Source organism: Streptomyces sp. NPDC001450, assembly GCF_053597295.1.
The window spans coordinates 1-56,274 of sequence record NZ_JBSFHY010000051.1 but is presented as its reverse complement, the minus strand read 5'-3'; the positions used below and the strand labels follow the sequence as shown (position 1 = coordinate 56,274).

The 56,274-nt window shown below is 70.7% G+C and carries 54 protein-coding genes (1 of these 54 only partly in view); 19 read left to right on the top strand and 35 right to left on the bottom strand.

Annotated features, from left to right (window positions below):
• Together fomD and ACWC5O_RS39380 are read left to right on the top strand one after the other, a co-directional pair.
• Positions 1-538, top strand: the 3' portion of a protein-coding gene (gene fomD, locus ACWC5O_RS39385) for a cytidylyl-2-hydroxypropylphosphonate hydrolase (RefSeq protein ID WP_450583722.1). Its footprint begins 152 nt before the window's first position; the window shows 538 of its 690 coding nt (coding positions 153-690); its start codon lies beyond the left edge, outside the window; the stop codon is at positions 536-538.
• A 304-nt stretch (positions 539-842) separates the two neighbouring features.
• Positions 843-2,933 (top strand): SpoIIE family protein phosphatase, encoded by a 2,091-nt coding sequence (locus tag ACWC5O_RS39380; protein WP_450583723.1) that lies wholly within the window; start codon positions 843-845, stop codon positions 2,931-2,933.
• 52 nt (positions 2,934-2,985) lie between these two features.
• On the opposite strand, the gene ACWC5O_RS39375 is transcribed toward ACWC5O_RS39380, so the two are convergent.
• Positions 2,986-5,307: a transglycosylase domain-containing protein gene (locus tag ACWC5O_RS39375; RefSeq protein WP_450583725.1), complete on the bottom strand. Its 2,322-nt coding sequence runs from the start codon at positions 5,305-5,307 to the stop codon at positions 2,986-2,988.
• Positions 5,308-5,523: 216 nt separating this feature from the next.
• Here ACWC5O_RS39375 and ACWC5O_RS39370 point away from each other — a divergent pair, with 216 nt between their 5' ends.
• From ACWC5O_RS39370 to ACWC5O_RS39350, 5 genes are all read left to right on the top strand, one after another.
• A complete protein-coding gene (locus ACWC5O_RS39370; protein WP_450583726.1) occupies positions 5,524-6,459 on the top strand; it encodes an SPFH domain-containing protein in 936 nt (311 codons plus the stop codon).
• Positions 6,456-6,713, top strand: a complete 258-nt coding sequence (locus tag ACWC5O_RS39365; protein WP_450583727.1) for a hypothetical protein — start codon at positions 6,456-6,458, stop codon at positions 6,711-6,713. Before ACWC5O_RS39370 ends, ACWC5O_RS39365 begins: the two co-directional genes overlap by 4 nt.
• A 145-nt stretch (positions 6,714-6,858) precedes the next feature.
• Positions 6,859-7,383, top strand: coding sequence for a PadR family transcriptional regulator (locus ACWC5O_RS39360; protein ID WP_450583729.1), 525 nt, complete (start codon positions 6,859-6,861; stop codon positions 7,381-7,383).
• Positions 7,380-8,069 (top strand): ABC transporter ATP-binding protein, encoded by a 690-nt coding sequence (locus ACWC5O_RS39355; RefSeq protein ID WP_450583731.1) that lies wholly within the window; start codon positions 7,380-7,382, stop codon positions 8,067-8,069. Before ACWC5O_RS39360 ends, ACWC5O_RS39355 begins: the two co-directional genes overlap by 4 nt.
• Complete coding sequence (locus tag ACWC5O_RS39350; protein ID WP_450583733.1) at positions 8,066-10,417, top strand: ABC transporter permease; 2,352 nt, start codon at positions 8,066-8,068, stop codon at positions 10,415-10,417. The genes ACWC5O_RS39355 and ACWC5O_RS39350 overlap by 4 nt, the downstream gene beginning before the upstream one ends.
• Positions 10,418-10,468: 51 nt before the next feature.
• On the opposite strand, the gene ACWC5O_RS39345 is transcribed toward ACWC5O_RS39350, so the two are convergent.
• From ACWC5O_RS39345 to ACWC5O_RS39330, 4 genes are all read right to left on the bottom strand, one after another.
• Complete coding sequence (locus ACWC5O_RS39345) at positions 10,469-10,897, bottom strand: hypothetical protein (RefSeq protein ID WP_450583735.1); 429 nt, start codon at positions 10,895-10,897, stop codon at positions 10,469-10,471.
• A 4-nt stretch (positions 10,898-10,901) separates the two neighbouring features.
• Complete coding sequence (locus ACWC5O_RS39340; protein ID WP_450583737.1) at positions 10,902-11,288, bottom strand: roadblock/LC7 domain-containing protein; 387 nt, start codon at positions 11,286-11,288, stop codon at positions 10,902-10,904.
• 61 nt (positions 11,289-11,349) lie between these two features.
• A complete protein-coding gene (locus tag ACWC5O_RS39335; protein WP_450583738.1) occupies positions 11,350-12,243 on the bottom strand; it encodes a MarR family transcriptional regulator in 894 nt (297 codons plus the stop codon).
• 189 nt (positions 12,244-12,432) lie between these two features.
• On the bottom strand, positions 12,433-13,440 hold the full coding sequence (locus tag ACWC5O_RS39330) for a hydrogen peroxide-inducible genes activator (protein ID WP_450583740.1): 1,008 nt from the start codon (positions 13,438-13,440) through the stop codon (positions 12,433-12,435).
• 136 nt (positions 13,441-13,576) lie between these two features.
• On the opposite strand from ACWC5O_RS39330, the gene ACWC5O_RS39325 reads away from it, so the two are divergent.
• Together ACWC5O_RS39325 and ACWC5O_RS39320 are read left to right on the top strand one after the other, a co-directional pair.
• Positions 13,577-14,131, top strand: a complete 555-nt coding sequence (locus tag ACWC5O_RS39325; protein WP_097252652.1) for a peroxiredoxin — start codon at positions 13,577-13,579, stop codon at positions 14,129-14,131.
• Between the two features lie 3 nt (positions 14,132-14,134).
• Positions 14,135-14,668, top strand: a complete 534-nt coding sequence (locus ACWC5O_RS39320) for an alkyl hydroperoxide reductase (RefSeq protein WP_450583742.1) — start codon at positions 14,135-14,137, stop codon at positions 14,666-14,668.
• A gap of 27 nt (positions 14,669-14,695) precedes the next feature.
• Here the strand turns inward: ACWC5O_RS39320 and ACWC5O_RS39315 are convergent, their stop codons facing one another.
• The 5 genes from ACWC5O_RS39315 to ACWC5O_RS39295 form a co-directional block, all read right to left on the bottom strand.
• Entirely contained in the window at positions 14,696-16,048 is a 1,353-nt protein-coding gene (locus ACWC5O_RS39315) for an AI-2E family transporter (RefSeq protein ID WP_450583743.1), read from the bottom strand.
• 138 nt (positions 16,049-16,186) lie between these two features.
• On the bottom strand, positions 16,187-16,882 hold the full coding sequence (locus tag ACWC5O_RS39310) for an aggregation-promoting factor C-terminal-like domain-containing protein (RefSeq protein WP_450583745.1): 696 nt from the start codon (positions 16,880-16,882) through the stop codon (positions 16,187-16,189).
• 412 nt (positions 16,883-17,294) lie between these two features.
• Positions 17,295-18,620: a PhoH family protein gene (locus tag ACWC5O_RS39305; protein WP_450583747.1), complete on the bottom strand. Its 1,326-nt coding sequence runs from the start codon at positions 18,618-18,620 to the stop codon at positions 17,295-17,297.
• Between the two features lie 373 nt (positions 18,621-18,993).
• Positions 18,994-19,767 carry an isoprenyl transferase gene (locus ACWC5O_RS39300; RefSeq protein ID WP_450583749.1) on the bottom strand — a complete coding sequence of 258 codons (774 nt, stop codon included), beginning with the start codon at positions 19,765-19,767 and terminating at the stop codon, positions 18,994-18,996.
• A gap of 735 nt (positions 19,768-20,502) precedes the next feature.
• Positions 20,503-21,288, bottom strand: coding sequence for a methyltransferase domain-containing protein (locus tag ACWC5O_RS39295; RefSeq protein WP_450583751.1), 786 nt, complete (start codon positions 21,286-21,288; stop codon positions 20,503-20,505).
• Positions 21,289-21,340: 52 nt separating this feature from the next.
• Between ACWC5O_RS39295 and ACWC5O_RS39290 the strand changes: the two genes are divergently transcribed.
• Positions 21,341-21,853: a DinB family protein gene (locus tag ACWC5O_RS39290; RefSeq protein WP_450583753.1), complete on the top strand. Its 513-nt coding sequence runs from the start codon at positions 21,341-21,343 to the stop codon at positions 21,851-21,853.
• A gap of 42 nt (positions 21,854-21,895) precedes the next feature.
• Here the strand turns inward: ACWC5O_RS39290 and ACWC5O_RS39285 are convergent, their stop codons facing one another.
• Positions 21,896-22,381 carry a GNAT family N-acetyltransferase gene (locus ACWC5O_RS39285; protein ID WP_450583754.1) on the bottom strand — a complete coding sequence of 162 codons (486 nt, stop codon included), beginning with the start codon at positions 22,379-22,381 and terminating at the stop codon, positions 21,896-21,898.
• A 54-nt stretch (positions 22,382-22,435) separates the two neighbouring features.
• Entirely contained in the window at positions 22,436-23,308 is an 873-nt protein-coding gene (locus tag ACWC5O_RS39280) for an LLM class flavin-dependent oxidoreductase (RefSeq protein ID WP_450583755.1), read from the bottom strand.
• 116 nt (positions 23,309-23,424) lie between these two features.
• Here ACWC5O_RS39280 and ACWC5O_RS39275 point away from each other — a divergent pair, with 116 nt between their 5' ends.
• Together ACWC5O_RS39275 and ACWC5O_RS39270 are read left to right on the top strand one after the other, a co-directional pair.
• Positions 23,425-23,793 carry a DUF192 domain-containing protein gene (locus ACWC5O_RS39275; protein ID WP_450583757.1) on the top strand — a complete coding sequence of 123 codons (369 nt, stop codon included), beginning with the start codon at positions 23,425-23,427 and terminating at the stop codon, positions 23,791-23,793.
• 161 nt (positions 23,794-23,954) lie between these two features.
• Positions 23,955-24,362, top strand: coding sequence for a DUF3224 domain-containing protein (locus ACWC5O_RS39270; RefSeq protein ID WP_450583758.1), 408 nt, complete (start codon positions 23,955-23,957; stop codon positions 24,360-24,362).
• 93 nt (positions 24,363-24,455) lie between these two features.
• Here the strand turns inward: ACWC5O_RS39270 and ACWC5O_RS39265 are convergent, their stop codons facing one another.
• From ACWC5O_RS39265 to ACWC5O_RS39200, 14 genes are all read right to left on the bottom strand, one after another.
• The gene (locus ACWC5O_RS39265) at positions 24,456-25,079 is read right to left on the bottom strand and encodes an OmpA family protein (protein ID WP_450583760.1); all 624 of its coding nucleotides are present in this window, start codon (positions 25,077-25,079) and stop codon (positions 24,456-24,458) included.
• Between the two features lie 7 nt (positions 25,080-25,086).
• Complete coding sequence (locus tag ACWC5O_RS39260; protein WP_450583762.1) at positions 25,087-25,665, bottom strand: hypothetical protein; 579 nt, start codon at positions 25,663-25,665, stop codon at positions 25,087-25,089.
• A gap of 20 nt (positions 25,666-25,685) precedes the next feature.
• A complete protein-coding gene (locus tag ACWC5O_RS39255) occupies positions 25,686-26,282 on the bottom strand; it encodes a pilus assembly protein TadG-related protein (RefSeq protein ID WP_450584160.1) in 597 nt (198 codons plus the stop codon).
• Positions 26,279-26,464, bottom strand: coding sequence for a hypothetical protein (locus ACWC5O_RS39250; protein WP_450584184.1), 186 nt, complete (start codon positions 26,462-26,464; stop codon positions 26,279-26,281). The genes ACWC5O_RS39255 and ACWC5O_RS39250 overlap by 4 nt, the downstream gene beginning before the upstream one ends.
• A gap of 98 nt (positions 26,465-26,562) precedes the next feature.
• Positions 26,563-27,315 carry a response regulator gene (locus ACWC5O_RS39245; protein WP_450583764.1) on the bottom strand — a complete coding sequence of 251 codons (753 nt, stop codon included), beginning with the start codon at positions 27,313-27,315 and terminating at the stop codon, positions 26,563-26,565.
• Positions 27,316-27,328: 13 nt separating this feature from the next.
• Positions 27,329-28,627: a sensor histidine kinase gene (locus tag ACWC5O_RS39240; protein WP_450583766.1), complete on the bottom strand. Its 1,299-nt coding sequence runs from the start codon at positions 28,625-28,627 to the stop codon at positions 27,329-27,331.
• Positions 28,628-28,772: 145 nt separating this feature from the next.
• Positions 28,773-29,660: a DUF5936 domain-containing protein gene (locus tag ACWC5O_RS39235; RefSeq protein WP_450583767.1), complete on the bottom strand. Its 888-nt coding sequence runs from the start codon at positions 29,658-29,660 to the stop codon at positions 28,773-28,775.
• Positions 29,661-29,673: 13 nt separating this feature from the next.
• Positions 29,674-30,618, bottom strand: coding sequence for a type II secretion system F family protein (locus tag ACWC5O_RS39230; RefSeq protein WP_450583769.1), 945 nt, complete (start codon positions 30,616-30,618; stop codon positions 29,674-29,676).
• Positions 30,619-30,622: 4 nt separating this feature from the next.
• Entirely contained in the window at positions 30,623-31,960 is a 1,338-nt protein-coding gene (locus tag ACWC5O_RS39225) for a CpaF family protein (protein WP_450583770.1), read from the bottom strand.
• An 18-nt stretch (positions 31,961-31,978) separates the two neighbouring features.
• Positions 31,979-32,338: a TadE/TadG family type IV pilus assembly protein gene (locus ACWC5O_RS39220; RefSeq protein ID WP_450583772.1), complete on the bottom strand. Its 360-nt coding sequence runs from the start codon at positions 32,336-32,338 to the stop codon at positions 31,979-31,981.
• Position 32,339: 1 nt separating this feature from the next.
• Positions 32,340-32,723, bottom strand: coding sequence for a TadE family protein (locus ACWC5O_RS39215; protein WP_393468366.1), 384 nt, complete (start codon positions 32,721-32,723; stop codon positions 32,340-32,342).
• 3 nt (positions 32,724-32,726) lie between these two features.
• Positions 32,727-33,959, bottom strand: a complete 1,233-nt coding sequence (locus ACWC5O_RS39210; RefSeq protein ID WP_450583774.1) for an AAA family ATPase — start codon at positions 33,957-33,959, stop codon at positions 32,727-32,729.
• A 12-nt stretch (positions 33,960-33,971) separates the two neighbouring features.
• On the bottom strand, positions 33,972-34,676 hold the full coding sequence (cpaB, locus tag ACWC5O_RS39205) for a Flp pilus assembly protein CpaB (protein WP_450583775.1): 705 nt from the start codon (positions 34,674-34,676) through the stop codon (positions 33,972-33,974).
• A gap of 60 nt (positions 34,677-34,736) precedes the next feature.
• Entirely contained in the window at positions 34,737-35,579 is an 843-nt protein-coding gene (locus ACWC5O_RS39200) for a hypothetical protein (RefSeq protein WP_450583777.1), read from the bottom strand.
• Between the two features lie 352 nt (positions 35,580-35,931).
• Between ACWC5O_RS39200 and ACWC5O_RS39195 the strand changes: the two genes are divergently transcribed.
• Complete coding sequence (locus tag ACWC5O_RS39195; RefSeq protein ID WP_450583778.1) at positions 35,932-37,626, top strand: chitinase; 1,695 nt, start codon at positions 35,932-35,934, stop codon at positions 37,624-37,626.
• Positions 37,627-38,593: 967 nt separating this feature from the next.
• Here the strand turns inward: ACWC5O_RS39195 and ACWC5O_RS39190 are convergent.
• The gene (locus tag ACWC5O_RS39190; RefSeq protein ID WP_450583779.1) at positions 38,594-39,007 is read right to left on the bottom strand and encodes an ATP-binding protein; all 414 of its coding nucleotides are present in this window, start codon (positions 39,005-39,007) and stop codon (positions 38,594-38,596) included.
• Between the two features lie 206 nt (positions 39,008-39,213).
• On the opposite strand from ACWC5O_RS39190, the gene ACWC5O_RS39185 reads away from it, so the two are divergent.
• Positions 39,214-40,065: a helix-turn-helix domain-containing protein gene (locus ACWC5O_RS39185; protein ID WP_450583780.1), complete on the top strand. Its 852-nt coding sequence runs from the start codon at positions 39,214-39,216 to the stop codon at positions 40,063-40,065.
• An 8-nt stretch (positions 40,066-40,073) separates the two neighbouring features.
• The gene (locus tag ACWC5O_RS39180) at positions 40,074-40,271 is read left to right on the top strand and encodes a DUF397 domain-containing protein (RefSeq protein ID WP_450583782.1); all 198 of its coding nucleotides are present in this window, start codon (positions 40,074-40,076) and stop codon (positions 40,269-40,271) included.
• Positions 40,272-40,707: 436 nt separating this feature from the next.
• Here ACWC5O_RS39180 and ACWC5O_RS39175 read toward each other — a convergent pair whose 3' ends face one another.
• Entirely contained in the window at positions 40,708-41,127 is a 420-nt protein-coding gene (locus tag ACWC5O_RS39175; protein ID WP_450583784.1) for a hypothetical protein, read from the bottom strand.
• 200 nt (positions 41,128-41,327) lie between these two features.
• Between ACWC5O_RS39175 and ACWC5O_RS39170 the strand changes: the two genes are divergently transcribed.
• The 3 genes from ACWC5O_RS39170 to ACWC5O_RS39160 all read left to right on the top strand — a co-directional run bounded on the left by ACWC5O_RS39170 (position 41,328) and on the right by ACWC5O_RS39160 (position 45,022).
• Complete coding sequence (locus ACWC5O_RS39170) at positions 41,328-42,602, top strand: DUF1266 domain-containing protein (RefSeq protein ID WP_450583786.1); 1,275 nt, start codon at positions 41,328-41,330, stop codon at positions 42,600-42,602.
• A 9-nt stretch (positions 42,603-42,611) separates the two neighbouring features.
• Positions 42,612-43,436, top strand: coding sequence for a hypothetical protein (locus tag ACWC5O_RS39165; protein ID WP_450583788.1), 825 nt, complete (start codon positions 42,612-42,614; stop codon positions 43,434-43,436).
• Between the two features lie 242 nt (positions 43,437-43,678).
• Positions 43,679-45,022, top strand: coding sequence for a M14 family metallopeptidase (locus ACWC5O_RS39160; protein ID WP_450583789.1), 1,344 nt, complete (start codon positions 43,679-43,681; stop codon positions 45,020-45,022).
• Positions 45,023-45,025: 3 nt separating this feature from the next.
• Here the strand turns inward: ACWC5O_RS39160 and ACWC5O_RS39155 are convergent, their stop codons facing one another.
• The 6 genes from ACWC5O_RS39155 to ACWC5O_RS39130 all read right to left on the bottom strand — a co-directional run bounded on the left by ACWC5O_RS39155 (position 45,026) and on the right by ACWC5O_RS39130 (position 51,114).
• Entirely contained in the window at positions 45,026-45,535 is a 510-nt protein-coding gene (locus tag ACWC5O_RS39155; protein WP_450583790.1) for a hypothetical protein, read from the bottom strand.
• Between the two features lie 68 nt (positions 45,536-45,603).
• Entirely contained in the window at positions 45,604-47,169 is a 1,566-nt protein-coding gene (locus tag ACWC5O_RS39150) for an AAA family ATPase (protein WP_450583792.1), read from the bottom strand.
• A 70-nt stretch (positions 47,170-47,239) separates the two neighbouring features.
• Positions 47,240-47,791, bottom strand: coding sequence for a hypothetical protein (locus tag ACWC5O_RS39145; protein WP_450583794.1), 552 nt, complete (start codon positions 47,789-47,791; stop codon positions 47,240-47,242).
• The gene (locus ACWC5O_RS39140) at positions 47,788-48,336 is read right to left on the bottom strand and encodes a hypothetical protein (RefSeq protein ID WP_450583796.1); all 549 of its coding nucleotides are present in this window, start codon (positions 48,334-48,336) and stop codon (positions 47,788-47,790) included. Before ACWC5O_RS39140 ends, ACWC5O_RS39145 begins: the two co-directional genes overlap by 4 nt.
• Entirely contained in the window at positions 48,333-50,570 is a 2,238-nt protein-coding gene (locus ACWC5O_RS39135; protein WP_450583798.1) for a hypothetical protein, read from the bottom strand. Before ACWC5O_RS39135 ends, ACWC5O_RS39140 begins: the two co-directional genes overlap by 4 nt.
• A gap of 61 nt (positions 50,571-50,631) precedes the next feature.
• Positions 50,632-51,114, bottom strand: coding sequence for a hypothetical protein (locus tag ACWC5O_RS39130; RefSeq protein ID WP_450583799.1), 483 nt, complete (start codon positions 51,112-51,114; stop codon positions 50,632-50,634).
• A 131-nt stretch (positions 51,115-51,245) separates the two neighbouring features.
• Between ACWC5O_RS39130 and ACWC5O_RS39125 the strand changes: the two genes are divergently transcribed.
• Positions 51,246-53,057, top strand: coding sequence for a caspase family protein (locus tag ACWC5O_RS39125; RefSeq protein ID WP_450583800.1), 1,812 nt, complete (start codon positions 51,246-51,248; stop codon positions 53,055-53,057).
• Here ACWC5O_RS39125 and ACWC5O_RS39120 read toward each other — a convergent pair.
• Positions 53,038-56,190 carry a CHAT domain-containing protein gene (locus tag ACWC5O_RS39120; protein ID WP_450781183.1) on the bottom strand — a complete coding sequence of 1,051 codons (3,153 nt, stop codon included), beginning with the start codon at positions 56,188-56,190 and terminating at the stop codon, positions 53,038-53,040. The two genes, ACWC5O_RS39125 and ACWC5O_RS39120, sit on opposite strands and share 20 nt — an antisense overlap.
• Positions 56,191-56,274: the final 84 nt, after the last annotated feature.

Sequence of the window (56,274 nt, the reverse complement as noted above, 5' to 3'; positions counted from 1 at the left end):
GCTCGCGGTGTGGATGGCGCCCGGCACCGAGTGCGTCAAGCCGGTGCTGGCCGACGGCACCCCCGTCCATCTGGAGCCGCTGGAGACCCGCTACACCAAGCCGCGCTCGGTGCAGCGGGACCGGTGGTTCGGCACGGGCGTGCTGAAGCTGGCCCGGCCCCGTGAGCCCTGGTCGGTGTGGCTGTTCTGGGAGCCGGGCTGGCGCTTCAAGAACTGGTACGTCAATCTGGAGCGGCCGCTGGCCCGTTGGGCGGGCGGTGTGGACTCCGTGGACCACTTCCTGGACATCTCGGTGCACCCGGACCGCAGTTGGCACTGGCGCGACGAGGACGAGTTCGCGCAGGCCCAGCGGGACGGGCTGATGGACGAGGCGACCGCCGGGCGGGTGCTGGCCGCCGGGCGGGCCGCGGTGGAGGCGATCGACGCCTGGAGCCCGCCGTTCTCGGACGGCTGGCAGCACTGGCGCCCGGACCCCTCCTGGGCGGTACCGTCACTCCCCGAGGACTGGGACCGTACGCCCGCGCACGTGTCCTCATGAGACCCTTGATGCGCCCCCGGTCCACAACCGTAGGATCGTCCTCCGCAAGGGGGCGCGACAGTAACTTCCGGAGCGTGCGCCGGGCTTGACCAGACGTCACCGAGGGGCGGCAGGACGTGAGCAAGGGGTACGAGGGCAACACCACCGGGGCCTGCCCTGGCCCGGGCGGGTTCGCCGGCGGCACAGGAACAACCTCTGACCACGCGGGAATTCCGTTCCTGGGGCACGTATTCCGGGTATCGGGATTTCGGCGGGACCATCTGCGCACTCGGCGCGCAGCCCCGGACGGATGGATTCGACACGCGTGACGGAGCACCCCACCTCCTCCTACGAGCGCCCCCAGCCGGGCGCCGACCCCGCGGAGGCCCGCGGGGCGCTCCTGCGTACCCCCAAGCCGAACGGCGCCTCGGCCTTACCGGCCCAGGCCCGGGCGGACGGACCGCCCTCCGGCCCGGGGACGACCGCGCCCTGCGGCAAGGGGAACAAGGGGAAGGAGCCCCCAGTCAACGGCCCGGAGCACTCCCAGCCCGTCACCGCGGAACCGGACACCCACCGCCCGCGTCCCGCGCCGGAAGCCATTCCGCCGCAGCCGGGCGCCGAGGAGGAGCGGGCGCCGGGCAGCCAGGAGCGCCGTACCGGGCGGGGACTGCCGCCGGGGCGGCCGATGCCGATGCGGCGCGACGGGGACCGGCTCAGGTTCGTGGGCGCGGCGACCCGGCGGATCGCCCGCGGTATCGATCTGGACGAGATCGTGATGGGGCTGTGCCGCGCCACCGTGCCCACGTTCTCGGACGCGATCCTGGTCTATCTGCGCGACCCGCTGCCGGTCGGTGACGAGCGGCCCACCGGCCCGGTGGTGCTGCGGCTGCGCCGCACCGACCGGATACCGGACGAGCGGGACACCGAGGGCCTGCTGCTCCCGCCGTTCCCTGAGCCGGAGCCCGAGCCGTCGGCCCTCTCGGAGCTGTCGTCGCTGACGACCGAGCTGTGCGAGGTGCGCCCGGGCGGCGCCCTGAACGAGGTGCTGCGCGGGGTGCGGCCGGTGTTCGCCGACGCGCCCGCCGCCCGGGCCGCGCTGCCCGAGCTGCTCGGCGAGGGCGGCGAGGCGGTCGTACCGGGCGGGCAGCACGCGATCCTCGCGCCGCTGCGCGGCCGGCGCCGGGTGATCGGCGCGGCGCTGTTCCTGCGCCGTCCCGAGCGGCTGGCGTTCGAGGCGGACGACCTGCTGGTGGCCGCCCAGCTCGCCACGCACAGCGCGCTCGGCATCGACAAGGCGGTGCTGTACGGCCGGGAGGCCTACATCGCCGACGAGCTGCAGCGCACCATGCTGCCCGAGACCCTGCCCCGCCCGACCGGGGTGCGGCTGGCCTCGCGCTATCTGCCGGCCGCGGAGACCGCGCGGGTGGGCGGCGACTGGTACGACGCGATCCCGCTGCCCGGCAGCCGGGTCGCGCTGGTGGTCGGTGACGTCATGGGGCACTCCATGACGTCGGCGGCGATCATGGGGCAGCTGCGCACCACGGCCCAGACCCTGGCCGGGCTCGACCTGCCCCCGCAGGAGGTGCTGCACCACCTGGACGAGCAGGCCCAGCGGCTGGGCACCGACCGCATGGCGACCTGCCTGTACGCCGTCTACGACCCGGTCACGCACCGCATCACCATCGCCAACGCCGGCCATCCGCCGCCCGTTCTGCTGCACCTGGGCGGCCGTGCGGAGGTGCTCAGGGTGCCGCCGGGCGCGCCGATCGGCGTCGGCGGGGTGGACTTCGAAGCGGTCGAGCTGGACGCGCCGGCCGGGGCCACGCTGCTGCTGTACACCGACGGCCTGGTGGAGTCCCGGCTGCGGGACGTGTGGACCGGCATAGAGCAACTGCGCGAACGGCTCGCCGCGACCGCGCAGTTGACCGGCCCGGACCATCCGCCGCCGCTCGAGGCCCTGTGCGACGAGGTGCTGGACATGCTCGGCCCCGGCGACCGGGACGACGACATCGCGCTGCTCGCGGCCCGCTTCGACGGGATCGCGCCGAGCGATGTGGCGTACTGGACCCTGGATCCGGAGGAGACGGCCCCCGGCCAGGCCCGTCGGCTGGCCCGTCGCGCGCTGGCCCGCTGGGACCTGGAGGAGCTGACGGACTCGGTGGAGCTGCTGGTCAGCGAGGTGGTCACGAACGCCGTGCGCTACACCTCCCGGCCGGTCACGCTCCGTCTGCTGCGCACGGACGTGCTGCGCTGCGAAGTCGGCGACGACGTGCCCCAGCTGCCGCGGCTGCGCCAGGCCCGGGCCACGGACGAGGGCGGCCGCGGGCTGTACCTGGTCAACCGGCTGGCCCGGCGGTGGGGTGCGACCCGGCTGAGCACCGGCAAGGTGGTCTGGTTCGAGCTGAACCGGGTCTGAGGACGACGAAGGGCGCCCGGGGAGTCCCCGGGCGCCCTTTGCTTGCGCGGACCTACTGGCCGCCGGTCCCGCCGTTGCCGAGCGGGCCGCCCGCGGCGTCGCCCGTCGGCGTCCCGGTGGTCGGGACCCCGGTGGTCGGGGTCCCCGTGGTCGGGGCGCCGGTGGTCGGCGTCTGGGTCGGCGTCTGCGTCTCCGTCGGCGTCGTGGACGGGGTCGTGGACGTCGGCGGAGCACTGCTCGGGGTGTTGGACGGGGTCTGGGAGGGGGTCTGGCTGACGGTCGGCGTGTCCGTCGGCTGGACGGCCGCGCCCTGGGTGGTGTTCAGGTCGAACTTGGCCTCGTTCGTGACGCCGAAGGTGTATGCCGCCCAGATCTGCGCGGGATAGGTGCCGCCGTTGACGCGGCCGGGGTACGGCAGCTGACCGGTGGCGCCCATCATGGACACGTGGGCCTTGGTCTTGTTGTCCTCGCCGAACAGGCCGACGGAGGTGACCAGGTCGGGCGTGTAGCCGGTGAACCAGGCGGACTTGTTCTCGTCGGAGGTACCGGTCTTGCCCGCCACCTGCTGGCCGTTGCGCAGCGGGTTGTTCGCCACGTTCTTCTTGGCCGTACCGTCGTCGACCACGCCCGTCAGCACGGAGGTCACCGTGTCGGCGGCCGTGCGGCTGATGACCTGGCTGCCGAGCGGGTCGGGGATGTTGACCGAACGGCCCTTCTGCTCAGCCGACTTGAGGATGCCCGGCGTCACCTTGTAGCCGTGGTTGTCGAACGTGGCGTAGATGCCGGCCATCTCCAGCGGGCTGGCCCCCATCGAGCCCAGCGTCTGCGCGGGCACCGCCTGCATGCCGTCGGTGTCCATGCCGAGCTGCTTGGCCGTGTCCATCACCTTGGTCATGCCCACGTCGACACCCATCTGGGCGAAGACCGAGTTGACGGACTGGTTCATCGCCTGCTGCACGGTGATGGGTCCGTAGTTGACGTGGTCCTCGTTCGGCGGGCCGAAGCCGACCTTGCTGCCGTGGTCGACGACCTGGCGGCCGCTGGTGCCGTCGTAGACGGTGTTCGCGGTGATCTGCTTGCCGGTCTGCGTGGTGGCGTTGTTCTCCAGTGCGGCGGCGAGGATGACCGGCTTGAACGTCGAGGCGGGCTGGTAGTCGCGGCGCGTCGCGTTGCTGTAGTAGTGCTTGAAGTAGTCCTGACCGCCGTACATGGCGACGATCTTGCCGGTCTTGGGGTTCACCGAGACGGCGCCGGCCTGGATGTTGCCGTCGACCTTGCGCTTCTTCTTGTCCAGCTTGCTGGTCAGCTGCGACTTGACCGCCTTCTCCAGCGCGGCCTGCTTCTTCTTGTCGATGTTCAGGGTGATGGTCCAGCCGCGGTCCACGACCGCGTTCTCCGCCTCGGCCTGCGTCATCCCCTGCTGCTTCATGAGCTGCTGTTCGAGCTGCTGGTTCGCGAGCTTGACCAGGTAGCCCTTCTGGCCCTCTTCACCGGGCGTGCCCTTGGGGTCCTTGGGGAGCGCGTCCTTCCTGAAGTTCATCGTCTGCCGGTCGGCGGGGTCGAGCCAGTGCTGCTTGACCATGTTGTCCAGGACGTAGTTCCAGCGTGCCTGGACCAACTTCTTGCCCACGGGACCGGCGACCGCCCAGTCGTACTGGCTCGGCGCCTGGAGCAGCGCGGCGAGGTAGGCGCCCTGCTGGACGGTCAGCTTGGCAGCGTCCTTGCGGTAGTAGGCCTGCGAGGCGGCCTGGATGCCGTAGGCGTTGCGGCCGTAGTAGCTGGTGTTGATGTAGCCAGCGAGGATCTCGTCCTTGCCCAGACGGCGGTCCACCTTCAGGGAGATGACCATCTCCTTGAGCTTGCGGCTGACCGTCTGGTCCTGGTTCAGGTAGTAGTTCTTGACGTACTGCTGGGTGATCGTCGAGCCGCCCTGGGTGCCCCGGCCGGTCACCGTGTTGAACAGGCCTCGGGCCAGGCCCCTCACGTCGATTCCGGAGTCGTGGTAGAAGGATTTGTTCTCCGCCGCGACGAAGGTGTGCTGGACCTCCTTGGGCACCTTGGCCAGGTCCACGCTCTCGCGGTTGACCTCGCCCACGCGGGCCAGGACGGTGCCGTCGCTGTACTTGTAGACGTTGCTCTCCTGCCTGGCGGCGGCGTTACCTTTCGGGACGTCCACGACCAGGTACAGCACGATGAAGCCGCCGATGCCCAGCAGGCACAGGCCCAGGAAGGTGCCGAGCATCTTCTTCCAGGTGAAGAGCCGGCGTATTCGGCCCTTGGCGGGCTTGGCGCCGGGCGCGGGGGCGGAGCGGCGGCGTTTGGGCGCCGCGCGGTGGCCGCGCTGTCGCGCTCGTCTCTCTTCCGCTCGTCCCATGGGTCTGCACGCTCCGCTTCCTCTCGGGGTCAGCTCCGAAAGCTAACACCCGTCTATATGACAAAGGGCGTCCGATCCGCTCTTTTACGGACGTGACAATCAGCACCCGCCCCAAAGGAACCGACGGATATCACTGGCCCAGGGTTGCCTGCGGGCATAAAGTGATATCACTTAGCTAGACCAAAGCTAGGCATGACCAGAACGGGGGATCCACCCATGTCCGTACATGACGCATCCGCGACCGCCGACATACCCGAGATGCCCGCGCCACGCGTGCGGGAGTTCCAGGCGCACAGCATCGGGGGCGGGCTCGCCCTGCTCCTCGGCCTGGCCGGGCTCGGCACCGCCGCCGCCCTGCTCGCCGCCGCCTCCACGGTCACCGCGTCCGGCGCCAAGGGCGGGCTCGCCGCAGGCGGCGTCCTCGTCTTCCTCGCCGCGATCATCGCGATCCGCGGCCTGAACACGGTCGCGCCCGGCGAGGCCCGGGTCGTGCAGCTCTTCGGCCGGTACCGGGGCACGATCCGGCAGGACGGTCTGCGCTGGGTGAACCCCTTCACCTCGCGGACCCGGATCTCCACCCGGGTGCGCAACCACGAGACCGCCGTCCTGAAGGTCAACGACGCCTACGGCAACCCGATCGAGCTGGCGGCGGTCGTGGTCTGGAAGGTCCAGGACACCGCCCAGGCGGTGTTCGAGGTGGACGACTACGCCGAGTTCGTCGCCACCCAGACCGAGACGGCCGTCCGGCACATCGCCATCGAGTACCCGTACGACGCCCACGAGGAGGACGGCCTCTCGCTGCGCGGCAACGCCGAGGAGATCACCGAGCGGCTGGCCGTCGAGCTCCAGGCCCGCGTGGAGGCGGCCGGAGTGCGGATCATCGAGTCGCGCTTCACGCATCTCGCGTACTCTCCGGAAATCGCCTCGGCGATGCTCCAGCGGCAGCAGGCCGGTGCGGTGGTCGCGGCCCGGCGGCAGATCGTGGACGGCGCGGTCGGCATGGTGGAGGCGGCGCTCGCCCGGATCGCGGAGCGGGACATCGTGGAGCTGGACGAGGAACGGAAGGCGGCGATGGTGTCCAACCTGATGGTGGTGCTGTGCGGGGACCGCGCCCCGCAGCCCGTACTCAACACCGGGACGCTCTACCAGTGACGGATCCCTCCGGGGGCTCAGCTCCCCAGCGTCGGCCTCAGCAGCGCAAGCAGGTGCTGCTGAGGTTGGACCCGTCGGTGTACGAGGCACTGGCGCGGTGGGCCGGGGACGAGTTGCGGTCGGCCAACGCGCAGATCGAGTTCTTGCTGCGCAAGGCGTTGGCCGATGCCGGGCGACTTCCGAAGGAGGCGGGACCGCTGCCGCGTCGCGGCCGGCCGCCCGGGGGCTCCACCCCCGAACCCCCGTCGGCCTGAACGGCCTCGTCCTCAGACGCCGGACGGGCCGGTTGTCGTTACGGAACCATGACAATCGGCCCCCACCTGCACCTCCGCACCCCACGCCATGATCTACACACTCAGCGTATACATAGTGCGTATACACCGTGTGTAGAGTGCTGCCATGTCCATCGGTCACACCCTTCTAGGGCTCCTGGAGTCCGGCCCCCGGCACGGCTACGACCTCAAGCGGGCCTTCGACGAGAAGTTCGGTCACGACCGGCCGCTGCACTACGGCCAGGTCTACTCCACGATGTCCCGGCTGCTGAAGAACGGCCTCGTCGAAGTCGACGGGATCGAGGCGGGCGGCGGGCCCGAGCGCAAGCGGTACGCCATCACCGACGCCGGCGTCACGGACGTCGAGCGATGGCTCGCGACCCCGGAGAAGCCGGAGGAGTACCTCCAGTCGACCCTCTACACCAAGGTCGTCCTGGCGCTGCTGACCCACCGGAACGCGGCCGACATCCTCGACACCCAGCGCTCCGAGCACCTGCGCAGCATGCGGATCCTGACCGACCGCAAGCGCAAGGGCGACCTCGCGGACCAGCTGATCTGCGACCACGCCCTGTTCCACCTGGAGGCGGACCTGCGCTGGCTGGAGCTGACCGCCGCGCGCCTCGACAAGCTCCGTGCGGAGGTCGCCAAGTGACTCCCCCTCCTGGTTCCCTGCTCATCGCCCAGGACCTGCGCAAGGCGTACGGGCCGACCGTCGCGCTCGACGGCGCCGGGTTCTCCATCCACCCCGGCGAGGTCGTCGCCGTCATGGGCCCCTCCGGCTCGGGCAAGTCGACGCTGCTGCACTGCCTCGCGGGGATCGTGCCGCCGGACTCGGGCTCGATCACGTACAACGGGCAGGAACTCGCGACGATGAGCGACGCCCGGCGCAGTGCGCTCCGGCGGTCCGAGTTCGGGTTCGTCTTCCAGTTCGGGCAGCTCGTACCGGAGCTGACCTGCGTGGAGAACGTGGCGCTTCCGCTGCGGCTGAACGGAACCTCCCGCAAGGCGGCCGAGAAGGCGGCACTGGGCTGGATGGAGCGTCTTGAGGTCGACGGCCTCAAGGGCAAACGGCCCGGCGAGGTCTCCGGCGGTCAGGGACAGCGCGTCGCGGTGGCGCGGGCGCTGGTCACCGGGCCCCGGGTGCTGTTCGCCGACGAGCCGACCGGCGCGCTGGACTCCCTCAACGGCGAGCGCGTGATGGAGCTGCTGACCGACGCGGCCCGTTCGACCAACGCGGCCGTGGTGCTGGTCACGCACGAGGCGCGGGTGGCCGCCTACTCCGACCGCGAGATCGTCGTGCGCGACGGGAAGTCCCGGGACATGGAGCGGGCTGTATGAACGTTCGCCAGTGGTCCAGGGATCTGGCCATGGGGGGCCGGTTCGCCTTCTCCGGCGGGCGCGAGGGCTGGGTCCGCGTGCTGCTGACGGCGGTCGGTGTCGGGCTCGGCGTCGCACTGCTGCTGCTGACGACCGCCATACCGAACGCCCTGGCGGTACGGCACCAGCGCGACGAGGCCCGCATGGACTACACCTACGACCAGAAGCACAAACCGAAGGCCGCCAACACCCTGGTGATCTCGGACGCCAACTCGAACTACCACGGCTCCGACGTCCGCGGCCGTCTGGTGGAGCCCGAGGGGCCGCGGGCGCCGCTCGCGCCGGGCCTGGCCAAGTACCCGGCGCCGGGCGACATGGTCGTCTCCCCGGCGCTGAAGCGGCTGCTCGACTCCGCCGACGGGAAGCTGCTGCGCGAGCGGCTGCCGTACCGGGTGGTCGGGACCATCGGCGAGAGCGGGCTCATCGGCTCGCACGAACTCGCCTACTACGCCGGCGCGAAGAACCTGGCACCGCGCATCAACGGCTGGCAGACGGCCCGGATCACCGAGTTCGGGCATCCGCACCCGAGCCCGCCCGACAAGACGGACCCCGTGCTGATCCTGCTGGTGCTGGTCGTGTTCGTGGTGCTGCTGATGCCGGTCGCCGTGTTCATCGCCGCGGCCGTACGGTTCGGCGGCGAGCGGCGCGACCGCAGGCTGGCCGCGCTGCGGCTGGTCGGCTCCGACAGCCGGATGACCCGGCGGATCGCCGCGGGCGAGGCGCTCGCGGGTTCCCTGGTCGGGCTGGTCTTCGGCGCCGTCTTCTTCCTGCTGGGCCGTCAGCTCGCGGGTTCGGTCGAGATCTTCGACGTCAGCGTGTTCCCCAGCTATCTCAACCCGACGCCCGCGCTGGCCCTGCTGGTCGCCGTCACCGTCCCGGCGGCAGCGGTGCTGGTCACCCTGTTCGCGATGCGCGGGGTGGTCATCGAGCCGCTCGGCGTGGTCCGCACGGCCAAGCCCTCGCGGCGCCGGCTGTGGTGGCGGCTGCTGCTGCCGCTGGGCGGCCTTGCGATGCTCGCCCCGATGATCGGCCAGGGCCGGGCGAACGGCGAGTTCAACGAGTACCTGGTCATCGGCGGCGTCCTGCTGCTGCTCGTCGGCGTGACCGCGCTGCTGCCGTGGGTCGTCGAGGCCGTGGTCGCCCGGCTCGGCTCGGGCGATGTCGCCTGGCAACTGGCGGTACGGCGGCTGCAGTTGAACAGCGGTTCGGCGGCCCGCATGGTGAACGGCATCGCGGTCGCGGTGGCCGGGGCGGTCGCCCTGCAGATGCTGTTCGCGGGCGTCGAGAGCGACTACACCAAGGTCACCGGCCAGAACGTCGACCAGACGCAGATGCAGGTCCAGATGTCGCGGGGCGAAGCGTTCCTCACGGTCGCCGACAAGTTCGCCGCCACCAAGGGCGTACGCAAGGCCACCGCGCTCGGCGGCCTCGACGTGGGCGAGCGGAGCTGGAACAACGAGAACGGGCCGAAGACCTCGACCAGCGTGACCGTCGGCGACTGCGCCGCGCTGCGCGAGGTGGCGCGGCTGACGTCCTGCCACGACGGGGACGTCTTCGTGGCGCGCGGCGGGGACAAGGAGATGGACGCCGACGCGGCCAAGCTCGCCGAGCCCGGCCGCAAGCTCTACTTCGAGACGGGCAACGGCTTCTACAAGGGCCGGGACTTCGTCTGGCCCGTACCGAGCGGCCTGCGGCAGGTCCACGCCATCAAGGGCCCGGGCGGGAACACGAACAGCGGCTTCCTGATGACCCCCGCCGCCGTGCCGCACCGGATGGCCGGGCTGGTCAGCGGTCAGGTGTACCTGTCGCTCGACGAGTCGGTGCCGGACGTGCACGAGTACGTCCGCAACACGGCGGCCCAGGTCGACCCGCTGGCCGACACGATCGTGTGGGCGTCCACCGAGAAGTCCACGAAGTTCACCTCCATCCGGACCGGCCTCCTCGTCGGTGCCACCTGCGTGCTGGCGCTGATCGGCGCGAGCCTGCTGGTGTCCCAGCTGGAGCAGCTGCGCGAGCGCCAGAAGCTGCTGTCGGCGCTGGTGGCCTTCGGCACCCGGCGGCGCACCCTGAGCCTGTCGGTGCTCTGGCAGACGGCGATCCCGATCGCGCTCGGCCTGCTGCTCGCCTCGGCCGTGGGACTGACGCTGGGCGCGGTGCTGCTGAAGATGACGGGCGCGACGGTGGGCGTCGACTGGCCGAGCGTGCTGACGATGAGCGGCATCGGCGCGGCGGTCGTCCTCGTGGTCACCCTGCTCAGCCTGCCGCCGCTGTGGCGGCTGATGCGCCCGGAGGGCCTGCGCACCGAGTAGCGGCCCGCCGCATGGGCCCTTCCCCACCGGGAGGGGCCCATGTCCGGTTCCTCACAGACTGTGCTCGCGCACCACCCTGCGCGCCTGGGCCAGCAGCATGCCGACGTTCACCGACTTACGGCAGACGACGACCGCGACGACGTCCTGCTGCTCGTTCATCCTGACGAACAGGTGGGTGAGGTTGTCGCTGTTGACGAGGATCTCCTGGAAGAAGTGGGTGTCGTTGGAGACCCCGCGGCGCTCCTTGAAGATGTCCTCGATCATCACGACCGTACGCCCCTGGAACAGGTCGAGGGTGGCCCCGGCCAGCAGGTCCAGGACCTCGGGCGGGTGGTTGTCCACGGTCTCGTACGACAACAGCATGCCGGTGGACATGTCGACCACGCCGGCCGCGACGCAGTCGGGCGCGTTCGCGCGGAGCGTCTTGACCAGGCTCATCACCTGGTCGGAGAATCCCGGGGTCATACGCTTCGTCGCCATCCCTTCACACTCCTTCGGTGGTCTTCTCGGTGAGGATCGAGCCGATGCGGTCGAGGGCCGGCCGGGTCGCCTGGTGCAGGCTCTCCAGGTCGAGTCCCTCGTCACCGAGCACGACCATCAGCGCCGTGTCGCCGACGGCGTAGAACGCGGCACACCCGTGGCTGCCGTAGGCCACCGTCTGCCGCAGCACTCCGCGCGAGGTGGCCTGGGTGGTACGGCGGGCGAGGCCGAGGCCGGCCGCGGCGAGGGCCGCGAGCCCCTCCGGGTCTATCGACTCGGCGGTGTCGGCCGCGATGAGCAGTCCGTCGGCTGCCGCGACGGCGGTGTCGGTGATGCCGGTCACCCGTTCCCGAAGCCCGCGCATCTCCAGCGCCAGCGCTTCACGATTCATCTGGTGGAACTCCCTTGTTCTTCGATCGGGTTCAGCCGTCGCGGCGGGGCGTCCGCCCCTCTCACTCGGCGGTTGTGTGCCGCAGCCGGAAGAACCCTTTCCAGCTCGTCCCGCTCTTGGGCGGGGCGAGGGCTTCGGTGATGCCGCTGGCGCCGGGCTCGCGGCGCGGCAGGACGGTGGGCGCGGGGGGTGGCTCGGGCGATGGGTCGCGGTGCCGTACGGCCTGTACCTCCGGGGGCAGCCGGACCGGGATCTCCGCGGGTGTGCCGGCGCACTCCAGGAACCCCTCGGCGAGCATCCGCGCGACCTCCACCGTGACGGTGTAGACGCCCCGGCCGACACAGAAGGCCAGGTCACGTGCGGTGCGACGGCCGTCGGCGTGGGTGAGCAAGTCCTGTTGCAGCTCGGTGAGCGGGCGGCCCGTCGGTGCGGCGGGCAGCGGGCGTTCCCGGTCGGGGCCGACCGGGAACGGCAGGGTGGCGAGGGCGGCGAGCTTGCGGGCGGCGTCCTGCACCAGCCGGGCCGGGGTCTCGCCGACGGTGACGGGGGCGTGCGGCTCGGTGCCGACGATGCGTTCGCAGCCGTCCACCCGGCCCGCGACGATGGCGAAGGCGGCGTCGTGGAGCGCCATCACGCACACCACCCTGAGCTGAGCGGCCCCGGCGTAGCCGCGGGCGACCAGCGCCGCGGCCGGCCAGCGCGCTCCGTCGGACTCCCGCACCAGCTCGGCCCACCGCTCGGCGTCGATGCGGTCGGTGCGCAGCAGCAGCGCTTCCGGACCGGGGGCACCGGGGCTCTCGGCCGCCACCACGAGTCCGTCCCGCAGATGGAACGTGCCGCCGGGCCGGCCGGACACCCGCAGCTCTCCGGTGAACTCCGCGTGCCCGCAGGCCGTGAGGGCGTGCGCCAGCCGGTCGTAGCCGACACGGCCCAGGACGTCCCGCACGTCCGACATCACTCCCCTTGGCTCTTCGCACAGACGCGTGACGCGTCGCACTGAGGGGGTATGTGTATCAGTTCGTAGGCATATTTCGACCAGGCCTTTCCCACCTGTCCCCAGCTGGCGGAAGTTGACGGTTGGTGCCGTCCAACTCGCTTTACCGGAAGCTCATTTGATCGATTCCAGCACTGGGGTGCCCGGTTCTCAGGCGCCGCCGTCCCACACCCGCACGGGCAGCGGACCCAGGGCCTCGCGCAGGGCGGCCGCCAGCTCCTCGTACTCCGCGCCACGGGCCGCGCCGGTGCGCATGGCGAGGGCGATACGGCGGCTCGGGGCGGGCTCCGCGAAGTAGCCGGTGAGCAACTGGCTGCTGCGGGTGGTCTCCAGCTTGAGGGCCGTGCGCGGGAGCAGGGTGCAGCCGAGGCCGCCCGCGACGAGCTGGACCAGGGTGGAGAGCCCGGCGGCCGTGGTGGTGACCGGCGCGCCCTCCCGTCGCCCACCACCACCCTCGGCCGAGGGACTTCGCCCCGCCCCCTTGATTTCCCGCCCCGCCTCCCGGCAGATGTCCAGGGCCTGGTCGCGCAGGCAGTGACCCTCGTCCAGGAGCAGCAGGTTGAGTTCCCTCAGGGCCTCGCGCGGGATGCCCTCGCGGCCGCCGAGCCAGTGGTCCAGCGGGGTGACGAGCACGAAGTCCTCGTCGAACAGCGGGAGCTCCACGAGCCCGGGCACACCGAGCGGGACGGCCAGCAACAGCAGGTCGAGCCGGCCGGAGTTCAGGCCGTCGACGAGGTTCGCGGTCTGCTCCTCGTGCACCTGGAGGTCGAGCTGCGGGTACCGCTCGTGCACCAGCCGCAGCACGGTGGGCAGCAGGTACGGCGCGACGGTCGGGATCACCCCGAGCCGCAGCACCCCGGTGAACGGAGCCCGGACCGCCTCGGCCTCCTGCAGCAGCGCCCCGACCTCGTCCAGCACCGCCTTCGCCCGTACGGCCAGCCGCTCGCCGGCGGGCGAGAGCAGCACCTTGCGGGTCGTACGCTCGAGGAGGGTCACGCCCAGGGTCTCCTCCAGCGCCGAGACCGCGCCGGACAGGGCGGGCTGGCTCATCCCGATGGCGGCCGCCGCGTCCCGGAAGTGCAGATACTCGGCCACGGCGGCGAAGGCACGCAGCTGCGCGAGGCTCGGCTGCCTGCGCTTGGCGTTACTGATGGTCACTGATAACTGCCTCCGATCAACCCGACCGAGTGTAGCTATTTCCCTAATCAATGCACCCTGTGCCACGATCAACAGCGTCCAACCCATACGAGAAAACGCCCTCAAAAGGGGCTTTTCTTCGCTGCAAGGAGAGCTAGTGCTCACTGTCGGTGACAAGTTCCCCGAGTTCGAACTGACCGCCTGCGTCTCGCTGGAGAAGGGCAAGGAGTTCGACACGATCAACCACAAGACCTACGAGGGCAAGTGGAAGATCGTCTTTGCGTGGCCCAAGGACTTCACCTTCGTGTGCCCGACCGAGATCGCGGCCTTCGGCAAGCTGAACGACGAGTTCGCCGACCGTGACGCCCAGGTCCTCGGCTTCTCCGGTGACTCCGAGTTCGTCCACCACGCCTGGCGCAAGGATCACGACGACCTGCGCGACCTGCCGTTCCCGATGATGGCCGACTCCAAGCACGAGCTGATGCGCGACCTGGGCATCGAGGGCGAGGACGGCTTCGCCAAGCGTGCCGTCTTCATCGTCGACCAGAACAACGAGATCCAGTTCTCCATGGTGACCGCCGGCTCCGTCGGCCGTAACCCCAAGGAGGTCCTGCGGGTCCTGGACGCCCTCCAGACGGACGAGCTGTGCCCGTGCAACTGGAGCAAGGGCGACGAGACGCTGGACCCGGTCGCGCTGCTGGCCGGTGAGTGACCCATGTCGCTCGACTCGCTGAAGTCCCGTGTACCGGACTACGCCAAGGACCTGAAGCTCAACCTGGGCTCGGTCATCGGCAACTCCGACCTGCCCGCGCAGCAGCTGTGGGGCACGGTGCTGGCGACCGCCATCGCCTCCCGCTCCCCCATCGTCCTGCGTGAGCTGGAGCCGGAGGCGAAGGCGAACCTCACGCCGGAGGCGTACACCGCGGCCAAGTCCGCGGCCGCCGTCATGGCGATGAACAACGTCTTCTACCGGACGCGTCACCTGCTGTCCGACCACGAGTACGGCACCCTGCGCGCGGGTCTGCGGATGAACGTCATCGGCAACCCGGGCGTGGAGAAGGTCGACTTCGAGCTGTGGTCGTTCGCGGTCTCCGCGATCAACGGCTGCGGACTGTGCCTGGACTCGCACGAGCAGGTGCTGCGCAAGGCCGGGGTCGACCGTGAGGTGGTCCAGGAGGCGTTCAAGATCGCCTCTGTGATTCAGGCGGTCGGCGTCACGCTGGACGCGGAAGCGGTTCTGGCCGAGTAGTTCGGCCGCGGCTTTCGGGGACCCCGCTCACACTTCGTGGGCGGGGTCTTCCACGTGTGCGTGGGCCTCCACGGGGACCGCGCCCCCGGACCCACCGTCGGCCTGAACGGCCTCGTCCTCAAGCGGCAGACCGGCTGATTGAAGCTGGACTTCCCGCGAATACTGCCGTAGATAGCCGACCACCGTGTTCGTCACCGCCACCAGCGGTACGGCCACCACCGCGCCGCCGATGCCCGCCACCATGCCGCCGGTCGCCACCGTGAGGACCACCGCGAGCGGGTGGACGCGGACCGCGCGGCCCAGGATGAACGGCTGCAGGACGTGGCCCTCGATCTGCTGGACGGCGAGGACCACGGCGAGGGTCATGACGGCTGCGAAGACGCCCTGGGTCACCAGCGCCACGATCACCGCCAGCGCGCCGGAGGCGACGGCGCCCACGAGCGGGATGAACGAGAACAGGAAGATGAAGACGGCCAGCGGGACGGCCATCGGCACGTTCAGGAAGTAGATGCCGATGCCGATGAAGATGGCGTCGATGAGGGCGACCAGGACCGTGCCGCGGACGTAGGCCGTCAGGGTGCGCCAGGCGCGCGGGCCGGCGCCGGCCACGCCCGGGCGGGCGGCGGCGGGCACCAGCTTGAGGAACCACTGCCAGATGCGCTCGCCGTCGTAGAGCAGGAACAGCGTCGAGAAGAACACCAGCAGGATGCCGGTCAGGGCCTCGACGATGACCTGGACGCCCTCCAGGCCGGCCGACGTTATCTGGTCGGCGTTGGCGCCGATCGCCTCGCGGAGGTTCTTGGCGATCTGGTTGATCTGCTTGTCGGTGACGTGGAAGGGGCTCTTCAGCAGCCAGTTGCGCAGGTCGTCGATGCCGCTCTGGATCTGGGTGGAGAGGGTGTCGATGTTCTCCATGACCTGCCAGGTCACGAACCAGCCCATCAGGCCCATGATGACGAAGCCGAGGATGGCGGTCATCGCGGTGGCAGGACCGCGCGGCACCCCGCGGCGCCTGAGCCGGGCAACCGTCGGCTGGAGCAGGGCGGTGATCAGCAGGGCGATGACGAAGGCGAAGACCACCAGTTGTACGGCGCTGATGACCCGCATGAGGACCCACACGGTGCCGGCGAGGACCAGCAGCCGCCAGCCGGCCTCGGCCGCCACGCGCACGCCCCAGGGCACGGCCTCGGCCGGGTCGGGGCGGGGACCGGCCGGAGCGGCGGCCCGGGGCGCGGGCACCACCGGGTCGGGGGCCCGCTCGGCGAGGGCGGGTTCGGGGACGGTGTCCTGCTCCACCTCGGCGCGGCGCTCGTCCAGCCGCTCGCTCATCTCGGTCAGCCCTGCGCCGAGCCGGCCGAGCCACCCTGGCACTCGCGACATGATCCGTCCTCTTCCCCCGCGTCCCGGGTGTCCGCCACCACTCCCCCCTGGAGTCGTTCGGGTACGACCGTACAGCGCGAAAGCCCCTCCCCTTAGGACGGGGAGGGGCTGCGCAGGGTTGAGCAAGAGCCGGACGGCCTAATACCAGTGGTTGGCCTGCCAGAACGACCAGGCCTCACAGGGGCTGCCGTACCGGCTGTTCATGTAGTTGAGGCCCCACTTGATCTGCGTGGCCGGGTTGGTCTGCCAGTCGGCGCCGACGGACGACATCTTGGAGCCGGGCAGGGCCTGGAAGAGGCCGTAGGCACCGGAGGAGGCGTTGACGGCTCGGTAGTTCCAGCTGGACTCGTGGTCCACGATGTTGCTGAAGCACTGGAACTGGCCGCTCGCCACCATCTGGCGCGCCATCGCCTGGATCTGCGCGACGGAGTAGCTGCTCTGCACGGGGAAGCTGGAGGAGTCGCGGGTCGACCGGGTGGTCGCCTTCTGCGCCTCCGCGCGGGCCTTGGCTTCCTTCTCCGCCTTCTCGGCGGCCGCCTTCTTCGCGACAGCGGTCTCGGCGGCGGCCTTGCGGGCGGCTGCCTCGGCGTCCTTCTTGGCGCTCGCGTCCGCGGCGATCGCCTGCGCGTCGGCCTGCTGCGTCAGGGACGCGGTCTGCACCTGGGCCTGCTGACCCGCGGGTATGTCCGCGAGGAGCGTGGTGTCGGCTGCCGTCGCCTCGGCGTCGTTGTTGTTCTGCGCGACGCTACCCGAGGCAACGCCGACGACGCTTCCGACGGCGGTGACCGCGGTGGCCGAGGCCACTGCGAATCCCCGGACCGAAATCCGGCTCACACGGTTTCCTTCCAGCATCGCCCGCTTCGGTGACCCTGGCGGACGCAATCGTGCCCCTGGCACTGGCCTCCCAACTGCGGGGTCACGGGAAGCGCGGGCCCGGTGGGCAACTCCCGCGAGGGGAGCGCCGCGTGGTGCTCGGGCGGCATACGACGACTCTATGGAGTTGAAGGCGGTGCTTCTGTGGTGCCGTACCGCTGGGGGTACAGGTGTGTCGTATGCGGGGCCTGACAGGAGTGAGACTCTGCCGTAACCCGACACCGGGTGGCAATTCTGTGTTGCGTGTGAAAGCTCACACCTTGTTTGCCCCAGGGGATTTCAGGAAACCGCCACACGCGAAGGCGCCGCCCGGCTAAGCTCTTGCCCTTTGCCGGACGGCGCCAACGGGCGTCGGACGTATGTCAGATGTACGTCAGATGTGACCGTCCTCCAGCATTTCGGTCACAAGCGCCGCAATCTGGGACCTCTCGGAACGCGTCAACGTCACGTGCGCGAAGAGGGGATGCCCCTTCAGCTTCTCCACGACGGCGACCACACCGTCGTAGCGACCCACGCGCAGATTGTCCCGTTGTGCCACGTCATGGGTGAGAACGACCCGCGAATTCGCGCCGATTCGGGACAGAACGGTCAGCAGGACGTTCCGTTCCAGTGACTGCGCCTCGTCGACGATCACGAACGCGTCGTGCAGGGAGCGGCCCCGGATATGGGTCAGGGGCAGGACCTCCAGCATGCCGCGCGCGGTGACCTCCTCGATGACATCGCGGCTGGTGACCGCGGAGAGCGTGTCGAAGACGGCCTGCGCCCAGGGGCTCATCTTCTCCGCCTCGCTACCCGGCAGATAGCCCAGCTCCTGCCCGCCCACCGCGTACAGCGGCCGGAAGACCATCACCTTCTGGTGCTGGCGGCGCTCCAGGACCGCCTCCAGACCCGCGCACAGCGCGAGCGCCGACTTGCCGGTGCCGGCCCGGCCGCCCATCGAGACGATGCCGACGTCCGGGTCGAGCAGCAGGTCTAGCGCGATGCGCTGCTCGGCGCTGCGGCCCTTGATGCCGAACGCCTCCCGGTCGCCGCGGACCAGACGGACGTCGCCCTCGGCGGAGATCCGGCCGAGCGCCTTGCCGCGCTCGGACTGGATGGTCAGGCCGGTGTGCACGGGGAGGTCGGAGACCTCCGGGACGTACACGTGCCCTTCCTCGAAGAGGATGTCCACCTGCTCGCCGGAGAGCGTCAGTTCGGACATTCCGGTCCAGCCGGAGTTCTCCGTGATGGCGAGTTCGGCGCGGTACTCCTCGGCCAGCAGGCCGACGGAGGAGGCCTTGATCCTGAGCGGCAGGTCCTTCGACACGACGGTGACGTCGAACCCCTCGGCCTGCAGGTTGCGGGCCACCGCGAGGATGCGGGAGTCGTTGTCCCCCATGCGGTAGCCGGTGGGCAGCACGCTGGGGTCCGAGTGGTTGAGCTCGACACGGATCGTTCCGCCCAGCTCCCCGATCGGGATGGGGGCGTCGAGGCGACCATGCTTGACCCGGTAGTCGTCCAGCAGGCGCAGGGCCTGACGGGCGAAGTACCCGAGTTCGGGATGGTGCCGCTTGGCCTCCAGCTCCGTGACCACGACGATGGGGAGCACGACCTCGTGCTCGTCGAAGCGGGTCAGGGCGTTCGGGTCGGCCAGCAGGACGCTGGTGTCGAGAACATACGTGCGCCGGTCTGGCTTGTGGCGCTTTGTGCTGGTCACCACGGAAGGACGTACCCCCTCGGATGAGGTCGGGGAGCGACGAAGTGGAAGCCGGGCCGGGAGGGAGGGAGCATTGCGACCGGTCCCTGGCCCCCGCGAACGGCGGGCCGGACACCGGACCTCCGCGGCTGCTTCCGTGCAGTGACGGCACGGTCGGGCTGGTGCAAAGGGCCTCCCGGGCGGACGGCCCCGTGCCGCCCGCTGAGATCCGACGCCCGTGGTTCGGGCGTCGACCTGCTTGGCTTATGCCCTCGAACATGCACCGCCATGCAAAAGCGGCCAACAGCGCCCCGGTGAACTCCTTGTTACCTGCGCCCCAACCGGGATGAACCGAACACCCCGCCGCAGTGGTGACCGGCGGGGTGTTCGAGGCCGCTCAGCCGCCGTAACGGCGGTGACGTGCCGCGTAGTCGCGCAGCGCGCGCAGGAAGTCGACCTTGCGGAAGGCGGGCCAGAAGACCTCGCAGAAGTAGTACTCCGAATGCGCGGTCTGCCACAGCATGAATCCGGACAGCCGCTGCTCGCCGCTGGTGCGGATCACCAGGTCCGGGTCGGGCTGGGCACCGGTGTAGAGATGACGGCCGATCATGTCGATGTCGACGGACTCGGCGAGGTCCTCCATCGACACGCCCTTGTCCTGGGCGTCGAGGAGCATGGAGCGCACGGCGTCGGCGATCTCCTGGCGTCCGCCGTAGCCGATGGCGACGTTGACCACTATTCCGTCGACGTGGGCGGTGGTCTCCTCGGCCGTCTTGAGGGTGCGCTGCATCCCGGACGGCAGCAGGTCGAGGTTGCCGACGTGGTGCACCCGCCAGCGGCCGTCGGCGGCGAGAGTGCGGACGACGTCCTCGATGATGCCGAGGAGGGGGCCCAGCTCGTCCTGCGGGCGGTCGAAGTTGTCCGTGGACAGCAGCCACAGGGTGACGACCTCGACATCGGTCTCGGTGCACCAGCCGAGGAACTCCTCGATCTTCTCGGCACCGGCGCGGTGGCCGTGGACCGTGGTGGAGCCGGCGGCCTTCGCCCAGCGGCGGTTGCCGTCCATGATCACGCCGATGTGCTTGGGCACCTGGGTGTGGTCCAGGTGGCCTTCCACCCGGCGTGCGTAGAGCCTGACGAGCAGGCTGCGCAGCGTGTCGCGCACGTTCACGGGACCCTCCGGGGGTTGGGCGGGTTTTGAGCCTACCCCTGCTGTCGGCTTGGTTCGGGCAAGGGGTTTGGGGGCGTCGGGGGTCCGCTTTGTGGGGTTCGTGCGACCCGGTGGGGGCTTGTCGCGCCCGCGCGGCGGAGCCGCGCATCGATACAGCCCCACGCCCCTGAAGACGGGGACGCACGTCCCCCGCTTCGAAGTTCCGGGATGTCCTCCCATGAAAAAACGGGCCGGTCCGTGGGGGGGAGACGGACCGGCCCGAGGGGGGGTTTCCACCATAACCCTTCGTAAGGGATGGTGGGTGCATCGACGCGATACAACTACTCTCCGGAATCATCCGACGACGCCCCGGTGCACGCGGAACGATGGATTCCGGGGCATTTCATGGCCGATTCACAATGGAATCCCAGGCGATCGGGGCCCATATGGAGAGATCAAGAGGGTTTGGGCCGTCTTGGGGATGGTTCGGCAAGTTGTCCGGGGGTCCCCCCGACGGGCTACCCGGACAGCGAACGGTGACTTGACGGTTCCGCTACGCGTTCGGCTCGGTATCGCAGCACCGCGCAGCCCCCTCCACTGCGCGGTGCCACCCGCACAGCTTTGCTGGCGCGAATTACCTTGGTCTGAACTTACGTGACCGGTGGGGCGGATGTGAACGGCCGCCGATAACGATGTGGAAACCGCGAGGGAACTCCGAGTGAACTGAGCGCCGAAATACCCCGTTCGCCCGATTCGTCAGGGGGTCGGTTTCCGGACGTCGAAGAGATGGCGGGAGCTGTGCGCCACGAACGGCCCCTCCTTCTCGATCCGCTCGTGCAGGGAGCGCAGTCCGGTCTCGTACGCCTCGACGGTGAAGTCGGGGACCATCCAGACGACCTTGCGCAGGAAGTGCACGACGGCGGCGATGTCGTGGAACTCCATCCGCAGCCGCTCCGCCCGCAGGTCCACGACCTCCAGCCCCGCCGCCTCCGCGTCCTTCCGCTCCCGCTCGGGATCGCGGCCGCCGCGCACCTCGTCCGGCTGACGCCCGAGGAAGTACTCGACCAGCTCGAACACACTGCTGGGCCCGACGTGCTGGGCGAAGTACGCACCACCGGGCCGCAGCACCCGGGCGATCTCCGTCCAGTCCGGCCGTACCGGGTGCCGGCTGAGCACCAGGTCGAAGGCCCCGTCGGCGAACGGCAGCGGCGCGTCGTCCGGCGCGGCGACCACCACCACACCGCGCGGCCGCAGCAGGGCGGTGGCCTTGGCGACGTTCGGCGACCAGCCCTCCGTGGCCGCGACCAGCCCCGGCCGGGCCGCCCCCGCCCGGCCCAGCGCGAAGTCGAGCACCTCCCCGCCCCCGGTCTGGACGTCGAGCGCGGCCTCGGCCCGGGCCAGCCGCTCCCCCGCCGACTGTGCGTACCCCCAGGACGGCCGCGCCTCGGTGGCCCGCCCCTCGAACCACGAGAAGTCCCACCCCTCGGTGGGCACGGCGGCGCCCTCGGCCACCAGCTGTTCAAAGGAACGGTTCCCTGTCATGAACGCCATGGTCGCAGGGCGTTGTCGGTGGGGCCTGCTAATTTCCGCGCGCATGACGACCTCTGCAGCCGGCTACACCGCCGGAGAGAAGGACACCCTGCACGCGAGCCTGAACCGGCACCGGGACGCCGTGCTCTGGAAGCTGGACGGGCTGGACGACGAGCAGCTGCGCCGGCCGATGACACCGACCGGGACGACCCTGCTCGGCCTGGTCAAGCATCTGGCCTCGGTCGAGTACGGCTGGTTCGTGGAGACGTTCGGGCGCGAGGGGGAACCCCTGTGGTTCGACCCGTACAAGGACGAGGACATGAGCGTGGCCCCCGACGAGACGACGGAGCAGATCGTCGCCTTCTACGGCCGTGCCCGCGCCGCCGCCGACCGCACCATCACCGAGCTGCCTCTGGATGCTCCGGGTCGCCCCGCCTGGCGCGACGCCTCCGTCTCCCTGCGCTGGACCCTCGTCCACATGATCGAGGAGACGGCCCGGCACGCCGGCCACATGGACATCCTGCGCGAGCTGATCGACGGGGCGACGGGCGACCACCGCCCGGTCACCGCGGCCTAGGAATCGGAGGTGCCCCGACGCCCGTGGCCGGCGTCGGGGCCGTCACCCGCGCTCCTCGGGGACCCGGCCGCCGAGCACCAGCAGAACGTGCTCGTCCTCCCCGTGCAGGACCGTGCCGGCGCGTTCGAAGCCGTGCTTCTCCAGCAGGCGGACGGAGGCGGTGTTACCGGAGAACGGGTCGGCGTACAGGGGCCGTACCCGCTCCAGCTCCAGGAAGAGGCCGAGGGCGCGGGTGCCGACACCGCGGGCCCAGTACGGGCGCCCGAGCCAGTAGCCGAGGTACCGCTGCCCGTCCTCCGTCCAGGAGACGACGCTCCCGGCCGCCTCGCCGTCGACGGTGACCGTCCGCACGAGGCAGTCGGGATCGCCGAGCACGCGCTCTCGCCAGTGCCTGAGGAAGGCGTCCCGCGGCCGGGGGGTGAACCTCGACCGCCGGACGGCTTCCGGATCCTGCTCGTAGTCGTGGAAGACGTGGAGGTCGTCGTCCGTCACGTCCCGCAGACGCACCTCGCTGTGTTCGTCGGTCATGCGTGGCAGTGTGGCAGCCGCCACTGACAACGCCCCGCTCTCCCGCGGCCTCCGCTACGGCACCAGGGGCCGGACCTCCTCCGCCACGAAGCGCACGAAGCCCTCCGGGTCGGGCTCGTCCCCCGTCGGCTGCAGGACGACGGTGTCGGCACCGGCCTCGGCCAGCCGCTGCACCGCCTTGGCCACGGCGCCGGCGTCCCCCGCGACCCCGAGGTCGGGGACCGACTCCAGCCCCTCGGCGGCGAGTTCGGCGCGCAGCCGGGCGGCGGCGTCGGCTCCGGTGGCGGCCAGCAGATAGACGACGACCTTGTGCGGTCCGGTACGTCCCGCCTCCCACCGCCCCTCGTCGATGATCCGCCGGGCCTCCCGTACGCCCGCCGGCGAGGTTGAGGAGGTGAGCAGGGTGCCGTCGGCCCTGGCGCCGGAGAGGCGGAGCGTACGGGCTCCGGTGGCGCCGGCGAACACGTCGACCGGCTGCTCCGGCGGCCAGTCGAGACCCACGTCGTCCAGCCGGACGTACCGCCCGCTCACGCTGAGCCGCTCCCCGCGCAACAGGGCGCGCAGGGCATCGAGATGCTCACCCAGCAGGGTGAGGGGCGAGGCGGCCCGCGCGCCGACCTGCCCCATCCAGCCCTGCACACCGTGTCCCACGGTCAGGACGGCCCGGCCCGGGAACATGCGCTCCAGCGACGCGGCCTCCATGGCGGCGACGGCCACGTTCCGGAGCGGCACGGGCAGCAGCCCGACGCCCACCCGCACCCGCTCGGTCCAGGCGAGAGCGGCGGCGGCCGTGGAGATCCCGCCCTCCCGGAAACAGTCCTCCCACAACCAGAGTTCTTCGAGCCCTGTGGCGTCCGCGAGCCGGGCCACCGCGCGGAGCCGCTCGGGGGGAAGCTGGGGACGGAAAACGGCACCAAGTCCAGTCATGGGGCTTTCCTAGCCATCGACCGGGGTCACGCAAACACGATCACGCGCGCGGTGGGTCGCGGGTATGCCGTGAGGGGTACGGTCGCCTCGACTGCGGGAGGGCGGAGGTGGCCGGCATGGGGCGGCGCTGGCGGGACGGGCGGGGCAGGTTGGTCGTGCGGCGGGCGGACGGAACCTCGATCTCCCTCCCCCTGGAGATCGCGGCCTCGTACCGTGCCCGGACGAAAGGGCTGCTGGGCCGGGACTCGGTCGACGGGGCGATGCTGCTGTCGCCGGCCAGCGGGGTGCACACCTTCCGGATGCGGATGGCGATCGACGTCGCCTATCTCGATCGCCGGCTGCGGGTCATCGCCGTACGCACCATGAAGCCGGGGCGGCTGGGCCTGCCTCGGCTCCGTTCCCGGCATGTGCTGGAGGCGGAGGCCGGGGTCCTGGCGGAGTGGGGAGTGGGGGCAGGCGCGCGGGTGACCGTCGAGGTGGCCTGAGTGATGGGCCCCCCACCCGGGTCACGCCGCGTGTTCGGTGCTCACCCCGAGACGCTCACCCAGCACCGACTGCGACAACCCGAGAGACACGCGACGGTCGTACACCAACTGCGACAGCATCCACGTAACCGTTGTCAGTGAGGCGGCATAGCATCCGTGGCATGCGAGCATCTGGGACGTTCACGGTTGCGGAGTTCACCCCGGCGGAGGTCGCCGGGCCGGTGGTCGAGACGGCGGTGCCCGTCGGGGTGGCCACGATGCGGAAGCGGTACGAGGGCGAGGTCAGCGGCGTGTCGGCCACGCTGTTCACCGCCGCGTACGACCAGGGCACCGGGACCGGTACCTATGTCGCCATGGAGTCCTTCGAAGGGTCCCTCCACGAGCGAAGAGGTTCCTTCAATTTCGCCCACTCGGCCACGACTCTGGGAGAAGGCCGCGAGTCCGAGTTCTTCGTGATCGTGCCGGGGAGCGGGACGGGGGCGCTGGCCGGGATCCGAGGGGCCGGCGGCATGGCGGTCGACGCGGACGGCACCCATCGGATCTGGTTCGAGTACGAAGTGGGCGACTAGCCGACCTGTGGGCCAGGGCCCGCGTGGTCCGTCCGCAGGCGCCGCCCTGGCCAACCGTGGCGGTCTGACTCCAGTGGACGGCTGCCCGCCCCATCAGTTCTCCGTCCGCGGGAACGAGACCTCCACCCGTCGGTTCTTCTTCCGGCCCTCCTCCGTCGAGTTGTCGGCGATCGGGTACTGCTCGCCGTACCCGCGTACGTCGAAGGTGATGTCCGAGCTGTTCAGGTCCTGGTCCAGGACCGCCTGTACGGCGTTGGCGCGCTGCTTGGACAGGACGTCGCCGTGGGCCGAGGAGCCGAGGTTGTCGGTGAAGCCGAAGACACGGACCTGGGTCGCGTTCTGCTTCTTGATCTCCTCGGCGATCGTCGCGATGCGGGCCTTGGCCTGCTCGCCGAGCTTGGCGCTGTCCTTGCTGAACAGCACCTCGGCCTGCAGGGCGAACGTCACGTCCGCGTTGGTGTCCTCACGGCGCTCGTCCCCGCTCTGGTCCTCCACGACCGACTTGATGTCCAGCACCTTGGGCTGAGCGAGGGTGGCGCCCTCGGGGAGCTTGAGGTCGGGGTCGGTGGGGTCGATCTTCACGGGGGCGGTGGCGGAGGGTTCCGTCCCCGGGGGTTCGCTGGGGTCGGTGTCGTCGGCGTGGGCGAGGGTGAGGTTGGTGGCGGCGAGGAGGAGTGCGGTGGTGAGGGTGAGGGTGAGGCGGGGTGTGGTGGTCACTTTGGCCTCACCCTGAGATCTGGATGGTGGCCGTGGGGAAGCCGGGCAGCTGGAAGTTGACTTCGGATGTGGTGGTCGGAGGGGAGGGGAACTGCATGAACACCGGCAGCGTTTGACCAGCCTTGAGAGATGGCAAACCTGTTGTGGTGAGTGGCCGTCCGTCTGTGTCGCGAAGTACGTAATAGCGCTTCTTGCCCTTGGAGTCGACGAGCGTGGCCCCACCAAGTGAGCTGCCGTTTCTGATGATCTCCGTCTCGTTTCCACTGAGATTGGACGGGATCACTGCCGTACTGCCGCTGTCGTTCTTCAGGTTGCCGTTCACAGTGACGAAGCCGCCGGAGTCGCGCGTGGCGGACATGATCTGAAGGAGCAGCCCGTTCGGCCCCTTCAGTTCCGCCAATGGCTCATCGGACTGGCCCTCCTGCGCGCTCGGTTTGGAGCCATCGCTCTTTGAAGTGGATGCTGATGTCTCCGGCTTTTTGGCATCACCACCGCCGCCGCAAGCGGCCAGACCGAAAGCCAGACCTGTCGACACTGTGAGCGCGACCAGCCCCCTGCGGGCCTGCGCAGTGAACCGAATGCTCATGACTCTGCTTCCTTCGCTTGTCAGTCGGCCAGGTGGACGTCGAAGAGGTCCTCGGGCTTCGGAAGCCCGGCTTGGTCGTCCGGATTCAGGTCCCATGCCCTGCCACCGCAGGTGAGTTGAGGCAGCACGTCGGATCCTGCATCCTCACCCGGGAGCTTGAACGTGCAGAGCGGCTCGATCTCGGCCGTAGCGGACTTCGACGACTTGATGTTCTCTGTCCCAGGTACGACGGAATGGCCCACCGACTTGTTGGTCGTCACCGTCACCGTGTACTTCAGCGGCTCCAGCGGCTCGCAGGCGTCCAACTTGGCGTCGTTCGCCGCAGCGAGCTGTCCGGCACGCCAGCACGGGTCGTCAACCGCAACCTTGCCGTCGAAGATGTCCTGCCACTTGGTTGGGTCGAGCAGGTCTTCCAACCACTTGCCCGCCAGTTGATCACGGGTGTTCTGGGCGGCGGCCAGTGCAGCTGCGTCTGCCGCGGTCTGGGCACCGCTCCGATTCACCGACGCTTGTCCGACGGCAAGGTAGGCCAACGCAAGAAAGAGCAGGCCCGCCACCACTGTGATGTAGATGGGGAAGGCCTGCCCTCGGTCGTTGAAGCCTCGCTGGCGCGTCAGGTGATTTCGGTGATCTTTTCCTTGATCTTGTCGAGGATCGTCTGGCCGATGTCCGTACCCGTGATCGCCAACACGATCGCCACCACAACAGCGATGATCCCCAGGTACTCGACCGCGGTCTGCCCCTTGTCGTTGGTGCGCCGCTGCATGGCAACCCAGAACTTCAGAAACAGATCGCTCACGGTGTTCCCCTCCGGCTTCGCTTCCGATCCCGGCAACGTAAGGCGAAGGCCGGCGGCCGCCAGAGGGCCCCAGGACCCAACCCCGGACCCAATCCATCTCACGCCACCCCCAACCACTTCGCGGCCGCCTGCGACCTGCTCGTGCTGTGGAGCTTGGCGAAGATGCGGTTGATGTGGTTCTTGACCGTCTTCTCGCTGATGAAGCAGGTCGCGGCGATCTGCTGGTTGGTCATGCCGGACGCGATGAGGTCCATGATCTCCGCCTCCCTGACGCTCAGTTGGAACCGCGACCGAAACGACTGTCCCACACCGGATTGCATATGCGAAAGGTTTTGCGGTGGAATCTCGCCAAGAGGAGTTGAGAGTTCGGGCTCCGTGTGTGCAGGTGCACTCGACTGAAGGTGAGTCAGTAAGGCCTTCGCCGCCCCCGGTGTCACATGCGGCCGCCCCTCCCGCACATCCCGCACCGCCCTCACCAGCTGCTCCGCCGTGAACTCCCCGTGCACCAGATATCCCCCCGCCCCCAGCCGCAAAGCCTCCCGCACGGTCTCCGTCTCGTGGCTGTAGGTGAGCATCATGACGGGAGCCAGCCGGACCAGGTGGGGCAACGCCGAGATTCCGTCGACGCCGGGCATGCGGACGTCGAGGAGGATGACGTCGGGGCGGTGTCGCAGTGCCGCCTCGTACGCCTCGCGGCCGTCCGCCGCCTCCGCGACCACCGTGGTGTCCTCGCGGTCGGAGAGAAGGGCCGTCAGGCCGGCGCGGATCACGGGGTTGTCGTCGGCCACCACGAGGCGCAGGGGGGCCGTGGGTGCCGGGAAGTCCGGGCTCGGCGGGTTCCGGTGCCGCATCGGGTGCCTCCTCTCAGGCTTCCGGGGATGAATGATCGACGGCGAGGGCGCGCAGCGGCAGTTCCACCCGAACCTCCGTACCCCGCTCGTGCTCCCCCCGCCCGATACGGATCCGAGCCCCCGCCGAAGCCGCCCGCTCGACCATGCCCAGCAGGCCGAAGTGGCCGCAGTGGCGGAGGTGTTCGAGAGTGGTGCCGGGGGGCAGGCCCCGGCCGTCGTCGTGGATCGTCAGGCGGAGCAGGTCACCGTCGATCCCCACGGTCAGGTCCACCTGGTTCGCCGACGCGTGGCGGTGGGTGTTCTCCAGGGCCTCCGTGGCGATGGCGAGGAGGTCGCGGGCGAGGGGCGGGGGGACGGGGGGAACGGGGGTTCCGTTCAGCTGCCGGCAGGACGCCGGTATGCCCGTCCGGGTCGTGAAGTCCGCCGTGCGGGCGCTCAGTACCGTCCACAGGTCCGTCGGCCTCGCCGCAGCCGGCGTCTCCTCCCGGCGCAGGTCCTCCAGCAGTTCCCTCGACTCCGCCGCCGCCCTGCGTGCCGAGCGGGACACCAGTTCCGCCTGCTGCCGGATACGGGCCGGGTCGGGGGCGTCGGCCGATGCCGTCGTTGCCAGGCCGTCGGCGGCCAGGGCGACGCCGTACAGGGTCTTGGCCACGGAGTCGTGCATCTCGCGGGCCAGCCGGGCCCGTTCCGCGTGCACCGCCTCCGTCGCCGCCAGGCGGGCCTGGACCGCCGTGAGGGCCTGGGTGGCCGCGCCGAAGCGGAGCATCAGGTTGCGCAGGGTCGAGCCCATCGCGCCGGCGATGACGCACAGGCCGGGCAGGAGGAGGGACTCGGCCACGGCTGTCCGGCCGTCGGACTTCAGGGTCGCGTGGACCAGGAGCAGGATCAACGACTGCAGGGAGGCGAAGCAGGCCGCGCCCCGCCAGCTGTAGACCAGGCCCGCCAGCAGCGGGGTGCACACGCTGACGTAGGCGAGGGTGGTGTCCGGGCCCGCCGAGATCAGGAGGAGGGAGCCGAAGAGGGTGTCGGCCGCGAGCAGGCTGGGGTGGCGCAGGAGCAGGGGGCCGAAACGCTCCCAGTCGCGGAAGAGGACGTACGACACCATGAAGGTGACGACCACCGCCGCCCCGACCAGGCGGACGCCCAGCCCCGGGGCCGCGTTGAGCAGGGCCGCGGGGGCCGCCACGACGATCATCGCCAGCCGGAACCCGAAGACCTGGCGGCACATCGCCTGCAGGGCCCGTATCTGGATCTTCTCGGAGGGTTCGGGGACGGGAGCGTCCGTCTGGGATGCCCTGGACATCCGCAGCATCCGCAACATCCAGGATGTCCGAGGCGGCGCCGACGGCCGTTTCGGGCGGCCGCGCTCGAACCACGCCCGCCATCCCCTCCCCAGCCCCCGGAGGGCCAGGCGTCTACCCGGCCGCCCCGTCGCTCCCATCGTCGTCACCCGCCGCTCACTTCCCCGTGAGCGAGCCGAAGTCCACGCCGGAGCCCAGCAGCAGGCCGGCGCCCAGCAGGAGCATCGTCGCCGGGACCATGAACGTGGTGATCATCAGCGTGGCCTTGGGGACCGCTCGGGCGGCCTTGCGGCGGGCGTTCTGGGCGTCCGTGCGGCGCATGTCCTTGGCCAGGGAGACGAGCGTGTCGACGATCGGGGCGCCCAGTTCCTCGCCCTGCTGGAGCGCGGTGACGAACATGGCCACCTGCTCAGAGTCGTTGCGGCGGCGCAGTTCCGCGAAGGCCTGGCGGCGGCTCATGCCGAGGTCCATCTGGCGGAGGGTGATGCGGAGTTCGTCCGCCCACGGGCCCTCGTAGCGCGAAGCCACCCGGTCCAGGGCCTGGCGGAAGCCCAGTCCGGCGCTGACCACCACGGCCAGCACGTCCAGGAAGTCCGGCAGCGTCCGTTCGATCACGTCCTTGCGGACGCGGATCGCCGACCAGATGCCGACCTCCGTCCAGAACGCGCCGAAAAGTAGAAGGAGGAGGGCCACGAACCACTGGCCCCGCAGCAGGAACACCAGGAAACCGACGCCGCCCAGGGCGCCGTACACCGCGCGGCGGGCCGCGTAGCGGTCGATGGTCAGGCCGCCGGGGTTGCCCGCGAGGTCGATCTTGCGGCGGTACCTGGCGACCAGGCGGGGTCCCATCAGGCGCAGCACCGCGGGGGCGTAGCGCATGCCCATACGGTCGATCACGGAGCCCACCGCGCCGGTGCGGGTGGCACCGACCTCCAGGGCGAGCGCCAGGTCACCGGGGAGCTTGACGTCCGCGCGGTACATCCGGATGCCGGCGAAGACGCCCCAGACACCGAGGCCCATGAGGAGTGCGAGCAGGATTCCCATCAGGTCAGGCCCCTCACACGTCGATCCGGCTCATACGGCGGATGAGGACGAAGCCGACGGCGTACATCGCGAAGGCGATGATCACGCAGGCCTGGCCGACCGGTGAGCCGGTCATCCGCTCCAGGGCACCGTCCTTGACGCCGTTCATCAGGAACAGCGCGCCGACGCCGAGGACGGGGACGGCGTACGACGTCATGGTCACCTGGGAGAGCTGGGTGCGGATCTCGCGTCGGGTCTCCTTGCGTTCCTCCAGCGTCTCGGTCAGGTTCCGCAGTGCTGACACCACTTGGCCGCCCGCCCGGTTGGAGAGGACCAGCGTCGTCACGAGGACGACCAGCTCGCGGGAGGGGAGGCGTTCGGCCAGTTCACCGAGGGCGTCGTCCAGGGAGTGGCCGATCGCCAACTGGCTGGTGACCTTGGCCAGTTCCTCGCCGGCCGGTGCCTCCAGTTCCTCGGCGGCCATGCCGATCGCGGTGCGCAGGGCGAGGCCGGCCTGGGTGGCGTTGGCCAGGATGCGGGCCAGTTCGGGGAGTTGGCCGATGAAGCGCTCGATGCGTTTCTGGCGCTGCCAGTTGAGGAACTGGACCGCCGCCCAGACGCCCAGCAGACCCGCGAGCGGGCCGAAGAAGGGGGCCAGGGCGGCCTGTCCGATCAGCCAGAGCGCGGCGACCGCGGCGAGCATGTAGGCGAAGAACTCGCCCGGGGTGACGTCCAGGCCGGTGGCCGCCAGCCGCAGCTCCAGCTTCCGGCCCAGTGCCGTACGGCGCAGGCGGCGGTCGAGGTTGTGGAAGCGGCGCCTGCGGCCGGTGGCCGGTGCCTGGCCCGTGGACGACAACCGCTGTACCAGTTCGGCTCGCTGGGCCCGGCCGGCCGCGTAGGTGTGCACTCCGACGACGGCCAGGACGCAGGTCAGCAGCGCGACACCGGTGGTGAGCTGGACGAGGGTGTGGAGTTCCATGGTCCTACCTGGCTTCTCGGGTGGCGAGCTGGTCCGCGGAGTGGGCGACGCCGAAGGCCTGCGGGGTGGGCTGGCCCGCCATGTAGAGGCGGTCGGCGGTGCGGCGTGGCAGCGGGAAGTACTCGAAGGTGCCGTACACCCGGCCGTCGGGCGTCATGGGCCGGGCGTGGAAGCGGGCCGCGGTCGTCAGCCGGTACGGCTCGCCGCCGTGGCTGTCGAGCAGGGCGATCTCGGTGATGCGGCGGGCGCCGTCGGCGAACCGGGTGAGCTGGACGAGGACGTCGACGGCGCTGTTGATCTGGTCGTGCAGGGCCACGAAGGGCACCTCGACGTCGGACATGGAGGCGAGGGTCTGCAGGCGGGTGAGCGCGTCCTCGGCGCTGTTGGCGTGGACCGTGGCGAGGGAACCGTCGTGGCCCGTGGACATGGCCTGGAGCATGTCGAGGGACTCGCCGCCGCGGACCTCACCGACGACGATCCGGTCGGGCCGCATGCGCAGCGAGTTGCGGACCAGGTCGCGGATGGTGACCTGGCCCTTGCCCTCGACGTTCGGCGGCCGTGACTCCAGCCGGACCACATGGGTCTGCTGGAGCTGGAGTTCGGCCGAGTCCTCGATGGTGATGATGCGCTCGTGCGCCGGGATCAGCCCGGACAGGGCGTTGAGCAGGGTCGTCTTGCCGGTGCCCGTCGCCCCGGAGACGATGATGTTGAACTTCGCCTGCACCAGCCCCGCCAGCAGGAACACCATGTGCTCGTCGAGCGAGCCGAACCCGATGAGCTCCTGCAGGGTGAAGGAGCGCGGGAAGCGGCGGATGGTGAGGGTGGGTCCGGTCAGCGACAGCGGCGGGATGATGACGTTGACGCGCTCGCCGGAGGGCAGACGGGCGTCCACCATCGGGTTCGACTCGTCCACCCGGCGGTTGACCGTGGACACGATCCGCTCGATGGTCTGCATCAGCTGGTCCGCCGAGGCGAAGCGGAGCGGCAGCTGCTCGACCCGGCCGCCGCGCTCCACGAAGATCGCGTCCGGGCCGTTCACCATGATCTCGGTGATCGACGCGTCCTCCAGCAGCGGCTCCAGGATGCCGAGGCCGAGCGCCTCGTCCACCACCCGGCGGATCAGCTGGGAGCGCTCGACCGTCGACAGCACCGGTCCCTCGCGGCTGATGATGTGTCCGAGCACCCGCTCCAGCCGCGCCCTGCGCTCGGCGGCGGCGAGCGAGCTCATCTCCGCGAGGTCGATCTCCTCCAGCAGCTTGGCCCGGTAGGAGGCGACCAGATGCCCGTCCTCGCCCCGGCTGCCGTGCTCCTCGGGGGAGTTGATGCGTGCCCGCAGACTCATGGGTCGGCAACTCCTCGTTCAGTGGTCGAGCGGCATGGTGGCGGTCTTGTGGGCGTCGCCGAAGTCCCAGACGACCTCGGGGATGTGGACGGTGGCGGTGACGGTGACCGAGTCGCCCCCTCCGGCGGACGAGCAGCGCACCGTGATCCCGCCGCTGACCGCCTCCGCACACGCCTGCTGCGCGTCCTGTCGCAGCGACGCGGCCCGCGCCCCCGCCCGGGCCGCCGTACCGGCCTGTTCGGCGGCGTAGGCGACCGCCCCGATCTGGATGCCGGCCAGCCCGACGATCAGCAGCACGGGAATGAACCCGAGGTACTCGATGGCGACTTGCCCCGCATCGCGGCGACGGCGGCACGACATCCCGGATAACTGAGGCATCTCAGCGCTTCACCTCCTCCACGGCACCGGCGTGCCCGTGCACCGTGACGGGGAAGTCGATCGAGCCGGGGAAGAGGACGGGGACCTTCAGCGCCACGTCGGCGGTCACGTAACCGGTCCCCCCGCACTGGTCCACCCTGGCACCCCCTCGCCATGCCCCCGACAGATGCTTCAGCGCGGCTTGCTCACACGCGCCGAACCGCTCCCCCCGAGGCGCCGCCGTCCCCGCCCGTACGCCCTCGTCCGCAGCATTCCCAGCGAGCGTGTACGCGTACCCCACGAGCACGCACTGCCACATGAGCACCAGCGTCAGGATGATCAGCGGAGTCATCCCGAGGAACTCGATGCTGACCTGTCCCCGGTCCCCTCCCGGCCGTCTGGGCACGCCTCACTCCTTCCGCCGCCGGAAGCCGACCGCGCCCCGGCCGCTTCCGCGATGGGACCCCTCGGGTGCCTTCGCCAGGCCCAGCTCGCCGGCGAGGGCCCACAGGGCCTGTTTCACCGTGCTCCTGCTGTCGAGTTCGTGCAGGCGTCCCGCGTCCACGACCCCCTGCACCTCCTTGAAGTTGGCGGGCACGGCGGTACGCGCCACCGCCGTGCCGGTGATCCGCTGCACCAGCGCGGGTTGGATCTCCGTGCTCCGGGTGTGCCGGTTGACGACGACCGTCGTCTCCTCGGCCTTGCGGATCTGCAGCCGGTCCCACATGCGCACGGTCCGCTTCGCGGCGCGTACGGCGACCACGTCCGGGGTGGTCACGAGCAGGGCGGTGTCGGCCGTCTCCACCGCGGCCGCGTTCGCCGCGCCGAGCTGGGCCCCGCAGTCCACCACGACGACCTCGTACCGGGAGCGCAGGACGCTCACGATCTGGCGGACGGCCCGGTCGGTGACCTCCTCGCCGCGCTCGCCCTCGCCGGGGGCGAGGAGCAGGGCGAGGCCCGTGTCGTGGCGGAAGACGGCGTCGGCGAGGACACGCGGGGAGATGTCGCTGATGGCGGCGAGGTCCACCACCGAGCGGCGGAACTGGACGTCCAGGTAGGAGGCGATGTCGCCGGTCTGCAGGTCGAGGTCGACCAGGGCGGTGGACCGGCCGGAGGCCTGGGCGGCGAGCGCGAGCTGGATCGCGGCCAGGGTCGCGCCGACGCCTCCCTTGGCGCCGCTGACCGTGACGACCGTACCGCCGGCCCCGCCGAACACGTCGGCGCCGTGGCCGAGATGGCGTCGTACGCCGGTGGACCACTGGGCGACGACCTGGACGCGGCTGGCGAGTTCCTCGTACGACAGCGGCAGCGCGACCAGGCCGCGGGCGCCGGAGTCCATGGCGGCGGCGAACAGGCCGGGGCTCGCGTCGGTGGTGACGAGGATGACGCCGACGGCCGGGAAGCGCAGGGCGACCTCGCGGATCAGCTCCAGGGCCGGAACCGGTCCGATCCGCTCATGTACGACCACGACCTCGGGCAGTTCGTCCACCGACTCGGCGGCAAGGCGGGCAAGGGTGTCGACCAGCTGGGTGGAGTCACCGACGGGCGGCTGCGGTTCGGCGTCGGGGAGCTGGCTGAGCAGCGTGGTGAGGGAGCGGACGGCGTCCGGGTCCGCGCCGGCCGGGAGGATCCTGGTGGGCATGCGGGCCGCCTCTCACTTGTCCGTCGCGAGTTCGTAGGTGCGGTCCTTGTCCGGGACGCCGGTCTCGCTGCCGGGTGCCACCAGCGCGAGCCGGACCCGCTGGGCGAAGGACTCGGCGTAGGTGATCCGCTGGGCGTCGAGGGTGGACAGCGCGAAGGTGATGGGGACGGCCTCGGTGGGCTGCTGGTTCTTGTCGCGGTCGGGGTCGAGGGCGGTGATCTGGCCGACGTCGAGGACCCGGGCGCCCGTGACGATGATCTTCGACTGGTCCGGGTCGCCCTCCTTCTTTCCTTCGAAGGTGGCGTACACGTTGACCCGCGAGCCCGGGGTGATCTTGCCGGCGACACCGGTCGCCGCGTCGATCATGATGGCGACCTCCTGCTGGCCGGGCTGGAGGGCGGGCTGGTCGACGATCATGTCGGTCTGCAGCAGGGAGCCGGCGCGCAGGGTGGTCACGGCGATCTTGCCCTGGATCTGCCGGAGGTCGGTGATGGCGTTGTCGGACAGCCACCGCCTGGGCATCCTGATCTTCTCGAACTGGCCCGTGTTCAGCGCGGTGTACGGCTTCACGTCGGACCTGACCCGATAGGCGCTGACCTCGGGCCCGACCTTGGACTGGACGTCGTCGACGACGGAGAGCACGCCGGCGAACGCGCCGAGAGCGCACAGGACCGACAGGATCAGGAGTATCACGCCGCGGCGCTGACGGGAGTTCATGAACCGTGCAACCTCATTGGGGGAATCGGTCGAGCGGGATGTGAGTGACGTCTGTGCGGGTCAGGCGGGCGTTCGTTGTTCCAGAGCACGGGGCGCGGGAGGCTCGTACGCGGGCGGGGTGGCCGAGCAGAACACACACAGGTCGCCTATGACGTCGAGGCCGCACCAGTGACATCTGGACTGCCGTACCGAGGTCACCAGCTGGTACAGGACCGACAGATCGGCGAGATAGCTGCAGAACTCGACCATCCGCCCGGTCCCCCACCACCGCGAGGACTCGGCGGGCAACGGCGTCTCCCGCAGCCCGTGCGGGCCCCACGCCTCGGCGAGACCGGCGATCCAGTCCGTCTGCAGCTGCCCCTTGGCGACGAGCATCCACGTACTGAACTCGGGCCCCTTGAGGGTGGCGCCGGGTGCGACCCTGACGAGCTGCGGCTCGGGGTGGGCGACGACGGCGAACTGGCTCCCCGGCACCCACGACTTGGCGTGCGCCTTGAGCCCGACGGGCACCCGGTCGAGCCGGGCGACCGACCCGAGGACGGCACCGGCGTGGATGTAATGAGTGAGCAGCCGCCCGGCGGAGGCCAGCACACCCGGGCTGAGATCACAGGAGGCGAGCTGCCGCAACTGCCTGGCCAGGACGGCTATGCCGAGCGGGGGCAGTTCGGGCCGGAAGAAGGCGATGCGATCGCTCTCCAGCAATGACCGCAGCGTGTACAGCCGCCGCACCACGGCCTCCGGAGCGGCCCGGGAGCAGACGACCACGACATACCCGTACTGCTCGATCAGGCCGTGGAGTTCGGTGAGGGCGTGATCCAACGGGCGCTGGTCGAGGTCGCGCAGCACGACAGCGGGCATGGTCCGTTCGTCCTGCGCCGGCAGTGCCATGTCGGCACTGGTCACGGCAATGACAGTTGGCACGCGCAGCTCCCCGCTCTTCGCACCCTTCGGCCCACCGGTGTAACTCCAATGCGCCAGGACGACTTCATTGCGTGACTACCTGAGCACTGTATCCACGCCCCAATGACCGGAGAACAGCGTTTGTGTAGCTCGTGTGGAACTCTCTGGGCACAAGTCCAGCCAAAACCGGACAGGTTGAGCGGATGAACTTCTGGGCGGCGGAGATGGTTTTGGTCTGGACCTCTTGACAGCGCAATTGGTCTGGACCAACTTGTAGCCCAGCGGTGGCCACCGCCCCTCACCCCTCTCCCCGCAGACTCCCCCACCGGAGGCCCCAGTGGACCGCGCACCAGGCATGCCCAGACGCAGAGGACGGATAGCGATGTGGTCCTCCGCCACCGCCCTCGCCCTCTCGCTGGCGGGCCTCGCCGCAACCCCCGCGTCCGCAGCGGACGTCAACAACGTCAAGAACGCCGGCTTCGAGTCGGGCCTGACCAACTGGACGTGCACGGCGTCCAGCGGCACGACGGTCTCCTCCCCGGCCCACTCCGGCTCCTCGGCCCTCAAGGCGACCCCGGCCGGCCAGGACAACGCCCAGTGCACCCAGTCGGTGGCGGTGAAGCCCAACTCCACGTACACGCTGAGCGCGTGGGTGCAGGGCGGCTACTCCTACCTGGGCGTGACGGGCACGGGCACGACGGACGTGTCGACCTGGACCCCCGACTCCTCCTCCTGGAAGCAGCTGTCGACGACGTTCACGACCGGCGCGTCGACAACCTCGGTCACGGTGTACACGCACGGCTGGTACGGCCAGGCCGCGTACTACGCGGACGACGTCTCGGTCTACGGCCCGGATGGGGGCGGGGGCGGCGACCCGGCTCCCACTGTGCCGTCCACACCTTCCGGCCTGTCGGTCTCCGGTACGACATCCTCCTCGGTGTCGCTGTCGTGGTCCGCGGTGTCGGGCGCGACGGGCTACAACGTCTACCGCGACGGCACGAAGGTCACGGCGGTGACGGGCACGTCGGCGACGGTGACCGGCCTGTCGGCGTCGACGTCGTACTCCTTCCAGGTCACGGCGACCAACTCGGCGGGTGAGTCGGCGAAGTCGGCGGCGGTGACGGGAACGACGGCCGCCTCCGGGGGCGGGGGCGGAGGGGGCACGCTCCCCAAGCATGCGGTGACCGGCTACTGGCAGAACTTCAACAACGGCGCGACGGTCCAGAAGCTCTCGGACGTCCCGTCCTCGTACGACATCATCGCGGTGGCCTTCGCGGACGCGACCTCGACGCCGGGCGCGGTGTCGTTCAGCCTGGACTCGGCCGGCCTCGGCGGTTACACGGTCGACCAGTTCAAGGCGGACATCAAGGCCAAGCAGGCGGCCGGCAAGAAGGTCGTCATCTCCATCGGCGGCCAGAACGGCACGGTGTCGATCAACGACTCGACGTCGGCGACGAACTTCGCGAACTCCGTCTACTCCCTGATGCAGACGTACGGCTTCGACGGCGTCGACATCGACCTGGAGAACGGCCTGAACGCGACGTACATGACACAGGCGCTGCGCTCCCTGTCGTCGAAGGCGGGCTCGTCCCTGATCATCACCATGGCCCCCCAGACGATCGACATGCAGTCGACGTCGAACTCCTACTTCCAGACGGCGTTGAATGTGAAGGACATCCTGACCGTCGTCAACATGCAGTACTACAACAGCGGTTCCATGCTGGGCTGCGACGGAAAGGTGTACTCGCAGGGTTCGGTGGACTTCCTCACCGCCCTCGCCTGCATCCAGCTGGAGGGCGGCCTGTCCCCGTCCCAGGTGGGCCTCGGCCTGCCGGCCTCCCCGAGCGCGGCGGGCAGCGGGTACGTGTCGCCGACCGTGGTGAACAACGCGCTGGACTGCCTGGCCAAGGGCACGGGCTGCGGTTCGTTCAAGCCGTCGAAGACGTACCCCGATCTGCGGGGCGCGATGACCTGGTCGACGAACTGGGACGCGGCTTCGGGGAACGCGTGGTCGAACTCGGTGGGGGCGCATGTGCACGGGATGCCGTGACGTGAACTGCTTGAGCCTTCCCGAGCTTTCCTGACTCCTCGGCGCCCGGGCCTCTGTGTGGGGTCCGGGCGTCGTCGTCCGTGTGTCCCCGTGTATCCCCTTACGCGTCCGCGGACGGATACATCCGGCCAAAGGCCTTTCACTGTGCCGAGTACCGCGTTGCGTTCGACAACGCACCGATATGGCGATCCAGAATGGGGAATTGTTCAATCTCCACTGAATCCGAAGCCGGATGGAGAGCGCATCGCGGAGATCATGTCCCCGTGACCGGGCGGGCCCGTCCCACACGGACGGTGCAACGAGTGGGAGATTTGTTCCAGCCGAAGAAACACAGCAAACCTCCTGACCTGCGGCTTTACCAGGTCCCTCTGGCGCAAATCCTCCACTCGCCGTCTGAGTGGGGCGGGCGGTGCTCCTGTGGCGAACGGGGCAGCCACCGAACCCACTCACGTGCAGGCCACCGCCACACACAGACCGGCACCCGCTGTACCCACCCGGCGTGCCGCCACAGCGCACCCGCGTCCCCTCGGCCAACGGCACGAACGCAGCCCACCTACGGGCCAACAGAGCCAAGCCGCCCAGTTTCCCCGGGCCGCCCGCTCGCTTCTTCCCCGTGCTGGAGCGAGCCGTGTCAAGGGTCGGCCGCAGGCCGATCGCCGAAGGCGACGCGGACGCGCAGCGGGAGCGCCCTTGACTCGGCTCGCGGAGGCACGACACTGGCCAAGAAGCGGGCGGCCCCACCACAGCCCCGCTCACTCACTGCTCGGTGAACAGCTCCGCCGCATCCGTGGCGTGCACGGCTCGCTGGGCCCAGACCTCGAGTTGGCCCAGGTCGATGGAGGCCTCAACTCGCTCGTGGACAGCGTCGGTCACCTGAATGCCATGCACCCCCGCGGTAAGGCCCGAGCCAGCAACGCCGGATCCTTCTGGAAGATCCGGTGCAACGCCTCATGCGACGAACCCACCATCACGCCGCCCCCAGCTCACACCACACGAACTTCCCCCGGTTCCCGAACCGGGCCGACGGCTGCCAACCCCAGAAGTCCGCACACGCCCTGACCAACGCCAGACCCCGCCCCTCCTCCACCAGCTCGGCAACCTGCTCCAACGACCGCGGAGGCTCCGGCGGCCCCGGGTCCGTGTCCCACGCCCCGATCCACACCACCCCCTCCCCCGACCGACGCACCCTGAGCGCGGCCGGCCCCTTCGTATGACGTACGGCGTTGGAGACCAGCTCCGCCGCGAGCAGCTCCGCTGTGTCGACGAGTCCGATCAGGCCGTGCATCGTCAGGATCAGACGCAGGGTGCGACGGGAGATGGTGACGGCTCTGAGGTCGTTCGGGACGTAGAGGGTGTAGTCCCAGGAGTCGCTTTCGGGCATGCGTCAACTCCGCTTCTGAGGTAGTGGATTTCGCGCGCGGTGGCATTGCCGCAGCCGTCATGGCACGGCGGAGCGGTGCGCTTCCGCTGCGTATGCGTCGCATCACCGACGGTAGGACCTAAATTTATGTCGCCGCAAGCGACTGCCGTAATCTTGCCCCCGAACGAGTCGCCGTCCCCTAGGAGTTAGGGGTTGGGAGGAAGCCGATGGGGCGTCGTCAGCAGCCCACAGCACGCCAGGTGCGCCTGGGCCTTGAGCTCCGGAAACTGCGCGAAGCTGCCGGCCTCAAGGCCACCGAGGCGGCAGGCCTGCTCGGCGTGAACTCGGTTCAGATGAGCCAGATCGAGTCGGCGATCTCAGGGGTCAGCGAGCAGCGCGTGCGCCGCCTTGCCGCGAACTATGCCTGCTCCGACGAGAAGCTGATCGATGCCCTGGTGGTCATGGCGACCGACCGCACGCGGGGCTGGTGGGAGGAGTACCGGGGCATCCTCCCCGCCGCATATCAGGACCTGGCCGAGCTGGACCATCACGCAAGGTTCCGCCACGACGTGGCGGTCATCCACGTGCCAGGGCTTTTCCAGACGGAGGACTACGCAAGGGCCCTCTTCGCCTACATGAATCCGGAGTTCCCGGAAAGCGAGGTGGGCCTCCGCGTGGAGCACAGGATGAAACGGAGGGTCGTCATCGAAGGCTCCGCCCCCATCCCGTATGAGACCGTGATCCACGAGGCGGCGCTTCGGATCAACGTGGCCGGGCGTGCTGCAACCCGGGCCCAGCTGGCCCGCATCCTGGAAGTGTCGGAAGCCGACCACGTCACAGTTCGGGTGGTCCCCTTCTCCCTGGACGACTTCGCAGGGGCCGGAAGCACCATGGTGCACTTGGGTGGCGCCCTCCCACGTCTGGACACCGTCGTACGTGACGCTCCGCACGGCACTGCCTTCGTCGACTCCGAAGCACAACTGGAGCACTTTCGAAAACTCTTCCGTAGGGTTAAGGAGGAAGCGCTACCTCCGCAGCAGTCGCGTGACCTCATCCACCAGTTGGCCAAGGAGCTGTGAGGACCGGCATGATCACACCCGCCCCGTGGAAGAAGTCGTCTTTCTCCGGCGGAGGTGAGGGCAACGACTGCGTCGAAGTCGCAAACCTGGACGCCCACATAGCCATCCGCGACTCCAAGACCCCAGCCAGAGCAACCCTCACCTTCCCACCCGGCGCCTTCACCCCCTTCATAGAAGCCCTGAAGAACGCGGACCACCCGAGGTAGGCCAAAGGTGCCTCCCCACCTGAGACAAACCCTCACCGGCATAGGCGCATACGAAGGCCCCGGCGCCTACGACACATTCCTCAGCGCCCTCGGCGGATCACTCGCCAGACTCCCCACCCTCTCAGCCGCGCCGAAATCGCCCTGGACGTCTCCGGCCTCGACGCAGACCAGCTGAGCGACACCCGGCGCACCACCGTCAAGGATGCGGGGCAGGGACATCTGGGCGACCTGGCCGGCCGAGCGTACGGCGGTGCGCGTCGCCTACCACGCCGTACTCGACCGACTCGACGACCTCTGGTGCCCGAGCCAGGACGACCTGCTGATGCTCGACGGTGACGAGCGAGTCCTCGTCCTCGACCACGAGGAGCGGCTCTTCCTCACCCGGGCCGACGCGAGGTTGCTGCCTGCGACCTGCGACCTGCGACCGGGCGGCGTCCTACTTCTTGCCCAGCCGCTGAGTGACAAGCGGGTCCCCGAACGCGTTGTACACCGTCACCGTGGACGCCTTGGCGGACTTCCCCGCCCCACCCGCATAGTCGCGGTAGGCGTCCGCGACCTGCTGTGCCCGGGTCATCGCCTCGTCCACGGCGCCGATGTTCGTCGAGATGAGGACGTGGCCGCCGCCGGCGTCACGGGCCTGGATGCGCTCGACGTCGCCCGTGACCTTCGACAGGCTGTGGGTCTTGCCGTAGTCGCGGAGGGCCTTGGCGTTCATCTTCATCTCGGCGCGGTCGCCCGTCGCGGGGAACTTCTCCGGGATCGCCGACCCCTTGCCGGCCGCCTCACTGGTGCAGGCCGTGGCGAACAGGCAGGCGGCCAGCAGAGCCGCCCAGGCGGCAGTTCTCCGGTTGATCACGTCGAGACTCCTGAGGCTCCTGTGGGAAACGGCGGGGCCCAGCCCCTCCCCCACAAGACGGGCAAGCAAAGAGTCCGGTCGCGGTAAAGCGGCGTGACCTGGGCCATACACCGACCCGCTGAAGTCGCCGCCCCCGCGTCACATAGCATGACCAGGCAAGTCAAGTTGCCTCAGACGGACACAAGTTGAAAGGGCAAGCGATGTCGTTCGGTCCGCCACCCGCAGGGTTCGGGCCTGCGACTCCGCCAGCCCGTACTCCGCACACTCCGCCCGCCTGGACGCCGCCGACCCACGTCGAGCAGGCCCTCCTCGAAGCCAAGTCGCGCGAGGACTGGGCGGCTTACTTCGACACCCTCGCCGACAGCCGTCTGTACTTCGAGATACGGCGCGACGGGGCAGACGCCGAACCGAGCAGGGTCCAGCCCGTCTTCGGGCACGATCCCCGGGTCGCCGGCGGTCGGATCTGGGCCGTGTACACGGAGGGGATGCTGCCCGTGCCGGACCCGCACCGGGTACTCGACTGGCAGAGCCTCGGGTGGTTCGCCCGGGTGTGGGAGCCGAGCGATCCGACCATGATCGTGGTCAATCCGGGCAGTCCGTGCGAGGCGTTTCTGCCCTCCGCGCCGCCGCACTCCGCCGTGTGGGCGCAGCACAGGGCGAAGGGTCCGCTGAACCGGACGAGGGTGCGCACGCTCCGGCTCGGCGGGCCCCTGGAGGGACCTGTCGCGCAGGGGCTCGCCTGTGGCGCCCTGCTGATCGTGCGCTACGGGTTCGCCTGGAACGCCATGGCCTATCACGGCAACGGCTATCCGGAGGAACGCACGGCCCTTCGGGAGTGGTGGGGTGTCACCAGTCGCGAGGAGTGGCAGGAGCAGCAGCGCGCCCTGCTCGAGCCCGACGGCGCCAATCCCGTCTGGGAGTTCGCCCTCGGGCTGCGTCGCACCATCGCCCGTGACTTCGGAGGCCATGTCGACACCGCCTACTGGCGTGACGCGGTGGCCCGTGTGTTGCGCGGCCGCTCGGGCGGCGAGACCGTCATCACCCCGGACGGGGTCACCACCAGTCCCGCCCTCCCGGAGGCGGAGACCGAAGCGCGCATCAAGGGTGTGCAGCATCTCATCGGCCGTATCACCCGGTACGAGGCGCGCTTCCGGGCCGACGGCATCCTCGACGAGAACCGGTTCGTCAGTTCCGTGGACGCCTGGAACTTCGGGCGGGCATCGGGCATGGCCCGGTGGGGGCTGGGCTCCCGGTACTGCTCCCTGAAGGAGGCCGAGTCCGCCGTCGTCGAGGCCGGCCGGGCCTCCGCGCGGTCCTACAAGTCCTGGCAGGACTTCGCCGCCGGGTACATCCTCGGGCGCTGCCTGCACTTCGACGACGAGGAGTTCGGGAACTGGTACACGGAGATGGTCGACCTCCACCGGGTCCTGATGTCCGACCCCGAGAGCCCCTGGCTCACCGTTCCCTTCAAGTGAGGCGCAGCCGTGTGCATCTCCACAGCTGAGGCCGCGTTCTCGGGCACGATCCTGTACTGCGGGCGGCAGCACCACCCCCTGCACGGGCTCATCCATGTCATGGGCTACCAGAACACCGCCGTCAACCTGTCGGACGGCCCGAACGCCATGCTGCTGCATCTGCCCACACGGCAACTCACCCCCAAGCAGTTCCTCTCCGCCGGACGCACCGGCGACGTCCTGCACCGCATGGTCGCCGCAGTCGAAACCGTCCCCGCCGAGGACGACGGCATCGCCTGGATGTGTGGTGGTCCACAGCACGTCCAGGTCTTCGACCACGACGTCTACACGGTGCTCCTCGCCGCCGACCCCACCCTGATCCCCGCCGCGCTCACGCAGGTGCCGCCGCATCGGCGCCCGGACATCAACCCGGATCTACTGCGCTTCTACGCCGACCACTGCCCCGACCACACCATCGCCGTGTGCTGCTTCGACAACGCCGACGCCCAGCGCGCCAAGCCCCTGCTCGTCTGGTATCCGCCGCTCGACCCCGATCGGCTGGTCCTTCCGGCGCTGGACAGTCACACGGGAGAGGCGCCGGACCTCGACGCCGCCGTAGCCGTGGACCACTGGGTCCTGCTCTCCACCGACCAGGCCCCGTCCGGCTGGGGCGTCCCCGTCGACTACCCGCGGAACATACGCCACAGCCTGCGCGCCTTCCTTCCCGACACCGTCGTGGGCCGCTACTACGGACAGGCCCGGCCCCTGCTCAACGGAGACTTCGCCATCGGCCACGACGACCTGCTCACCGGTGACCTCGATCGCGTCGAGCGGCTTCAGCCAACCCGCTGCTGAGTACCCACCGAAGAGCAATCGGCTCCGGCGTTTTTCGGCCCGAGCCCGCAGCCGCCTTGGACATACTTGACCTGATCATGCCAACGCTTCACCATGAGCGCCAACCCCCGCACAGCGGACCCACAGCAACACATGCAGCAACACGCACGACAAGTCCGCACCCGCACGTCGCACGAAGCACCCCCCAGCTCCACTCCCCACTTCCGGCGACCCCGGAATTCCTGGAGACCCAAGGAGAGTTCATGCGACTTCGTACCCGCGGCTCCGGCGCGCGCGGCAGCAGACGTACCGCCGCACTCGGCGCACTGCTGGCCCTCGCCCTCGCCGCCCCCGTGTCGGCCACCGCCACGCACGCCACCGCCGACGGCGTCCGGAAGGCCGCGCCGTCCGGTGACGACATCCGGCAGTACGAGATCCATCAAAGCACCAACCCCGTGACCCGTACGGCCATTCAGCGGGCCGGCGTCACCGTCGACGAGGCCGACGAGGAGACCGTCGTCGTGTCCGGGCGGGCCGAGCAGATCGGCAGGCTGCGGGAGCTCGGGTACGACGTCAGTCCGTTGGGTGCGGCGCCCCGGCGATCCGGGGCCCGGCTGTACGACTTCCCCAGCGCCGACTCGAAGTACCACAACTACGCCGAGATGAACGCCGAGATCGACCAGCGGCTCGCCGCCTACCCGAACATCATGAGCAAGCGGGTGATCGGGAAGTCGTACCAGGGGCGGGACATCGTCGCCATCAAGGTGAGCGACAACGTCGGCACCGACGAGGACGAGCCCGAGGTGCTGTTCACCTTCCATCAGCACGCGCGCGAGCATCTGACCGTGGAGATGGCGCTGTACCTGCTGCGTGAGTTCGGCGCCGGGTACGGGAGCGACTCGCGGATCACGAACCTGATCAACAGCCGGGAGATCTGGATCGTCCCCGATCTGAACCCGGACGGCGGCGAGTACGACATCGCCACCGGGTCGTACCGGTCGTGGCGCAAGAACCGGCAGCCCAACTCGGGGTCGTCGTACGTCGGGACCGACCTCAACCGGAACTGGGACTACAAGTGGGGCTGCTGTGGCGGGTCGTCGGGCTCGAAGTCGTCCGAGACCTACCGCGGTTCCGCCGCCGAGTCCGCGCCCGAGGTGAAGGTCGTCTCCGACTTCGTGCGCAGCCGGGTCGTCGGGGGCAAGCAGCAGATCAAGGCCGGCATCGACTTCCACACCTACAGCGAGCTGGTTCTCTGGCCGTTCGGGTACACCTACTCGGACACGGATACCGGAATGACCGCGGACGACGCCGCCGCGTTCAAGGCCGTGGGGCAGAAGATGGCCGCGAGCAACGGGTACACGCCGGAGCAGTCGAGCGATCTGTACATCACGGACGGGTCGATCGACGACTATCTGTGGGGTACGCAGAAGATCTTCGACTACACCTTCGAGATGTACCCGACGTCCAGTTGGGACGGTGGGTTCTACCCGCCCGACGAGGTCATCGAGCGGGAGACGTCCCGGAACAAGGACGCGGTGTTGCAGCTGCTGGAGAACGCGGACTGCATGTACCGGGCGATCGGGAAGGCCGCCCAGTACTGCAGCTAGGCCCTAGGCCTCTTCGAAGTAGGCGTCGAGGACCGCGTCCAGCTGGTCCTCCCACTCCTTGAAGCGCGCCCTGGCCGTCGCCTCGATCTCGATCGGGTACCAGCGGCGGTCAGGGGTGTGCACCGTGATGGTGAAACGCTTGCCGAAGCGGGGGGACTCCGTCTCGACCGCGGCGATCTCGGCCCAGCGGAACTCGCAGTTCTCCTCGTCCAGGCTGAGCCGGACGCCGCGGTGGTCTGCGGCGAACTTGGCGCGGCGGTCGGAGGCCTCGAAGACGGGGCCGTCAGCGGGCGCCTGCTCCTCTTCCTCCGCCTCTGCCGGTGCCTCGGCCGCCTGTGCCTTCGGCTCCTGCTCCGGCTCCGGCTCCGGCTCCTCGGCAGGCTCCGGTGCCGCCGACCGCGGCTCCTGCTCCTGCTCCGGCTTCGCCGCCGGTGCGGTGAGCCCGGGGATGAAGGCCGGGTCGAATCCGGCGCCCTCGACGGGCTTGCTGCTCGATCCTATGCGCTGCTCCACGGCGGCAGTATGGACGACATTCCTGTGCCGGAACCAGTCGGACCACCCGACTCACCGGTTGACCCTGGTCACTCGTCCATGAAGACGATCCTTCGGGTACGGCCCCCGTCGCCCGGCACCGGGGTCACCGCCGCCCGGCCCGCCGGTACGGCGCGCTCGCGGCCCCAGGCGCGGATCTCCTCGATCTGCTCCGGATTGCTGACGCTGAGCGGACGTACCTGGGCGAAGGTGTCCATGACGTACGAGTCCTTCAGCTGGGCGATGCCGCCGCGGCGTACCGCCTCCTCGCCCACGTCGTGCAGGGCGGCCTCCATGTCGGAGCCGGCGAAGCCCTCGGAGAGGTCGACCAGGCGGTCGAGCTGCTCCGGGTCGGGGTCGGTCTGGAGGTAGCGGCGGTGGTAGATGCGGATGATCTCCTTGCGGTCCTGGGCGTCGGGCAGGTCCACGAAGAAGAGTTCGTCGAAGCGGCCCTTGCGCAGCAGCTCCGGGGGCAGGCTGCGGATGTCGTTGGCGGTGGCGACGACGAACGCGCGGGACTGGGACTCCTGGAGCCAGTAAAGGAACTGGCCGATGATGCGCTGCGGCACGCCGGACATGTCGTCCCGGCCGGCCAGGCCCTTCTCGATCTCGTCGATCCACAGCACACAGGGGGCCACGCGGTCGGCCATCGCGAGGGCCTCACGGAAGCGGCCCTCGGACTCGCCGAGGTACTTGCCGTGGATGCTGGCCATGTCGAGGCGGTAGAGCGGGAGCTGCCAGTCGTGGGCGATGGCCTTGGCCGACAGCGACTTGCCGCATCCGGGTACGCCGACCAGCAGGACGCCCCGCGGCGGGCGCAGGGCGGTGTGGCGCAGGTCGCGGGAGATCATGTCGTGCTTGCGTTCCAGCCAGGTGCGCAGGCCGGTCAGGCCGCCGATGGCGTAGTCGCTCTGCTTGAGGTGGACCCGTTCCAGGCCGGTGAGGTCGCTGAAGATGCGGTCCTTGGCCTGGGCGAGGCCGAGGACGTCCTCGCGGCGGATGGCGCCCTTCGCGGCGATGGTCGCCATGAGGTTGACGCACTCGGCCTCGGTGACGCCGTTCAGGAACTCGGCCGCGCGGCGGGCGTCCTCCTCGGTCCAGTCGATGGGGATGTGGCCGTGGTGGTCGCCGAGGAAGCCGCTGAGGATGCCGTACATCTCCTCGGAGTCGGGCAGGTCCAGGCGCAGACTCATGCCGAGGCGCTGCAGGCCGCTCCAGATGGGGGTGTCCGTGATCAGGACGATGCTGCCCATGTTGCTGTCGGCGAGGCGGGCCAGTTCCGCGAAGTGACGGGTGACCGGGGTGTCCGACTCGAGTTCGTCGGGGTCGACGAAGACGACGGTGGCGTTGGCGCGGCTGCCGAACTGGGCGGCCGCGAAGTCCATCGCGCCCGCCAGCGAACGGTCGTCCTGCACGGGCGCGTTGGTGCGCAGGTCGCGCAGGCCGGTGGCCCGGGTGTAGATCCAGAACGGCATGCTGCTGCGCCGGGACTGGGTGGCCGCTTCGCGCAACAGGCGCAGGGCGCGCTGCTGTTCGATGGTGCGCATCGCGATGACCGGGACGCGGGCGGAGATGTAGCTGTCGAGATGGCTGAGGCTCTCGGCGTAGTTCGACATTCGGGCCTTCTCGGGGGTGGTCGGGGACGGCGTGACTCGCGCAGCAGGCCGTGGCCCGCCGCTGTCCGCCTCAGCCGGGGACGATGCGGCGTCTGGGCGGGGCCGCGGGGTCGTACGCCCAGGCGTCCTGGGTCTGCGGCGCCGTGAAGGTGGCGGTCAGCGCGTTGTCCCGCAGGGTGCGGCGGCGGCGCTCGACCAGGCGGGGGTCGGTGCCGCGCCGGGTCTCGGCGTCCAGGTTCCGCTCCAGCTGGGCCTGCACCTCGGTGATCTGGTTGTCGACCAGCTCGGTCAGCCGGGTGCGCAGGGACTCCGGGAGGCCCGGGTGGGCGGCAAGCGCGCGGATGCCGTGCAGGCCGGTGCGGGCCTGGGCGAGCTCCCGGCCCCAACTGAAGTCGTCCCGAGCCTCGTTCAGGGCGCGGACGAGGTGTTCGGCCCAGGCGACCAGGCGGGTGCTGAGGGCGCTGGTGAGGTGTTCGGTCAGCCGGGCCCAGGTGTCGCTGCCGTACTGCTCCTCGGCGAGCGCGGGCAGCACGGCCGGGTCGACGGGCTCCAGGGCGGCCCAGCGCCGCAGGAGGCCGACCCAGGCCTGGTACGGGCCGCCGTCACCCCACAGCCCGCTCATACGCTGCTGCCCGGCCGGCGCACCACGGTCTCCCCCGGCGGCAACGGCTCCCAGTCGGGCAGCCCCTCCACGACCCGCCGAAGCCTGCTGGTGACCCGCTCCTGCTGCGGGCGCCGCTGCGCGGCCCAAGGGGAGGCCTGGGCACGACCGGAGTCGGCGGAGGCGGCCCAGGGGGAGGCGGCGGACTGCTGGCTGCCTCCAGCGGGCTGCTGGGCGGTGCCGTTGCCGGCGGGCTGCCCGGTGTGGGAGACGGGACCGTTGCCGGTGGCCTGCGGGGTGGCAGCCCAGGGAGCCGCCGGGGTGGCCCCCTGCGGGGGCACAGTGGCCGGGGTTGCACCCTGCGCCGGCACCGCGGCCCCGGGCTGACCGGTCGCGGCCCAGGAGCGCTGGGATGCGGTCGCCGACGAAGGTGCCGTGGTGTTCCCTGGCGGCACGGCCCCCGCCTCGTGCGACGCGGGACGCGCGGCGTTCGCCCACGGCGACTCGTCCTGCGCGCCGCGCGGCGCCGGGCCGGGCTGGTGGGCGGGCGGCGGTGGCGTACTCATCGGGCGCTGTCCTCCTGGGACTCGGACGAGATCTCCTGACCGGCCTTGTCCTCCGGCTCGGCCTCGTTGCGGGACGACGACTCGGGCTCGGACGAGGTCTCCGCACCGCCAGACGACCCCGGCGCGGCGTCCTCCCGCACCGACGCCCCGGACGCCGCCCCCCAGCGGGCCGGAGGTACGACGTGCCCCTGGGCCGGCTCCACGGGCGCGGACTCCTTCCCGGGCCGGGGCACGGGAGCGGCCCCCCAGCCGGGCCCGGACTCGGGCTCGGACGAGGTCTCCGCACCGCCAGACGACCCCGGCGCGGCGTCCTCGCGGACCGACGACCCGGACGCCGCCCCCCAGCGGGCCGGGGATACGACGTCATCCTGGGCCGGCTCCGCAGGCGGGACGTCCTCCCGCACCGACGCCCCGGGCGCCGCCTCCCAGCGAGCCTGGGGCACACCGTCCGCCTGGCCCGACCCCGCAGGCGCGCCCTCCTTGCGTACAGTCCGCCCCTCGAACGGCGAAGCGCCACCGCCCGCCGTCGGCAGCGTGGCGATCAGTTCGCGGACCTTTACCTCGGTCTGGTCGGCCGTCGTGAACTTCTCGTACCAGTCGGTGAGTTCGGCGGAGGCGCCGCGCAGCTGGTGGAGGGACTCCGTCTTGGCGCGGTCCAGGAGTTCGCGGGCCGCGGCCTGGGCGCGGGCCGCAATCTGGGCCTGGTTGCGCAGGATGAGGCCCCAGACGAGACCGACGATGGCTGCCGTGCCGATCGCGAAGGCGGGCCAGCTGCCGGCGAGGAAGAGGAGGATGGCCGCGACGACGCCGGCCAGCGGGGCCACCTTCTTCAGCCACGGGAAGGCGAGCGCCTCGACGAACGGGCCCGTGTAGCGGTCCCAGTGGTCGCTGAGGGACTTCTCCAGGGCGGCGAGAGGCTGGGTGAAGGAGCCTACCCAGGTGGGCAGTTGGAAGAGCTGCGAGCCCACGGAGTGCGACGTGGCGAACTGGGCCTGGACGTCCTGCGGCACGGCGGCCCGGTAGTCGCGGGTGTGGGCGGCGTGCGCCTGCTGGAACCACTCGTGGCAGGCCGCGACGGACAGCCGCTGGGTGGCCGGCGAGGTGCCGATGGCCTGCGGGTTGAGCGCGGCCGTGGTCTGCACGGTGAGGTAGTCGAGGGTCTCCTCGTACGAGGCCGCGTCCGCGTCGGCGGTCTTGCGGGCCGACGTGAGGTCGCCGTCGTGGTCGACCACCGCCTGGTTGAAGGCGAGGTCGCGGCGCAGCGGCAGCTCCTCGTTGTCGTACTCGGAGACCAGCCGGTCGAGGATGTCGTCGACGGCGTCCTCGATGCGCTCGGACGGCTGGAACTCCCGGTCCATGATGGCCCGGTACTTGTCCAGCACGGGCTGCTGGCCGCGCGCGGAGGAGAGCACGCCGTCGAGGGTGACCCACTGCGGGGAGACGGCGGCCAGGCGCGGGAACTCGGCCGCCTGGGACGGCCCGCGCAGGGACTCCAGCTCGTCGCGCCAGCGCCGGACCTGCCTGGCCTGCGCGTCCGCGCTGTCCATCAGCTGGGACCGCCACTCGGCGAGGGTGCGGTCCAACAGCTCGCGGCCGACCAGTCCGAACGCACCCTGGGCGATGGCCTCCAGGATGACCGCGAACTCGCGGCCGAGCGCGGCCGGGTCCTGGGCGAGGAGATAGTGCCGCAGCCAGCGCACCGCCGCCTCGGAGCGGCCCTGGCGGCGCAGGACGAGCGCGAAGAAGAGGGAGGTGCGGTCGGGCGAGCGGCGGAAGGCCTCGTCGACCGCGCGCTCGCACAGGGTGCGGTCGTCGGCGGACCAGGAGGCGAGGGCGACCAGGGCGGGGGCGAGCCAGTAGCGGGGGGTCTGGAGCATCAGCTGGTCGCCGACCATCCGGACGTTGTCCTCCGACACCAGGCCGATGTCGAAGGCCTGGAGCATGCCGACCGCGGTGCGGCGGACCGTCTTGTGGTGGCCGAACTCGTGGTCGATCTTGTCCTCGATGACCCCGATGCGGGTCTCGGCGCGCTGCACGTTCGCGGTGGCCTGCGCCTGCTGGACGAAGGCGAGGAACTCGTCGCGCAGCTGCTGGAGTTCGGTGCGGGTCTGCTGCTGGTTGGCCTCGACGGTGGAGACCTGGCCGGAGACGGAGCCGACCTGTTCGCTGAGTCTGATGACGAGGTTGCTGACCTCCTGCACCTGGCGGCGCAGTGTGTAGTCGACCTCGGACATGCGGAGCTCCGTTCGAGTGCTGCGGGGTGAGCGGGCAGGGGGAGGGGAAAGGGATCAGGGCTCAGGGGCGGACTACTGTGCCGTCGTCCAGGACGGGCAGGACCAGGCCGTCGGCGTGGACCTCGACGTAGGCGTAGCCGCCGGAGCGGGCGAGCATGCGGGCCGCCGAGAACGGCTCGGGCATCGGCTCGGCCGGGGCGAAGTGCCGCACGATGACGTGGAAGAGATTGAGCTGGTGGTCGACGTACGGCGGGCCCAGGTGGCAGCGGGCGACGAAGCCGAGGGGCACCGAGCCGTACGCCGTCGTGTACTGCTCGCGGACCCACTCGGCCAGCGACCGGCAGGCCTGCTCGTCCAGGCCCGTGTCGAGCCGGCCCACGGCGTCGAGCAGCTTGCGGGAGCGCGGTGTGTACAGCTCGCGGCGTACGACGCCGGGCGCCGGGTTCGCGGACGCGGAGCCGGGCCGGGCGACCGGGCCGGGCTGGATCCCCGGACCCTGCTGTGCCGGCCGCACGATACGGCGCGGCCGTTCGGTGTACCCCATGTGTCCCCCGAGAGTCATGGGTGGTGAGCGGTTGTGCGATGCACGGAAGGTGAAGGTTAGTGACGTCACGTCAAGAGTGCATCTCGGTAGGCCTGATTGACCCCTGAATGACACTGGCAGACTCTCTTCACATGGGGAGGATCAAGGCGCTCCTGGTGGGCATCGACGACTATCCGGCGTCCGTGGCGAGTGCGCTCGGCGGCTGCGCGAACGACGTCACCGAGGCCCGGCGACTGCTGACGGAGCTGGCCGACGAACGGGTGGACGTCACCGTCCTGTTGAACGCCGACGCGACCGTGGCCGCCGTGACGGACGCGGTGCTGCGGCACCTGGGCTCGGCCGGCCCGGGGGACACGGCGCTGCTGTGGTTCTCCGGGCACGGCACACAGGAGGCCGCCACCGGAGACGACCTGCTGATCGAGGCGACGGGCCTGAACCAGGCGCTGGTGTGCGTGGACGGTCCGCTGCTCGACAAGCGGCTGGGCGCACTGCTGGACCGGGTCGCCATGGGCGGTGCCCAGGTCACGGCGGTGCTGGACTGCTGCCACTCGGGGGGCGCGACGCGGGAGGCGGAGCTGACCGAGCGGTACGCGCCGCCCCGGCCGGAGTGGAACTTCGATGCCCGGGCGTACGGCGGGCCGCCCCGGCATGTGCTGCTGGCGGCGAGCCGGCTGGACGAGCCGTCGTACGAGGGCTGGTTCGAGGGGCGCCGGCACGGGGCGTTCACGCACGCGCTGGTCGGCGCGGTGCGGGCGGCCGGTCCCGGCGCCACGTGCCGGGAGCTGCTGGCGGCGGCCGCGGCCCGGGTGCAGCGGGCGGGCAGCACCCAGCATCCGGTGCTCTTCCCCGATCTGCCGGGCGGTGCGGCGGACCGCCCGCTGCTGGGCGGCGCGCCCCGCACGGCGAGTCCGCACCTGCTGCGGTACGGCGCCGAGGGCTGGGAGGTGGACTGCGGCGCGGTGCACGGACTCCGGGAGGGCGGCGCCGAGGCGCAGGGCACCACCTTCGCGGCGCTGGAGGAGGGGCCCGGCCGGGGGGTCGTACGCGCGGTGGAGGTGTCGGCCGCGCGGACACTGGTCGCGCCGGTGGACTGGGAGCCGGAGCCGGAACGGGTGTATCCGGTCGCGCTGTCGGAGGTCGCGCTGCCGCCGGCCAGTGTGGCGGTGGACGGATCACCGGAGCAGGTACGGCAGTTGGCGGCGGCGCTCGGGCCGCTGGTGCGGCTGGTGGACGGGGCCGAGGAGGCGCGGGGGCTGCACTTCCGGGTGCGGGTGCGGGACGGGCGGGCGTCCGTGCTGCGGCGCGACGGTACGGAGTTCACGGCGCCGCTTCCCTTCGCCGGACCGGTGGACGCGGGACGGGTCGCGGACTGCCTGGCCCACCTCGCCCGCTGGCACCAGCTGCGCGACCTCGTCCCGCGGCCCTCGCTGCTGGACGGGCTGGTGGAGCTGGAGATCGTCCCGTGGGGCTCGGACGAGCCGCTGCGGCCGGACGCGTCCGGGGAGATCGTCTGCCCGTACACCCCGGGCCCCTCCGGGCCGCGCCCGCCGTGGGTGTCGATCCGGCTGCACAACCGTTCCCCGGACCGCACCCTGTGGTGCGTCCTGCTCGACCTGACCGACGGCTACGCCTCCTCCTCGGAGCTCTATCCGGGGCACTTCATCGGTCCCGGCCGTACGGGCCACGCGCTGGACGGCGATCCCGTGCAGCTGTCGCTGCCCGCCTCCCGGGCCGCGGTGCCGGGGGCACAGGCCCGGGACTGGCTCAAACTGGTGGTTTCGGAGCAGAAGTTGAACGCGGTGCCGTTCCAGCTGGCCGCCTGGGACACGGCCACCGGCCGCCGGATCCTGGGGCCCGTGCTGGGCGCGGCGGGCCGCTGGACGGCGGTGACCGTGCCGCTGCGCACGCTGGTCCCGGAGCCGGTCAGCGGCCGAGATGCGTGAAGCCGGCCCAGGCGCTCAGATCGTGCGGGTCGATCCCGCGGGCCCGATCGGCGAGGAACTCCGGGAGCTCCGGCGGTAGTTCGCGGTCGGGGTTGAGCATCCACAGCTGGGCGCGGCGCAGGGCCCGGGCCGGGGGTTCGCCGTGGGTGCGCAGGAAGTGGTGGGTGAGGAACATCAGCACCGAGGTCGCCTCGTCCGGGACCGGCCACAGCGAGCCGACGACGGAGCGGGCGCCGGCGGCGAGGAAGGCGGTGGCGAGGCTGTAGGCCTCGTTGTGGCCACGGCCCGAGACATGGCTGCGGCAGGCGGCCAGCAGCACGAGACCGAGCCGGTCACCGCCCGCGCCGGTGATCTCCTCCGCGGCCAACTGCCCGTCGTGGAGGGCGAGACAGGCGCTGCGGCGGGCGTTCTCGGCGACGGACGCGTGGCAGGCGAGATGCAGCACTGCCCCGTCGTACGGCGACTCGCGCAGCCACCGCAGCACCTCGCCCGGGGTGCCGGGGCCTTCGGTGGGACCGGTCGTGCGGTGGCCAAGGAACCGGGCCTCGGGGTAGAAGGCGCGCTGCACGGCGTCGGCCTCCTCGCCCGCGTGCCGCAGGTCGCCGGTGGGGTTGCCGACGATCAGCGCGGCGCCGGTGTGCTCGGCGGCGGGGCGGGCGGCCACCTGGCACAGCAGGCGGGCCGAGGCGGCGTAGGAGATCTCGGCGGCCTGCAGCGCGTACTGCCGCCCACGCGGCCCGCCCGGCTCCCAGGCCGCGTGCCAGGGCACGAGCCCCAGCCTGCCCATCGGCACCAGCACCAGCCGGGGCAACCGCCCGGCCGGCATCTCGAAGGCCTCCAGCAGCGGCCGCATCGCCGCGTACCAGGCCCACCCGCACAGCCGGTCGAGCTGCGCGCGGAGGGAGGAGGGCACGGAGGGGCGCCGGCCGGGGACGGGGCCGAGGTCACGAGGGGTTCCGTCACGGGTCAGCCCTTCCCCCGGCCCGTACTCCTTCAGTGGTGCCGCGTCCTCCGTCAGGGTCGGCAGGGGTACGGCGTGCACCGTGGCCTTCGAGGTGACGACCAGCGCGGTTCCCGGGGTGTCCTCCGTGGCCGGTACCAGGTAGACGAGGGCGTCCTTGGTGAGGGTGCCCAGGGCCTCGGCGATCTCGTCGGGGGCGGGTGGGTCGAGGAGTCGGGCCTGGTGGGGGGCGTCGGTGCCGGTGAGGGCGGCCAGGACGCGGCGGCGCAGGGTGCTGGGCACGGCGAGGGGCGTCCGGACAGCGGCGAGGGGGTCGGCGGGCTGTTCGGTCGCGTCGGCCCCGGCGGTCCGCCAGTCGGCCGCCAGGTCGGTGTGTCCGGTGGCGGTGAGGAGGTCGGGGACGGTCGCCGAGGTGAGGGTCGCGTGCAGGACGAGGCCCCGGCAGGCGTCCAGGGCCTGGAGGGCCTCCTCGGGGCGGTCGTCCTTCAGGCACCAGCCGGCCACCTCCAGCGCGGCCCCGGTGGCCTGCGCGGCGGCGACCGTCGCGTGGTCGGTACCGGACTGCAGCAGCGCGGCCCAGGCGTGGCCGCGCAGGGACTTCAGGCCGAGGGAGCGGGCACTGGCCCGGTCGCGGCGGTGCAGGTCGTCGCGGGTGCGGTGGGCGCGGGCGAGGGCGAGGCCGGTGTCGGCGTAGAGCCGGTGTTCGGGCCCGCCGGCCTCCGCGAAGGCACCCTCCAGCAGGGCGATGCCCTTGGCGAGGCGCTCGCGGCGGCGCACCCGGTCGATCTCCATCTCGGACAGGGCGCAGTGGGCGATGCCCAGGCCGTTGGCGTAGCGCAGGCGGCTGTCGCTGCCGGGCACGCACAGCTCGTGGGCCTCCCGGAGCAGGCCGATGGCGGCCACGATGCCCGGTCCGTCCTGCTGGGTGACGGCGGACACGAAGCGCGTCATGCCGGTGTCGCCGAGCACCCAGGCCCGGTGGTCGCGGGGCAACCGCCGTGCCTGGCGGCGCAGTTCGGCCGCGCTCGGGCGGGCCGCGAGCGGCGGCAGCGGTGGCACGCCGAGGTGCTGGGCGAGGTTGTCGCGGCCGGAGCGGGCGTTCTCCAGGAGGGTGAGGATCTCGATGCGGGAGGGGTCCTCGTCGCTGAGCGCGGCGTGGCCCTCGGTGAGCGCGGCGATGTGACCGTCGGCGGCGGTCAGGTCGCCGCGCCGGACGGCGGCGTGCGCCTCGAAGCCGGCCTGCTGGAGGTCCATCAGGCGGCGCAGGTGCGCGGGCAGGGCGGGGTCGGAGCGCAGCCGCCGCCAGGTCGCGGCGCCGGCGTCCATGTCGTCGCCGGCGCCGCCGGTCTGGCCGCGCTGGGTCTGGGCCATGAACCGGGCGAGGGCGAGGCCGTAGCCGTGCTCGTCGCCGCCGAGGCCGCCGCCGGCCTCCGCCCGGTCGAAGTGGGCGAGCACCTCGTCGAGGCCGGCACCGGAGCCGGCGCTCATCTCCTGGTGCAGCCGGGCGATGCCGGTGACGGCGTGCGCCCGTCCCTGCCAGGCCGGGTCCTGCTCCGCGCGCTGCAGCACCGCCTCGGTCAGTTCCCGCCGGTGCTCCGCGGTGATGTGGGTGCCATCGGGGTCCACGACGGTGAGGTTGCACAGCATCAGTGAGGCGAGTTCGGCCCGGCCGGGACTGCCGGGTTCGAGGGAGCGCAGCTGGGCGAGGGCCTCTTCGAAGCCCCGGATGCGGCGCTGCTGCCCGGCCACGTCCCGGCTCATGCCCCGTAGGTGCTCCTCCTCCCCGAAGTCCACGTAGGCCCGGCCCTCGCGGAAGTCCTCGAAGAGGGAGCTCATGGTCTGCCTGAGCCGCTCGGTGTCGAGTCCTTCCGGGCGTCCGTCGGTCTCGGGCAGGACACCGTGGTCGGCGAGGGTGAACCGGGCCCAGCCGTCGAGCATCCGGGCGGTCTGGGCGAGGTCGTGGAGGTCGTGTTCGGCGGCCAGGATCAGGGCGGCGGCCCGCAGCACGTCCTGGGCGCGGGCGGGGTCGGGGTCGTCGTGGTGGCGGGCCTGCTGGAAGAGGGCGAGGAACAGCGCGGTGGCGGTGATGTCGCCGTCGCGGTCCGGCTCCCACCGGTCGACGGCCCGGCGCAGCAGGGCGATGCCACGGTCCCGGCCCGCGGGGTCGTCCACCGGGCGCACCTTTTGGGCATAACGCGCATATCGTACGGATCACCGGATGCATCCCACGGCAACCTTAGGTAAACTAAGCAAACC

Coding starts and splice junctions, on each gene's coding strand:
- ACWC5O_RS39285 (WP_450583754.1), bottom strand. CDS start 22,381: ATGACCGACGAACACAGCGAGGTGCGTCTGCGGGACGTGACGGACGAC.
- ACWC5O_RS39295 (WP_450583751.1), bottom strand. CDS start 21,288: ATGACAGGGAACCGTTCCTTTGAACAGCTGGTGGCCGAGGGCGCCGCC.
- ACWC5O_RS39340 (WP_450583737.1), bottom strand. CDS start 11,288: ATGAATCGTGAAGCGCTGGCGCTGGAGATGCGCGGGCTTCGGGAACGG.
- ACWC5O_RS39150 (WP_450583792.1), bottom strand. CDS start 47,169: ATGTCGAACTACGCCGAGAGCCTCAGCCATCTCGACAGCTACATCTCC.
- ACWC5O_RS39350 (WP_450583733.1), top strand. CDS start 8,066: ATGAACGTTCGCCAGTGGTCCAGGGATCTGGCCATGGGGGGCCGGTTC.
- ACWC5O_RS39160 (WP_450583789.1), top strand. CDS start 43,679: ATGCGACTTCGTACCCGCGGCTCCGGCGCGCGCGGCAGCAGACGTACC.
- ACWC5O_RS39135 (WP_450583798.1), bottom strand. CDS start 50,570: ATGTCCGAGGTCGACTACACACTGCGCCGCCAGGTGCAGGAGGTCAGC.
- ACWC5O_RS39195 (WP_450583778.1), top strand. CDS start 35,932: ATGCCCAGACGCAGAGGACGGATAGCGATGTGGTCCTCCGCCACCGCC.
- ACWC5O_RS39280 (WP_450583755.1), bottom strand. CDS start 23,308: ATGACTGGACTTGGTGCCGTTTTCCGTCCCCAGCTTCCCCCCGAGCGG.
- ACWC5O_RS39315 (WP_450583743.1), bottom strand. CDS start 16,048: ATGTCGCGAGTGCCAGGGTGGCTCGGCCGGCTCGGCGCAGGGCTGACC.
- ACWC5O_RS39360 (WP_450583729.1), top strand. CDS start 6,859: ATGTCCATCGGTCACACCCTTCTAGGGCTCCTGGAGTCCGGCCCCCGG.
- ACWC5O_RS39140 (WP_450583796.1), bottom strand. CDS start 48,336: ATGAGTACGCCACCGCCGCCCGCCCACCAGCCCGGCCCGGCGCCGCGC.
- ACWC5O_RS39275 (WP_450583757.1), top strand. CDS start 23,425: ATGGGGCGGCGCTGGCGGGACGGGCGGGGCAGGTTGGTCGTGCGGCGG.
- ACWC5O_RS39130 (WP_450583799.1), bottom strand. CDS start 51,114: ATGGGGTACACCGAACGGCCGCGCCGTATCGTGCGGCCGGCACAGCAG.
- ACWC5O_RS39220 (WP_450583772.1), bottom strand. CDS start 32,338: ATGCCTCAGTTATCCGGGATGTCGTGCCGCCGTCGCCGCGATGCGGGG.
- ACWC5O_RS39370 (WP_450583726.1), top strand. CDS start 5,524: ATGTCCGTACATGACGCATCCGCGACCGCCGACATACCCGAGATGCCC.
- ACWC5O_RS39320 (WP_450583742.1), top strand. CDS start 14,135: ATGTCGCTCGACTCGCTGAAGTCCCGTGTACCGGACTACGCCAAGGAC.
- ACWC5O_RS39290 (WP_450583753.1), top strand. CDS start 21,341: ATGACGACCTCTGCAGCCGGCTACACCGCCGGAGAGAAGGACACCCTG.
- ACWC5O_RS39190 (WP_450583779.1), bottom strand. CDS start 39,007: ATGCCCGAAAGCGACTCCTGGGACTACACCCTCTACGTCCCGAACGAC.
- ACWC5O_RS39180 (WP_450583782.1), top strand. CDS start 40,074: ATGATCACACCCGCCCCGTGGAAGAAGTCGTCTTTCTCCGGCGGAGGT.
- ACWC5O_RS39170 (WP_450583786.1), top strand. CDS start 41,328: ATGTCGTTCGGTCCGCCACCCGCAGGGTTCGGGCCTGCGACTCCGCCA.
- ACWC5O_RS39375 (WP_450583725.1), bottom strand. CDS start 5,307: ATGGGACGAGCGGAAGAGAGACGAGCGCGACAGCGCGGCCACCGCGCG.
- ACWC5O_RS39335 (WP_450583738.1), bottom strand. CDS start 12,243: ATGTCGGACGTGCGGGACGTCCTGGGCCGTGTCGGCTACGACCGGCTG.
- ACWC5O_RS39235 (WP_450583767.1), bottom strand. CDS start 29,660: ATGGGAATCCTGCTCGCACTCCTCATGGGCCTCGGTGTCTGGGGCGTC.
- ACWC5O_RS39260 (WP_450583762.1), bottom strand. CDS start 25,665: ATGAGCATTCGGTTCACTGCGCAGGCCCGCAGGGGGCTGGTCGCGCTC.
- ACWC5O_RS39145 (WP_450583794.1), bottom strand. CDS start 47,791: ATGAGCGGGCTGTGGGGTGACGGCGGCCCGTACCAGGCCTGGGTCGGC.
- ACWC5O_RS39245 (WP_450583764.1), bottom strand. CDS start 27,315: ATGCGGCACCGGAACCCGCCGAGCCCGGACTTCCCGGCACCCACGGCC.
- ACWC5O_RS39210 (WP_450583774.1), bottom strand. CDS start 33,959: ATGCCCACCAGGATCCTCCCGGCCGGCGCGGACCCGGACGCCGTCCGC.
- ACWC5O_RS39240 (WP_450583766.1), bottom strand. CDS start 28,627: ATGCTGCGGATGTCCAGGGCATCCCAGACGGACGCTCCCGTCCCCGAA.
- ACWC5O_RS39345 (WP_450583735.1), bottom strand. CDS start 10,897: ATGGCGACGAAGCGTATGACCCCGGGATTCTCCGACCAGGTGATGAGC.
- ACWC5O_RS39185 (WP_450583780.1), top strand. CDS start 39,214: ATGGGGCGTCGTCAGCAGCCCACAGCACGCCAGGTGCGCCTGGGCCTT.
- ACWC5O_RS39125 (WP_450583800.1), top strand. CDS start 51,246: ATGGGGAGGATCAAGGCGCTCCTGGTGGGCATCGACGACTATCCGGCG.
- cpaB (WP_450583775.1), bottom strand. CDS start 34,676: ATGAACTCCCGTCAGCGCCGCGGCGTGATACTCCTGATCCTGTCGGTC.
- ACWC5O_RS39230 (WP_450583769.1), bottom strand. CDS start 30,618: ATGGAACTCCACACCCTCGTCCAGCTCACCACCGGTGTCGCGCTGCTG.
- ACWC5O_RS39270 (WP_450583758.1), top strand. CDS start 23,955: ATGCGAGCATCTGGGACGTTCACGGTTGCGGAGTTCACCCCGGCGGAG.
- ACWC5O_RS39225 (WP_450583770.1), bottom strand. CDS start 31,960: ATGAGTCTGCGGGCACGCATCAACTCCCCCGAGGAGCACGGCAGCCGG.